The organism is Atopobacter phocae ATCC BAA-285 (assembly GCF_000526675.1).
Lineage (GTDB): Bacteria > Bacillota > Bacilli > Lactobacillales > Aerococcaceae > Atopobacter > Atopobacter phocae.
In genome coordinates this window covers 1-56475 of record NZ_JAGN01000004.1, presented here as the reverse complement: position 1 = coordinate 56475, position 56475 = coordinate 1, and the positions used below count along the sequence as shown (strand labels likewise).

At 35.8% G+C, this 56475-nt stretch carries 75 protein-coding genes, 1 rRNA gene and 1 other annotated feature (1 of these 77 only partly in view); of the genes, 66 read left to right on the top strand and 10 right to left on the bottom strand.

Annotated elements, in window-relative coordinates:
- From sdaAA to L866_RS0101540, 7 genes are all read left to right on the top strand, one after another.
- Window positions 1–557 carry the 3' portion of an L-serine ammonia-lyase, iron-sulfur-dependent, subunit alpha gene (gene sdaAA, locus L866_RS0101570; protein ID WP_025728488.1) on the top strand. The gene continues 340 nt to the left of window position 1, outside the view, so only the last 557 of its 897 coding nucleotides appear in the window; its start codon lies beyond the left edge, outside the window; its stop codon occupies window positions 555–557.
- A gap of 178 nt (window positions 558–735) precedes the next feature.
- Window positions 736–1509: a ParA family protein gene (locus L866_RS0101565; protein ID WP_025728487.1), complete on the top strand. Its 774-nt coding sequence runs from the start codon at window positions 736–738 to the stop codon at window positions 1507–1509.
- Window positions 1490–2467, top strand: coding sequence for a ParB/RepB/Spo0J family partition protein (locus L866_RS0101560; protein WP_025728486.1), 978 nt, complete (start codon window positions 1490–1492; stop codon window positions 2465–2467). The genes L866_RS0101565 and L866_RS0101560 overlap by 20 nt, the downstream gene beginning before the upstream one ends.
- A gap of 10 nt (window positions 2468–2477) precedes the next feature.
- On the top strand, window positions 2478–2672 hold the full coding sequence (locus L866_RS0101555; protein WP_025728485.1) for a DUF951 domain-containing protein: 195 nt from the start codon (window positions 2478–2480) through the stop codon (window positions 2670–2672).
- Window positions 2673–2711: 39 nt separating this feature from the next.
- A complete protein-coding gene (gene ychF / locus L866_RS0101550) occupies window positions 2712–3812 on the top strand; it encodes a redox-regulated ATPase YchF (protein ID WP_025728484.1) in 1101 nt (366 codons plus the stop codon).
- Window positions 3813–3863: 51 nt separating this feature from the next.
- Complete coding sequence (locus tag L866_RS0101545) at window positions 3864–4616, top strand: DUF1129 domain-containing protein (RefSeq protein WP_025728483.1); 753 nt, start codon at window positions 3864–3866, stop codon at window positions 4614–4616.
- A 124-nt stretch (window positions 4617–4740) separates the two neighbouring features.
- Window positions 4741–6627, top strand: a complete 1887-nt coding sequence (locus L866_RS0101540; RefSeq protein ID WP_169729062.1) for a DUF2207 domain-containing protein — start codon at window positions 4741–4743, stop codon at window positions 6625–6627.
- Between the two features lie 166 nt (window positions 6628–6793).
- Here L866_RS0101540 and L866_RS0101535 read toward each other — a convergent pair whose 3' ends face one another.
- Window positions 6794–7933: a site-specific integrase gene (locus L866_RS0101535; protein ID WP_025728479.1), complete on the bottom strand. Its 1140-nt coding sequence runs from the start codon at window positions 7931–7933 to the stop codon at window positions 6794–6796.
- 254 nt (window positions 7934–8187) lie between these two features.
- On the opposite strand from L866_RS0101535, the gene L866_RS0101530 reads away from it, so the two are divergent.
- On the top strand, window positions 8188–8637 hold the full coding sequence (locus tag L866_RS0101530; RefSeq protein WP_025728477.1) for a hypothetical protein: 450 nt from the start codon (window positions 8188–8190) through the stop codon (window positions 8635–8637).
- 4 nt (window positions 8638–8641) lie between these two features.
- Here L866_RS0101530 and L866_RS0101525 read toward each other — a convergent pair whose 3' ends face one another.
- The 5 genes from L866_RS0101525 to L866_RS0101505 form a co-directional block, all read right to left on the bottom strand.
- Entirely contained in the window at window positions 8642–9475 is an 834-nt protein-coding gene (locus L866_RS0101525; protein ID WP_025728475.1) for a hypothetical protein, read from the bottom strand.
- Between the two features lie 39 nt (window positions 9476–9514).
- Window positions 9515–9880, bottom strand: a complete 366-nt coding sequence (locus L866_RS0101520) for a PH domain-containing protein (protein WP_025728473.1) — start codon at window positions 9878–9880, stop codon at window positions 9515–9517.
- Between the two features lie 256 nt (window positions 9881–10136).
- Window positions 10137–10949, bottom strand: a complete 813-nt coding sequence (locus L866_RS08975) for an HIRAN domain-containing protein (RefSeq protein WP_025728471.1) — start codon at window positions 10947–10949, stop codon at window positions 10137–10139.
- 136 nt (window positions 10950–11085) lie between these two features.
- Window positions 11086–12078, bottom strand: a complete 993-nt coding sequence (locus L866_RS08970; protein ID WP_025728468.1) for a 3'-5' exonuclease — start codon at window positions 12076–12078, stop codon at window positions 11086–11088.
- 22 nt (window positions 12079–12100) lie between these two features.
- Window positions 12101–12769: an XRE family transcriptional regulator gene (locus tag L866_RS0101505; protein ID WP_025728466.1), complete on the bottom strand. Its 669-nt coding sequence runs from the start codon at window positions 12767–12769 to the stop codon at window positions 12101–12103.
- Window positions 12770–12919: 150 nt separating this feature from the next.
- On the opposite strand from L866_RS0101505, the gene L866_RS0101500 reads away from it, so the two are divergent.
- Together L866_RS0101500 and L866_RS09545 are read left to right on the top strand one after the other, a co-directional pair.
- Window positions 12920–13141: a helix-turn-helix transcriptional regulator gene (locus L866_RS0101500; protein ID WP_025728464.1), complete on the top strand. Its 222-nt coding sequence runs from the start codon at window positions 12920–12922 to the stop codon at window positions 13139–13141.
- A 26-nt stretch (window positions 13142–13167) separates the two neighbouring features.
- Window positions 13168–13338 carry a hypothetical protein gene (locus L866_RS09545; RefSeq protein ID WP_169729061.1) on the top strand — a complete coding sequence of 57 codons (171 nt, stop codon included), beginning with the start codon at window positions 13168–13170 and terminating at the stop codon, window positions 13336–13338.
- On the opposite strand, the gene L866_RS0101490 is transcribed toward L866_RS09545, so the two are convergent.
- Complete coding sequence (locus tag L866_RS0101490) at window positions 13335–13643, bottom strand: hypothetical protein (protein ID WP_025728462.1); 309 nt, start codon at window positions 13641–13643, stop codon at window positions 13335–13337. The two genes, L866_RS09545 and L866_RS0101490, sit on opposite strands and share 4 nt — an antisense overlap.
- A 191-nt stretch (window positions 13644–13834) precedes the next feature.
- Between L866_RS0101490 and L866_RS0101485 the strand changes: the two genes are divergently transcribed.
- A complete protein-coding gene (locus L866_RS0101485; RefSeq protein WP_025728460.1) occupies window positions 13835–14047 on the top strand; it encodes a hypothetical protein in 213 nt (70 codons plus the stop codon).
- Here the strand turns inward: L866_RS0101485 and L866_RS0101480 are convergent.
- Together L866_RS0101480 and L866_RS0101475 are read right to left on the bottom strand one after the other, a co-directional pair.
- Window positions 14025–14345, bottom strand: coding sequence for a hypothetical protein (locus tag L866_RS0101480; protein ID WP_025728458.1), 321 nt, complete (start codon window positions 14343–14345; stop codon window positions 14025–14027). The genes L866_RS0101485 and L866_RS0101480 overlap by 23 nt on opposite strands.
- A 16-nt stretch (window positions 14346–14361) precedes the next feature.
- A complete protein-coding gene (locus tag L866_RS0101475; protein ID WP_025728456.1) occupies window positions 14362–14595 on the bottom strand; it encodes a DUF2188 domain-containing protein in 234 nt (77 codons plus the stop codon).
- Between the two features lie 157 nt (window positions 14596–14752).
- Between L866_RS0101475 and L866_RS0101470 the strand changes: the two genes are divergently transcribed.
- From L866_RS0101470 to L866_RS0101235, 50 genes are all read left to right on the top strand, one after another.
- Window positions 14753–14956 (top strand): helix-turn-helix transcriptional regulator, encoded by a 204-nt coding sequence (locus L866_RS0101470; protein WP_025728454.1) that lies wholly within the window; start codon window positions 14753–14755, stop codon window positions 14954–14956.
- 1 nt (window position 14957) lies between these two features.
- Window positions 14958–15278: a hypothetical protein gene (locus tag L866_RS0101465; RefSeq protein WP_025728452.1), complete on the top strand. Its 321-nt coding sequence runs from the start codon at window positions 14958–14960 to the stop codon at window positions 15276–15278.
- Between the two features lie 31 nt (window positions 15279–15309).
- Window positions 15310–15510, top strand: coding sequence for a hypothetical protein (locus L866_RS0101460; RefSeq protein WP_025728449.1), 201 nt, complete (start codon window positions 15310–15312; stop codon window positions 15508–15510).
- Window positions 15507–15674: a hypothetical protein gene (locus tag L866_RS09440; protein ID WP_156919496.1), complete on the top strand. Its 168-nt coding sequence runs from the start codon at window positions 15507–15509 to the stop codon at window positions 15672–15674. The genes L866_RS0101460 and L866_RS09440 overlap by 4 nt, the downstream gene beginning before the upstream one ends.
- Complete coding sequence (locus tag L866_RS0101450) at window positions 15671–17683, top strand: AAA family ATPase (protein ID WP_025728447.1); 2013 nt, start codon at window positions 15671–15673, stop codon at window positions 17681–17683. The genes L866_RS09440 and L866_RS0101450 overlap by 4 nt, the downstream gene beginning before the upstream one ends.
- A 1-nt stretch (window position 17684) precedes the next feature.
- A complete protein-coding gene (locus tag L866_RS0101445; RefSeq protein WP_025728445.1) occupies window positions 17685–18767 on the top strand; it encodes a hypothetical protein in 1083 nt (360 codons plus the stop codon).
- A 2-nt stretch (window positions 18768–18769) separates the two neighbouring features.
- Window positions 18770–19477, top strand: a complete 708-nt coding sequence (locus L866_RS0101440) for an MBL fold metallo-hydrolase (protein ID WP_035445860.1) — start codon at window positions 18770–18772, stop codon at window positions 19475–19477.
- A complete protein-coding gene (locus L866_RS08965; protein ID WP_025728441.1) occupies window positions 19477–20481 on the top strand; it encodes a Lin1244/Lin1753 domain-containing protein in 1005 nt (334 codons plus the stop codon). Before L866_RS0101440 ends, L866_RS08965 begins: the two co-directional genes overlap by 1 nt.
- Complete coding sequence (locus L866_RS0101430) at window positions 20474–20752, top strand: helix-turn-helix domain-containing protein (RefSeq protein ID WP_025728439.1); 279 nt, start codon at window positions 20474–20476, stop codon at window positions 20750–20752. The genes L866_RS08965 and L866_RS0101430 overlap by 8 nt, the downstream gene beginning before the upstream one ends.
- Complete coding sequence (locus L866_RS0101425; protein WP_025728437.1) at window positions 20749–21183, top strand: RusA family crossover junction endodeoxyribonuclease; 435 nt, start codon at window positions 20749–20751, stop codon at window positions 21181–21183. The genes L866_RS0101430 and L866_RS0101425 overlap by 4 nt, the downstream gene beginning before the upstream one ends.
- Window positions 21180–21608, top strand: coding sequence for a single-stranded DNA-binding protein (locus L866_RS0101420; protein WP_025728435.1), 429 nt, complete (start codon window positions 21180–21182; stop codon window positions 21606–21608). Before L866_RS0101425 ends, L866_RS0101420 begins: the two co-directional genes overlap by 4 nt.
- A 54-nt stretch (window positions 21609–21662) precedes the next feature.
- Entirely contained in the window at window positions 21663–21893 is a 231-nt protein-coding gene (locus tag L866_RS0101415; RefSeq protein ID WP_025728433.1) for a hypothetical protein, read from the top strand.
- Window positions 21894–21896: 3 nt separating this feature from the next.
- Entirely contained in the window at window positions 21897–22241 is a 345-nt protein-coding gene (locus L866_RS0101410) for a hypothetical protein (RefSeq protein ID WP_025728431.1), read from the top strand.
- Entirely contained in the window at window positions 22228–22689 is a 462-nt protein-coding gene (locus L866_RS08960; RefSeq protein WP_025728429.1) for a hypothetical protein, read from the top strand. Before L866_RS0101410 ends, L866_RS08960 begins: the two co-directional genes overlap by 14 nt.
- Window positions 22690–22744: 55 nt before the next feature.
- Entirely contained in the window at window positions 22745–22897 is a 153-nt protein-coding gene (locus tag L866_RS09435) for a hypothetical protein (RefSeq protein WP_156919495.1), read from the top strand.
- The gene (locus L866_RS0101395; RefSeq protein WP_025728427.1) at window positions 22894–23130 is read left to right on the top strand and encodes a glutaredoxin family protein; all 237 of its coding nucleotides are present in this window, start codon (window positions 22894–22896) and stop codon (window positions 23128–23130) included. The genes L866_RS09435 and L866_RS0101395 overlap by 4 nt, the downstream gene beginning before the upstream one ends.
- Before the next feature lie 2 nt (window positions 23131–23132).
- Window positions 23133–23558: a hypothetical protein gene (locus L866_RS0101390; RefSeq protein ID WP_025728425.1), complete on the top strand. Its 426-nt coding sequence runs from the start codon at window positions 23133–23135 to the stop codon at window positions 23556–23558.
- A 53-nt stretch (window positions 23559–23611) separates the two neighbouring features.
- A complete protein-coding gene (locus L866_RS0101385) occupies window positions 23612–23833 on the top strand; it encodes a hypothetical protein (RefSeq protein ID WP_156919494.1) in 222 nt (73 codons plus the stop codon).
- A gap of 23 nt (window positions 23834–23856) precedes the next feature.
- Window positions 23857–24075 carry a hypothetical protein gene (locus L866_RS0101380; protein ID WP_025728421.1) on the top strand — a complete coding sequence of 73 codons (219 nt, stop codon included), beginning with the start codon at window positions 23857–23859 and terminating at the stop codon, window positions 24073–24075.
- Window positions 24072–24335 (top strand): hypothetical protein, encoded by a 264-nt coding sequence (locus L866_RS0101375; protein ID WP_025728419.1) that lies wholly within the window; start codon window positions 24072–24074, stop codon window positions 24333–24335. Before L866_RS0101380 ends, L866_RS0101375 begins: the two co-directional genes overlap by 4 nt.
- A gap of 12 nt (window positions 24336–24347) precedes the next feature.
- On the top strand, window positions 24348–24785 hold the full coding sequence (locus L866_RS0101370; RefSeq protein WP_025728417.1) for a DUF1492 domain-containing protein: 438 nt from the start codon (window positions 24348–24350) through the stop codon (window positions 24783–24785).
- Between the two features lie 155 nt (window positions 24786–24940).
- Window positions 24941–25126 (top strand): hypothetical protein, encoded by a 186-nt coding sequence (locus L866_RS0101365; RefSeq protein ID WP_025728415.1) that lies wholly within the window; start codon window positions 24941–24943, stop codon window positions 25124–25126.
- Between the two features lie 70 nt (window positions 25127–25196).
- Window positions 25197–25460 carry a hypothetical protein gene (locus tag L866_RS0101360; protein WP_051452833.1) on the top strand — a complete coding sequence of 88 codons (264 nt, stop codon included), beginning with the start codon at window positions 25197–25199 and terminating at the stop codon, window positions 25458–25460.
- Window positions 25432–25791 carry an HNH endonuclease gene (locus L866_RS09205; RefSeq protein WP_035445856.1) on the top strand — a complete coding sequence of 120 codons (360 nt, stop codon included), beginning with the start codon at window positions 25432–25434 and terminating at the stop codon, window positions 25789–25791. Before L866_RS0101360 ends, L866_RS09205 begins: the two co-directional genes overlap by 29 nt.
- A 166-nt stretch (window positions 25792–25957) precedes the next feature.
- A complete protein-coding gene (locus tag L866_RS09200; RefSeq protein WP_025728411.1) occupies window positions 25958–26506 on the top strand; it encodes a helix-turn-helix domain-containing protein in 549 nt (182 codons plus the stop codon).
- On the top strand, window positions 26506–28230 hold the full coding sequence (locus L866_RS0101350) for a terminase TerL endonuclease subunit (RefSeq protein ID WP_025728409.1): 1725 nt from the start codon (window positions 26506–26508) through the stop codon (window positions 28228–28230). Before L866_RS09200 ends, L866_RS0101350 begins: the two co-directional genes overlap by 1 nt.
- 16 nt (window positions 28231–28246) lie before the next feature.
- A complete protein-coding gene (locus tag L866_RS0101345; RefSeq protein WP_025728408.1) occupies window positions 28247–29431 on the top strand; it encodes a phage portal protein in 1185 nt (394 codons plus the stop codon).
- Window positions 29412–30071, top strand: coding sequence for a head maturation protease, ClpP-related (locus L866_RS0101340; protein WP_025728406.1), 660 nt, complete (start codon window positions 29412–29414; stop codon window positions 30069–30071). Before L866_RS0101345 ends, L866_RS0101340 begins: the two co-directional genes overlap by 20 nt.
- 18 nt (window positions 30072–30089) lie before the next feature.
- Window positions 30090–31223 (top strand): phage major capsid protein, encoded by a 1134-nt coding sequence (locus L866_RS0101335; RefSeq protein WP_025728404.1) that lies wholly within the window; start codon window positions 30090–30092, stop codon window positions 31221–31223.
- Window positions 31187–31390: a HeH/LEM domain-containing protein gene (locus tag L866_RS09195; RefSeq protein ID WP_084030236.1), complete on the top strand. Its 204-nt coding sequence runs from the start codon at window positions 31187–31189 to the stop codon at window positions 31388–31390. The genes L866_RS0101335 and L866_RS09195 overlap by 37 nt, the downstream gene beginning before the upstream one ends.
- Before the next feature lie 13 nt (window positions 31391–31403).
- Window positions 31404–31703: a hypothetical protein gene (locus tag L866_RS0101330; RefSeq protein WP_025728402.1), complete on the top strand. Its 300-nt coding sequence runs from the start codon at window positions 31404–31406 to the stop codon at window positions 31701–31703.
- Window positions 31696–32067, top strand: a complete 372-nt coding sequence (locus L866_RS0101325) for a hypothetical protein (protein ID WP_025728400.1) — start codon at window positions 31696–31698, stop codon at window positions 32065–32067. Before L866_RS0101330 ends, L866_RS0101325 begins: the two co-directional genes overlap by 8 nt.
- Window positions 32064–32471: an HK97-gp10 family putative phage morphogenesis protein gene (locus L866_RS0101320; RefSeq protein WP_025728398.1), complete on the top strand. Its 408-nt coding sequence runs from the start codon at window positions 32064–32066 to the stop codon at window positions 32469–32471. Before L866_RS0101325 ends, L866_RS0101320 begins: the two co-directional genes overlap by 4 nt.
- Complete coding sequence (locus tag L866_RS0101315; protein ID WP_025728396.1) at window positions 32468–32860, top strand: hypothetical protein; 393 nt, start codon at window positions 32468–32470, stop codon at window positions 32858–32860. The genes L866_RS0101320 and L866_RS0101315 overlap by 4 nt, the downstream gene beginning before the upstream one ends.
- 15 nt (window positions 32861–32875) lie before the next feature.
- Window positions 32876–33472: a major tail protein gene (locus tag L866_RS0101310; RefSeq protein ID WP_025728395.1), complete on the top strand. Its 597-nt coding sequence runs from the start codon at window positions 32876–32878 to the stop codon at window positions 33470–33472.
- A 57-nt stretch (window positions 33473–33529) separates the two neighbouring features.
- Window positions 33530–33919, top strand: a complete 390-nt coding sequence (gene gpG / locus L866_RS0101305; RefSeq protein ID WP_025728393.1) for a phage tail assembly chaperone G — start codon at window positions 33530–33532, stop codon at window positions 33917–33919.
- 35 nt (window positions 33920–33954) lie between these two features.
- Entirely contained in the window at window positions 33955–34077 is a 123-nt protein-coding gene (locus L866_RS09785; RefSeq protein ID WP_281170789.1) for a hypothetical protein, read from the top strand.
- Window positions 34077–38375 carry a phage tail tape measure protein gene (locus L866_RS0101295; protein WP_025728391.1) on the top strand — a complete coding sequence of 1433 codons (4299 nt, stop codon included), beginning with the start codon at window positions 34077–34079 and terminating at the stop codon, window positions 38373–38375. The genes L866_RS09785 and L866_RS0101295 overlap by 1 nt, the downstream gene beginning before the upstream one ends.
- The gene (locus L866_RS0101290; RefSeq protein WP_169729060.1) at window positions 38375–39766 is read left to right on the top strand and encodes a phage tail family protein; all 1392 of its coding nucleotides are present in this window, start codon (window positions 38375–38377) and stop codon (window positions 39764–39766) included. The genes L866_RS0101295 and L866_RS0101290 overlap by 1 nt, the downstream gene beginning before the upstream one ends.
- Complete coding sequence (locus tag L866_RS0101285) at window positions 39763–42246, top strand: phage tail spike protein (RefSeq protein ID WP_025728387.1); 2484 nt, start codon at window positions 39763–39765, stop codon at window positions 42244–42246. The genes L866_RS0101290 and L866_RS0101285 overlap by 4 nt, the downstream gene beginning before the upstream one ends.
- A gap of 12 nt (window positions 42247–42258) precedes the next feature.
- Window positions 42259–44058: a DUF859 family phage minor structural protein gene (locus tag L866_RS0101280; protein ID WP_025728385.1), complete on the top strand. Its 1800-nt coding sequence runs from the start codon at window positions 42259–42261 to the stop codon at window positions 44056–44058.
- Complete coding sequence (locus L866_RS0101275) at window positions 44058–44489, top strand: hypothetical protein (protein ID WP_025728383.1); 432 nt, start codon at window positions 44058–44060, stop codon at window positions 44487–44489. Before L866_RS0101280 ends, L866_RS0101275 begins: the two co-directional genes overlap by 1 nt.
- A 46-nt stretch (window positions 44490–44535) precedes the next feature.
- Window positions 44536–44670, top strand: a complete 135-nt coding sequence (locus L866_RS09780) for a hypothetical protein (RefSeq protein WP_281170788.1) — start codon at window positions 44536–44538, stop codon at window positions 44668–44670.
- Window positions 44671–44716: 46 nt separating this feature from the next.
- Window positions 44717–45067 carry a hypothetical protein gene (locus tag L866_RS08950; protein ID WP_025728381.1) on the top strand — a complete coding sequence of 117 codons (351 nt, stop codon included), beginning with the start codon at window positions 44717–44719 and terminating at the stop codon, window positions 45065–45067.
- 13 nt (window positions 45068–45080) lie between these two features.
- Complete coding sequence (locus tag L866_RS08945; protein ID WP_025728379.1) at window positions 45081–45446, top strand: phage holin, LLH family; 366 nt, start codon at window positions 45081–45083, stop codon at window positions 45444–45446.
- Window positions 45447–45456: 10 nt separating this feature from the next.
- Window positions 45457–46926 (top strand): glucosaminidase domain-containing protein, encoded by a 1470-nt coding sequence (locus L866_RS08300; RefSeq protein ID WP_025728377.1) that lies wholly within the window; start codon window positions 45457–45459, stop codon window positions 46924–46926.
- 2 nt (window positions 46927–46928) lie between these two features.
- Window positions 46929–47174, top strand: a complete 246-nt coding sequence (locus L866_RS0101250) for a hypothetical protein (RefSeq protein WP_025728375.1) — start codon at window positions 46929–46931, stop codon at window positions 47172–47174.
- A gap of 332 nt (window positions 47175–47506) precedes the next feature.
- The gene (locus L866_RS09430) at window positions 47507–47671 is read left to right on the top strand and encodes a hypothetical protein (RefSeq protein WP_156919493.1); all 165 of its coding nucleotides are present in this window, start codon (window positions 47507–47509) and stop codon (window positions 47669–47671) included.
- A complete protein-coding gene (locus tag L866_RS0101240; protein WP_025728373.1) occupies window positions 47672–48253 on the top strand; it encodes a hypothetical protein in 582 nt (193 codons plus the stop codon). It begins immediately after the preceding gene.
- Between the two features lie 186 nt (window positions 48254–48439).
- Window positions 48440–48943, top strand: a complete 504-nt coding sequence (locus L866_RS0101235; RefSeq protein ID WP_025728371.1) for a hypothetical protein — start codon at window positions 48440–48442, stop codon at window positions 48941–48943.
- 256 nt (window positions 48944–49199) lie between these two features.
- Here L866_RS0101235 and guaB read toward each other — a convergent pair whose 3' ends face one another.
- Window positions 49200–50684: an IMP dehydrogenase gene (gene guaB, locus L866_RS0101230; protein ID WP_025728369.1), complete on the bottom strand. Its 1485-nt coding sequence runs from the start codon at window positions 50682–50684 to the stop codon at window positions 49200–49202.
- 226 nt (window positions 50685–50910) lie between these two features.
- Here guaB and L866_RS0101225 point away from each other — a divergent pair, with 226 nt between their 5' ends.
- The 5 genes from L866_RS0101225 to L866_RS0101205 all read left to right on the top strand — a co-directional run.
- Window positions 50911–51603, top strand: a complete 693-nt coding sequence (locus L866_RS0101225) for a response regulator transcription factor (protein WP_025728367.1) — start codon at window positions 50911–50913, stop codon at window positions 51601–51603.
- Window positions 51593–52804, top strand: a complete 1212-nt coding sequence (locus L866_RS0101220; protein WP_025728364.1) for a sensor histidine kinase — start codon at window positions 51593–51595, stop codon at window positions 52802–52804. The genes L866_RS0101225 and L866_RS0101220 overlap by 11 nt, the downstream gene beginning before the upstream one ends.
- A 164-nt stretch (window positions 52805–52968) precedes the next feature.
- The gene (locus L866_RS0101215; protein ID WP_025728362.1) at window positions 52969–54288 is read left to right on the top strand and encodes a D-alanyl-D-alanine carboxypeptidase family protein; all 1320 of its coding nucleotides are present in this window, start codon (window positions 52969–52971) and stop codon (window positions 54286–54288) included.
- Window positions 54289–54374: 86 nt separating this feature from the next.
- Window positions 54375–54594 (top strand) — a binding site (T-box leader).
- 65 nt (window positions 54595–54659) lie between these two features.
- On the top strand, window positions 54660–55937 hold the full coding sequence (gene serS, locus L866_RS0101210; RefSeq protein WP_025728360.1) for a serine--tRNA ligase: 1278 nt from the start codon (window positions 54660–54662) through the stop codon (window positions 55935–55937).
- 422 nt (window positions 55938–56359) lie between these two features.
- Window positions 56360–56475, top strand: a 16S ribosomal RNA gene (locus tag L866_RS0101205); the annotation flags it as partial.

The following is a 56475-nucleotide window of genomic DNA, read 5'->3' as shown; positions in this document are numbered from 1 at the left end:
CACCAACTGCTGGAGCTAGTGGAACAATTCCAGGTGTCTTGTTTTCAGTAGCGGATACTTTAAAACTAGACGAAGATGCTAAAATACGTTTTTTATTGACTAGTGCGCTTTTTGGAATGATTGTGGCTAATAATGCGATGATTGCAGGGGCAGTTGGTGGTTGTCAGGCAGAAGTGGGAAGTGCGAGTGCTATGGCAGCAGCAGCGGCAGTTGAAGCAGCAGGCGGAACACCAGAACAAAGTGCGCATGCTTTTTCAACCGCATTAGGTAATTTGTTAGGTTTAGTTTGTGATCCAGTTGCTGGTTTAGTAGAAGTACCATGTGTGAAAAGAAATGCGATTGGTGCCGGTAATGCGTTAATTGCAGCAGATATGGCATTAGCAGGGATTGAAAACATTATACCGGCTGACGAAACAATTGAAGCAATGCGAAAAATTGGAAAACAGATGCCACGTGAATTACGAGAAACAGGATTAGGTGGTACTGCAGGGACGCCAACAGGTGTTGCGTTAAAAATGCGGATTTTTGGACAAGATGTTTCATTAGAAGAACAATAAACATATTTTAAAAGTAAAATCTATGAAAAGGCTGGTATGATTCCGGTCTTTTTTTCATTATTTGGCTATTAAATTGATAATATCGTAAGATTTTCACGTATCAGGTTAAAAACGCTATAAAGATAGGTCAGATTTTGGTATGATAAAATGGAGAAAATATGTATGTGGAGGGGCTAATGTGGCACGAATTATTGCAATAGCGAACCAAAAAGGTGGCGTTGGGAAAACAACAACTGCTGTAAACTTAAGTGCAGGCTTGGCCTATTTGGGAAAACGTGTATTATTAATTGATAGTGATCCTCAGGGAAATTTAACAAGTGGTCTTGGTGTCAATCATGAAGATGTCCAATATGATTTATATGATGTACTCATTAATGATGTTTCGTTAAAAGAGACTATTGTACCTTCAAGTCGGGAAGGTTTGGATATTGTTCCTGCAAGTATTCAGTTAGCCGGAGCAGAAATCGAATTAACGAATCAGCCCAAAAGAGAGAAACGTTTATTAGAAGCGTTGGAACGTGCGGAATTAGATTACGATTACATCTATATTGATTGCCCACCATCTTTAGGCCATTTGACGATTAATGCATTTACAGCAGCTGAAGCTGTTTTAATACCAGTTCAGGCAGAGTACTTCGCTTTAGAAGGGTTATCGCAATTAATTAATACGATTCAAATGGTTCGAAAATATTATAATGCGAATTTATTACTTGAAGGTGTGCTATTGACGATGTACGATTCTCGCACAAATTTAGGTAATGACGTTCGAAATGAAGTGGAAAAATTCTTTAAAGAAAAAGTATACAAAACAATTATTGCGCGAAATGTCCGATTGTCTGAAGCACCAAGCCATGGTCTATCAATTATTGATTATGATTTACAATCGAAAGGTGGCCAGCTTTATCTGGCATTAGCAAAGGAAGTGGTAGCACATGAAGAATCGAAAGAATAAAGGGTTAGGACGAGGTATTGATGCACTTTTTCATGATTCATTTGATGCAGATGAATCAATAAAAGAGAAGAGTGTAGACAAAAAGCAGAATAAATCAGTATCACAAGGAACAGATAGTCAATCAGTTGATAATCCCATGACGGATTCAACGCACGAACAAGTCATGGAGTTACCACTTGAAGCAATTCGAGCGAATCCATATCAACCACGAATGACATTCGATGAAGATGCACTACAAGAATTATCTGAATCGATTAAAATACAAGGCGTTTTTCAACCCGTGATTGTTCGTCAATCCCAAATTAAAGGGTATGATTTGATTGCTGGAGAAAGACGTGTGCGGGCTAGTCGTTTAGCTGGTAAAGAAACGATACCAGCTATTGTTCGTGCATATGATGATATGGAAATGATTCAAATTGCCATCGTTGAAAATTTACAACGAGAAGATTTGTCAGCCATCGAAGAAGCAAAAGCATATCGCCGATTAATGGATGAGCTTCATTTAACTCAACAAGAAGTTAGTAATAAAGTTGGAAAAAGTCGGTCGTATATTGCCAACTTTGTCCGTTTACTGTCATTACCATTAAAAGCGCAACAAGCACTTGAATCAGGTATAATCACAGTTGGACACGCACGTGCGTTGATTGGCTTGAAAGAGGAAGAGCAAATATTACATACGTTAGAATTAATCATTAAAGAGCATTGGAATGTGCGCCAAACAGAGCAATATTTACAAGCACTTTCCAATCCAGAGGAATCGATAAAAAAAGAACGCACTAAAAAAGAAAAATCACCATTCATTACAGCATACGAAGAGCAGTTAATGGATAAATTTGGAACGAATGTATCCATTGTGGAACAAGCAACGAAACATTCTGGGAAAATTCAAATTGAGTATTTGTCAGAACGAGATTTAGCTCGTATATTAGAATTATTAGAAATTACACTTGATGATTGAGGATGAGATGATGCAATTAAAAGAATATCAATTACATGATCAAGTAGAAATGAAAAAGCCACACGCTTGTCAGACGAACGCTTGGGAAATTGTCCGAATGGGGATGGACATTAAGATAAAGTGTTTAAATTGTGGTCAAATTGTGATGATGCCTCGGCGAGAGTTTAATCGTAAATTGAAACGTGTCACGAAGCAAAATACGTAAATACAAAAAATAATATTAATTGAAGAAAGAGGATAAAAAATGGCATTAACAGCAGGAATCGTAGGACTACCAAATGTTGGGAAATCCACTTTATTTAACGCAATTACAAAAGCAGGAGTAGAAGCAGCGAATTATCCGTTTGCGACGATTGATCCAAACGTAGGAGTTGTTGAAGTACCGGATGATCGATTAAATCATTTAACACAATTAGTACAACCAAAGAAAACTGTACCAACTACTTTTGAATTTACTGATATTGCAGGAATTGTAAAAGGTGCTTCAAAAGGTGAAGGTTTAGGAAATAAATTTTTAAGTCACATTCGAGAAGTTGATGCGATTTGTCATGTTGTTCGTTGTTTTGAAGATGAAAACATTACACATGTTAGTGGAAAAGTTGATCCGATTGATGACATTGAAACAATTAATATGGAGCTTGTTTTTGCTGACTTAGAATCCGTTGAACGTCGTTATAGTCGTGTACATAAGATGGCAAAAGCAAAGGATAAAGAAGCTGTTCAAGAGTTTAAAGTATTAGAAAAAATAAAGCCAGCGTTAGAAGAAGGACGTCCAGTTCGTTCGATGGAATTTTCAGAAGAAGAACAAAAAATTGTACGCAGTTTATTTTTATTGACGGCTAAACCTATTTTGTATATTGCTAATGTTTCCGAAGATGAAGTATCTAAAGGTAGTGACAATCCATTAGTTCAAGTAGTTGAAGCATACGCTGAAAAAGAAGGTGCTGAAGTAGTTGTTATTTGTGCCCGTATTGAAGAAGAGATTGCCGAGTTAGATGAAGATGATAAAGCGATGTTCTTAGATGAAATGGGTATCGAACGTTCTGGGTTAGATGTATTAATCCAAAAAGCTTATCGTTTATTAGGATTAGCAACTTATTTCACTGCAGGTGAAAAAGAAGTGCGAGCATGGACCTTTAAGTTAGGAATGAAAGCTCCAGCAGCAGCGGGTGTTATTCATAGTGATTTTGAAAAAGGGTTTATTCGAGCAGAAACGGTGTCTTATAATGACTTAGTAGAATACGGTGGAATGCAAGCCGCAAAAGAAGCAGGACGCGTTCGCTTAGAAGGAAAAGATTATGTTGTAGAAGATGGCGATGTTATGTTATTCCGCTTCAACGTATAAACTTTTAAATGATCGTGAAAAACATATTACTTAAAATATTAGGAGACGATTATGTTAGATAAAATTAAAGCATTTTTAGAAATCGAATCAACACCCAAAACTGAAGAAACGCCTCATGATATTCGAACTTTAGAAGCAATGGATCATTCGAATGTTGAATTAAAAAAACAATTAACAAAGAAAAATGATCAATACGTTCATCAACTAGAAAAACAATTGAGACACTATGGTGCAAGTGAAGCACGGATTGTTAGCGAATTGCATCACTTATTACCAGAGTTGATTGAATCACAGAAACAAGGGATTACAGCGAAGCACTTATATGGAACAGCTGGAGAATACGCTAATACGCTTGTTCATGGCAAACAATCAAAACATGTAGCAAATGGAGCAGAACGCTCACCAAGTTGGCAACTAGCCATTGATGGTGGATTATTGTTAGGTGGAATGTTTGCTATGATTTCAGGATTCACTTTATTAATGAATCCACAAACAGCTCAAGGAATGGGTTTACTTAGTTTAATTATCAACTATATTTTAGGTGGCTTGATGATGATGGTTTTAATAAAATATGCACCAAACTTAGATGCGCCTAAAGGACAACGTGGTATTCCGCAATATATTATTGCATCTTTTATTACGATGGGTTTGTGGATTAGCTTTATTTCGGTATTTCAAGCGGCTATACCAGCTACTATTAATCCAACCTTGCCGGCAGTTGGGTATATCATTATTGCAGCTGCTAGTTTAGCTGGTAAATATTTCTTTAAACGTCATTACAATGTTACTGGTGGTGCTTTTTAGTGATTCCTAAGCGACGTTTTATAATAGTCGTTCTTCTTTTAATCTTGAAAGATTGTTTTTATCCAAAGCGAATACAATAGATCGTGAGGAAATTATTATGAAAAAGATAAGATGGATACTTTTTTTGAGTGTAATATTTTTTTTGAGTGTCATCCACCATCCAATAGCTATTGAAGCTGTTGATTACGAGATTAATCAGGTGGATATTGACTATCATATTGAGCGGGATGGATCTGCACAAGTAACTGAACGGTATCAGTATGACTTTGATGATGAATATCAAGGATTATTATATCAATACGATTCAACTGGAGTTTTTGAAGCCCCTCGGACATTTGATATACGTGTCGAAAATGAATCAGGCGACATGCAGATAATGAAACAAGATACATCTGAAGTGGATGGAACTTATCAAATGAAAAAAACTTCTAATGGATTGATTGCATTTAAAATATTTTCACCTGGAGAACAGGATCGTAAAACATTACAAATTCAGTATCGAGTACCCCATTTGATAACAAGCTATTTAGATATAGCTGAGCTTAATTATCGAGTAATTGGTGAACAATGGGATCATCCATTAAATAATGTGCGCGTACATATTCATCTTCCAGAACCTGTAAGTGATGATCAATTAAAGGCTTGGGCACATGGGGATTATGCTGGTTGGATTCAAATTGAGGAGAATCGGAAGGTGGTGACACTGGGGATTGATGTTAACCCTGAACAAACGTTTATGGAAGCTCATGTTATTTTTCCAACCGCATTGGTACCAAATAATATTAATCAAGTAAAAGAGAAGAAGTTGGACGATATTTTAAGGCAGGAACGAGCATTAGCACAAAAAAGAGAAGATGATTTGAAACAAACTGAAAAAATAACAAATATAATGCGATGGGTGGCTTTAGGTACTGGAATAATCAGTGTAATTGGCACCGGGATTATTAGTATAAAATCTCATATGAAATATCAAAGGATGATGGAACATGGTGGTCATGTACCGAATCATCTTTATGAGCTACCTAACCAATTGGCGCCTGCTATTGTCAATCAAGCAGTATATTTGGAAGATGTATCCAGTCAAGTTGTCTCGGCAACGATGTTAGATTTGATTCGACGGAAACATGTAACAATCGAAGTGATAGAATCTAAAAAAAGTGTTATTAAGCATCGAGCAATGCCGCAAATAACTTTTTATCGAGTGCCTTCTGTAGATTCAGATCAACTATCGTATTCAGAACAATATTTTTTGAACTGGATGTTTGAAAAAATTGGACAAAATAATCAACTAAAGAAAAAAGAATTAGATCATTATGCTAAAAAGAATAGTTCTCAATTCCTATCATCTTTAAAAAAATATGAAGGCTATTTGAAAAAAGAAGCGCATCGTCTTGATTATGGAGAGAAAAAGAAACGTGCAGGCTTATTTGCATTAGGTATATTACAAATACAAATAGGTTTGGGTATTATAATATTCAGTCTATTTACTAGTGATGTTCCGATGACTCTCTCTTGGTTAAGGTTCATGGTGCCTTTAATAGGGACAATATCTACTGGTCTTGGTTTTTATAGTTTGTACATTGCTAGTAAATACCCTATTTCATATACAGATAAAGGCGCACGAGCACGCAAAGAATGGGATGCATTTAAACAAATGCTCCATGATATCGCGCATTTGGAGCGCGCCCGGACACAATCGATTATTATGTGGGAACACTATTTAGTATTTGGTGTATTATTCAATGAAGCAGATACTGTTATTAAAGAAATGACTACTTATTTTCCACCGAATGTTTTGGCAACAGGAAATGTATCGCAATATTATGGTCATTCAATGATGCAACATTATTTATTACATCAGATGATTAATCAAAGTGTTGGACAAGCAGTTACAACATCTCAAACCGTTCAAACAAATAAAAATGCGACTAACTTCTCCGGTAGTGGTGGTGGATTTGGTGGCGGAACTAGTTTTGGCGGTGGAGGCGGCGGTGGAGGCGGAGCCTTCTAATTAAATAGAAACAAAAAATGGATGGAGCGTTTGCCCATCCATTTTTTTGTTTTGAATTAGCCAATTGAATAAGTTGGGTAGTGTATTTTTGGTAACCCTTTAAAACCAATAAAAATAAACGTTTTTTCGATAAAAGAAACATTTTGAATACGCAAATGAATACGTCTTAACCATTTGATACAAACGCAATAAATTGATTAACTGTTTTTTCTTTTCCGTCCGTTGTTACGTGAGCATATGTATCCATTGTTGTTTTGATATCCTTGTGACCTAGTCTGTCTTGCACTTCTTTGATAGATGCACCTGCTTCTAGCAAAAGAGAGGCGTGTGTATGCCTGAGCGAATGGGGCGTTATCCTTTTTATGTTCATTTCGTTCGTCATTCGATCTAACAAATCATTAACAATCCTTCTGCAAACAAACGAGTTATTTCTGTTAGCAAACAACAGCTGTTCTTGTCCTTTGTGTTTTTGTCCGCGACTAAAAAGTATCTCCATTTGTTTTATTTTCCATTTCTTTAACAAATCTATTGTTTCTTTATCGATAGCAATCGTTCGAATTCCAGCTTTAGTTTTAGGTTCGGAAATATAATATCCAACTCTATCTTTAGCAACATTTCTTTCTATTTTGATTAAATTGTTATTTAAATCAACATCTTTCCACATTAATGCTGCCGCTTCGTTTTTTCGCATGCCTGTAAACGCAATTAAATGTATCATTATTTTGTTTTGAGTACTAAGTGATGATTTGTGTAAATCGTAAATAAATTTATTAAATTCTTTTCTGTCCATAAAAGGCACAGTATAGTCCGTTTTTAATTTTGGTGGTCTAACAGCTAATTTAAAAGGATTTGATTTTATATATCCAAGTCTGATTGCGTGGTCCATTACTTTTGAGGCAATCCCAACCGGCCTATAACCGTTCGTCATTTTATCATACATATTCACAACAAACTTTTGACAATCATCCACTGTTATTTTGTCAACGTATTTACCCTTAAAATAAAGTAAGACATGATTGTTAGAATCTCTCTCGTAATTTATAATAGAACTGGGTTTAAGTTTCTTTTTATGCAACTCAAACCATTTTCCAAGCACCACCTCAAATTTCACTTGCTTGGGTTTGTTGTCAAACCCTTGTGTTTCAATTTCGTGGAGGAGACGTGCTTCGGCTAATTTGGCTTCACGTTCTGTTTTAAATCCACGACGAGTCGTGCGACGTTGTTTCCCAGTTTGTGGGTCAACACCTAAATAGGTTTGGAATAAATAACGTTTTTCGCCGTTTTTTAATTCATATTGTTTTATCATTTTTAATCTTTCCTCTCTACGTGCGCCAACACAAAAGAGGGTTTCCCCACTCGACAGAGTGGGGTTTTTTGTTTTTTAGAATATTTAACTAGTAAAAGATCATATAAAAAGTGTATAATGTATATAAAGATAACTTGTGAAGGATGAACGCTGGGTCCCATAATGGGGTAGGTACATTTGTGCTGAGCATTCCTATGTGCCTGGGGTTATCTTTTTTAACGATTTAAATATTACTATATAGGGAGGGATAATCAATGGATTCTTTTAGTGCTTTAAGAGAAGAAATATATGAACACTTTAATTTGTATATCTATTTAATTTTGCCCACCATTGTTATCTCTCTTTATTTTACGGCAACTAAATTATTAGAAATAAATCTATTTAATTTGGAATTAGTTGATAAGCATACTCTTGAAATATCGTCAATTTTGTTTGGAACATTATTTACTATTTTAGGACTGTATGTTACATTACCTGACAATCAATCGCGAAAGCTAATGAAACATTATGGCTATGATAAAATAATTTCCAGAACTTTAGTAATAGGAATATTGAGTTCGTTATTATTAATTGTTTTATCTATTACAAATCTGGATTCCATTCAACGACTGTATTTACTACTAATTGCAATCACAGAAACATTTATTCTGATTTATTATTTTTATAATGTTACTTTGTTTGTTATGTCAGATCCTGGCGAATAAAAAGTTAATAGTCTTGCAAGTGTTTTTTTAATGTGTCTTCTATAATGTTAGCGTTTCTAATATCATCTGAAGAAAGTGTTATATCTATTTTTTTAGCTATGCTTTTTTCGATAATGTTATAAGTTTCTTCTTCAGTCGAAATCGATAAGCTCTCATAGTCTTCTATTGTATTATTTTCATTAAATACAATATCTTTATAATTAACTGGAGCATTAGGCTTGAATTTAAGCTCAACGGTAGCGCTTCTTAAATCATCTTGCCTTATGTGTTCTAGTTTTTTTCTGCTTAAAAATCTATTAGTATATAACTTATCTGAAGAATATGTGACTTTTATTTTTGTAATACTCTGATTTTTGTTTATTTTTTCTTCAATCTTTTCATCCAAATGAATTACAACTTGTACATCATCGTACGCAGAACTCAGACGAAAATGAGCATTTAGGAATGTAGCGCAATTTCTTGCAAACCCTGTTACATTCGAATTATTTAATACGGTCATGCGATTATTCTCGATATCGAGATAAAAATATGTGTACCTTTCAACCCAATCTGATGAAATCCCTACGTCAAAGTCTTTAGAGTTTCTTGACCTAGTGAATGCAGTATCACCTGGTCTTTCTAGACGACCGTAACTAACAAAAATATGATTTTCACTGATGTTTAAAATTTCAAAAATAGACATTGTTGATTTATCAACATATCGACGCTCTGATTTCATTGCTATTTCATCGTTTATAAATCTTTTCACTGAATTTGTTAAATTTTTTCCCTCACCAAATAGCTTCATTTGATTTGACTCTTTTAAAATTAAATCGTAATAGAGTAATGTTCTTCTCACCTAAACACCTCCTTATCAAATTATCAAATTTCGTTCTAATTATAAACAAGCTCTAGCTAAAATACCTTCAAATTGTCTCACATCAACTTGTCTACCAAGCTTTATTTTTATGTTCCCAGCTCTTGTCCAAAGTTCAACTTCAGAATTAAGATCTAAGGTTCCAGCATTTTCAGTTGACCACATGTTTACTGATTGGTATGGAAGACTGTATATTTCTTTTTTCTTTCCAGTTATACCTTGAGAATCTATTACGATAATTCTTTTATTGGTAAACGATGCCGTATCGCGTAAAGTTTTGTATGATGAAACAACAAGTTCATCTTCTAATAATAAATCCTTAATGATTTTTGGTGTTTCTATTTCTTCTAAAAACGTCCAAGTTAGTTTGCTTGATAATTCGTTCATTATAATTCCTCCTTTGCTTTATACATTTTTACTTATTCATCATATAATTATTCATTAACATACCAACAAAATTGACGCCCCGATTGAGAGAGTAGGGTTTTTGTTTTAACTATTGGGAAATTCACAATAGTTGGTTTTCTTTTGAAGTAAAACAGCATATACTTCAAAATAAATGACTGTAGTGAAGTGAAAACGTGGTTTGCTTCGTTATTATTTAAAAGTTTATTTCAATTAGAATGTCTCAATCAGTACACCTTTAAATTAATTCGTTCTTTTGTTTCATCATTTTTTCATAGAATTCTTTACTAAAATGACCTTGTTTATAACCTTTTTCAATCTCGTTATATAGATTTAATAATTCTTCTTTTCCGTCTACGTTTTTAAAAGTGTCTCTTATTGCGATATCCATTTTTAAACCGTAGTTATTTTTAGTGGTAACAACTTTGTCCTTACTGTAATCATACTCTTTATAAGGACCGCCGACGAGTTCAGTTATTCCTGATAATTCGTATCTTTCATTTAGTAAATGCTGGATTTCTTTAGCTATCTCTTTCGGAACGTAACCAACGTGCATATTGTCAATAAAAACTGCGATAGCATTTTTATCATGTGGGTTGTCCGGCTCACTTTCTAAACGGAATTTTCTTGTATATCCAGTGTGTTTATATATTTTCCCACCGTCTTCTTCAATCTCTTTATTAGTCATGCCTTCAAATGCGCTAAAGCTAGTCTCTTCAATAATCTTTTTAACAACTTCATTAAAGTGTTCACTAAAGGTTGTACCTTTAACGTAGAACGATTTTTTATAAACAATAAATTGTTCAAGGTATTCACTTCTTTTTATATCAGATTCATACTGTGATAGAGATTCTTCCATTGCTAGTAAATCTCTTTCTATCAAACTTAATTGTTCTTTCACTGATTTTGTTTTAAAAAATTTTTTATTTAATTTTGATTGTAGTTGTTTAGCAACTTCTTTTTGACTAGAAACAATCTGATATGTTTCTTCATCGTATACTAAAAAATACTTCTGAAAAAAATCAGGTTTATAGTGTACATAGTTATCCATTATTTATCCTCCTTAAATCATAACTTTTCCTATTATATATAAATCGTCTTTTTCATCCGCATAAAAATCTGGATATAACCGTTCCCCATTTTCGTCGTGATCATTTAACTATCTTGGCGGATGAGAAAGTGTGACTTTATCCAATTAATTTGCTATATCGTTCAATTAATTTTTCGTGTGTTACTCCGTTTGGGCCTCCATATATCTCACAAAAAGAAAAATATCTTTCTAAAATTTTAATTTCACTTCGCTTATCTTTTTCTTTTCTGTACAAAATAGCCAGTTGTTCATAATACCATGGTGCAGGGCCAGTTTGTTCAAAACGAGATTCAGCTTCTACAGCATCAACTAAATTCAATAATAAATCGATAGCGTTTTTGTTTTCTTTATTTCTTTTCATTTCTTTAATGGTTTCTACATAATGTGTATAATGCTCGCCATCGTAATTACCTGGTTTATTATCCTCAATTTTTTTTAGATAATAATATAGATCTCCAGTAACTCTACAATCTTCTAATGCATTGTGTGATTGAGCTTCTATGTTTAAATATTCTTTTAAAGTGGTTAACTTATGATTTTTTGTATCATGAATTAATTTTCTTGCCAATATTAAGGTATCAATAACTTCAAAGTTTTCATGTTTAATTTGATAGTTTTCAAAATTTTCAAGTAAAAATTTCATGTCAAAATCAGCGTTGTGTGCTACTAATGTTTCGCCTTGAATGAATGAATATAAATCTTCAAGATGATCTGAAATTGGTAGAGCGCTTTCTAACATTTTATTAGTAATTCCAGTTAATTTTTCGATTTTAGGGCTAACATTTCCAGATGGTTTAACTAGCCTATCGAAAGTATCAACAATGATACCATCTTGGTATTTGATAGCTCCAATTTGAATAATCTCATCATTTATTGGACTCAAACCAGTAGTTTCAAAGTCAATTACTGTTATATTATTTTTGAATTTATTTACTTTAATATAATTATAAGCGATTCTTGATCTGGTACGCCTAACTTCAATTTGATTTTGTTTATTTTTATAGTCACTCTTTAAAGAATTGTCTTTTTTCAATTTATCATGTGTTATTTTAATTGCATTTTCAATGAAAGCTTTCAAGTCAAAGTTCATTTCAACTATCTCCAATCCCAAATTATAAAATCACTTTCCCTAAAATGTTAAAATCGTCTGATTCTTTGATAATAAGATCTTCGTATTTATTATTTAACGATTGTAAACGGACATCGCCATTAATTCTAAACTTCTTCAGTGTAATACCACCATTTACTGCAAAAACGCCTATTTCTCCATTTTCCAAAGTAGGTTGCGGTTTGTATTCCACAATATCTCCATCATAGAAAACTGGTTCCATGCTATCGCCATTGACAAGTAAATTGACTGTAACGGCACCTAAAAGCGGTATCGGTTGTTCTCCCTCGATTGGAATACCTGCAGCGGTTTGCCCAACAACGTATATTCCTTTAGTTTCTTCAAGTTGTTGCTGTTCAAGTTGGTGTTCAGCGAAATTATAAACTGTTTCTTGACGTGTTTGTTCAAGTTGGTTGTATATGTACATTATGTCTAATTCGTTATTCTTTTCTGTGTTTGGAAAAAACTCATTTATTGAGACGTTAAAAACATCAGCTAGTTTAAAAAGAGTATCCTGTAATGGTGCTCTAAACCCTTTTTCATAATTTGCTATTGCAGAGTTGCTTACTCCAACTTTTTCCCCTAATTCCTGTTGAGTCATATTGAGTTCTTTCCTATATTTTCTAATTATATTACCCGAATAAACAGCTAATTCTCTTTCTATATTTTTCATAATCTCACCCCTTTCAAGTTTTAATCTATTTATATAATATCATAGAAAAATGTTGTTTCCAATAAATAATTCACGAAAAGTGAAATTAAATGTTGACATATATTCACGTACCGTGTAATATATAGATAGAGCTTAAGGGGAGGTGATATCTTGCAGTGGAATCTAATCAAATTAAGAAGAAATAACAAAGAGACCCAAGGTGACTTAGCGAACTTATTGCAAATTAGTGAATCTGGATATAGAAATAAGGAATTGGGTAAATCACAATTCAAGCAAAATGAAATGTTTTTGTTAGCTGAACACTTTGGGAAATCAGTTGATGATATTTTTTTACCAACTGACTTCACGGTACGAAAACATGAGATTGTTTAATTAGAAAGGGTGAGAGGGTGAAGAAAATGAACGCTAAGCAGAAGTTAAAAATCGCATCGGGAATTGTTAGTTTATTAGTTCATCATAATTTATCAGCTTTAGAAGTGATTGAAGTTTTAAAAGAAGCAGAGAAAACATTTTTAGAAAGAAGTTGGCATATTGCATCGGAAAAGCAACACGCCAACAATAAAATCTAAATATTTATGATAGTTGTTATTGAGTTTGTCGTTAATATCAAGGGTTTGTTCTGTTCATTAATTTCGTTTCTGTAAACAAACGGGTGGTTACGGTAGGTTAACTCGTCTTTTTCATCATTTCGTTCGATGATAATGAATTTGTTTTCAACCATTTCATTTAAAATTTCCGGGTAAGTTTTTTGCCAAGTGTATCCACTGTTTGTTAATCGTTTTTCAAAGGCATTGTTTGAAAAAGAAATTTTATCGAACCCGTCAATTAAAATTTCAGACCCGTCATTAATACAGATAACTTGAGTGACTTCCATATATTTTCACCTCCTTTAAGGTGATTATATCACAGGAAAGTGAATGACAATGAATAAATCAGAAAGGAACACTCACATGAAGAATATAAGTAAAAATCTCTTCCTACTGTATATTGGCGTAATAATAGGAAGAGAAAGTTATAAACGAAAAATTGAAGTGAAATTTAAACCAAAAATAAGGAGAACTTAATATGACAAATCAAGAATTTATGAAAGAAATTGACAAGTTAATCGAACAAAGAACAGACGGTTTTTTGAATGAATCTCAAACATTTAAAGAAGCATTAAAAAAAGCCAAGTCCTCTCGTTTATCTTTCTCTTACGGAGAACTCGGCCAATCGATTGATTCAGCTGTTTACGACAAAATAGTTGATTTATCTGTTAGTCAATCAATTCGATTCTAATAACAGCTTTAGAAGAGTAAACAACATGTTTTTCTTCTTCTATATAAAAGTATGGGTAATTTTCAAGCAATTCAGTAATAGAAGGTAATATACCCGCATCTTTATGAATATCTAACTTTAACAACGGATATTCAGAAGCAGAAAGTGGAAACATATGTTGCATTTTAAAAGTTTCTTTTTTGCTACCGTAATCAGCATCGTTTTTTAAAAAACGTAACCCAAAAATATTGCTATTAACAGTTAATACAAGTGTGCTGTTATCACTGAATATTAATTTTGCAGAATTAATATATATCAACCTCTTTCTTTTTTATTTAATGTTCTTTATCTCTTGGAGGGCAAGGATCGTTTCCATAAGAATCTTTAGACCGGATTCTTCCATTACGTCCATGAGTTACTAACTCTGCCCTTTGATTGCGAGCAATACCTCGAGCAAAATCTTCTGCTTCTTTTTGAGTAGGAAATAACTTTGTAGGTTTTTTATTACCCGCTCCAATTACTTGCCAATTACCCGTTGGATGAGGTGTCACGTGTTGATTTTTACCCATACTGTCACCGCCTTTCGTTGTAGTCACATCGCTCAGTTGGTATGGGTCGATATGCTATTAGAAGTATAGCTCAATTAAGATTAATATTCAAGTTTAAATACATCATATAGTTGATAAATAGAATGATTAACACCATATATAGTGTTGGGAGGGTATTATGAACAAATTTAAAAGGTTAGTAAATGAGTCGGGAATGTCTCTTTACGCTTTAGCTAAAAAAGCAAACGTTGCAAATCAAGATGTTTATAAATACGCAAAAGGAGTTAATAAAAACCCCTCATTAGAAACGGGATTCAAATTAGCTGATGCACTTGGAATTGATATTAATGAATTAAGAAACGCATTTGGAAAGGATGATTAACATGCAACTCACAATCAACGTGGACGATTTAGAGCGTTTAACAATTAAAGACGCTAATAACGTCACGTATCACATATTAAAGGAGAACACATTCAATCATTTAATTAAACAAACGCAAGACTTAATGAGTCAATTACAAGACTTTAAAAATCCTTTTTTGACTCAAAATCAAGTAAAAAAAGAGTTTAAAACGAGTGACCAAAGAATTAGACAGTTAGTCTTGATGGGATTGCCACAGTATCCGGAAGGTCAGAGCATTTTTTACAAACGAAAAGAAGTTATTGAGTATTTAGAAAAGTATTTAGAAAGAAACAAAATATAAAAATGTGCGCCAACACAAAAAGGAGAAAAAGATGTACAAGAAGTTAAATATTAAGCCGTTTGTGTCCATCACCCTACAAATATTACTATTGCTATTTGTAGCTGGACAAGTGGCTAAAGTGTTTTACACACTCGACAATCCAATCAGTTGGATGATGATGTCCACAATGTTTATTGCTTTGCAAATCATGATATTTGTCGGTGGATTCGCTTTGGGATTGAAAGCAAAATGAAGCAGCGGATTGACGATTTAGTACGTTATTACATCGAAACAGGAGATAGACACTATTTAGACGTTTTAGAAATGGAGTTAAAAACTTACGAGCAACAAAAAAGCCTCTCAGATGGCCGTCTGAAAGGCAAAACACAAAACATATCTAAGGAGATTATATCATGAAAATCAAATTAAATAAAATGAATATTCGAAACTTTAAAGGCATAAAGCAATTCACGTTTGTTCCAAACGGTCAAGATGTGAGTGTGTATGGTGATAACGGAACAGGAAAAACGAGTTTGTATGATGCGTTTATCTGGTGTTTATTTGGTAAAGACAGCACCGATAAGACGCAATTTGATTGGAAACCGCTGGATAAAGACAATAACGAAATTCACCATTTAGAAACAGGTGTTGAACTTGAGTTAGACGTTGACGGAGCGATTAAAACATTGGAACGTGTGACAAAAGAACGTTGGACCAAAAAGCGTGGATCAATCACTAGCGAATTTGACGGACACACCACTACTTACTCGATTGACGGATTGGAAGTTACACAACGTGATTATAAATCTTATCTCTCCTCGTTGATTGATGAAAAAATGTTTCGCATGCTAACCAGTGTGACGTACTTTGCTGAAACGATGAATTGGAAAGAAAGACGAAAAGCCTTGATTGACATGGTAGGAGAAATAAGTGATGAAGATATCTTAAATCATAATGATGAATTAAGACCACTATCAGACTTACTAAAAGAGAGAACTGCCGATGATTTAATCGAATTAACGAAACAAAGTCAGAAGAAAATCAATCAACAAATTAAAGGGTTACCAGCAAGAATTGATGAAGTAGACAGAAGTTTACCTGATATTAGTCAACTAGATAAAAAAGCATTAAACAACCAATTAGAAACGTTAGAGCAGCAATTAAACGATAAACAAAGTGAAGTGGCTGATTTAAAAAATGGATCACAGGAAGAAAAGTTAAAACAAGAGAAAAGACAATTGGAACTAACTTATCTTGAAGCGAAACAACAATATCGCGAAGAAACGACTAAAAGTTATGAACAATTAAATACCTTACTGAATGAAGTGAGTTCTGACTTTAATGAGATTAAGAGAGATTTAGTAGATTCTAAAATAAATCGCGAAGCATTAATTCGCGAAATAAAGATTAACGCTAAACAAATCAACAGTTTAAATGAACAAAGAGAAAAGTTGTTAGAAGATTTTTATAAAACGAAAGATAAACAAATACCAGCGTTTGATGAACATCAAACAACTTGTCCAGTGTGTGGTCAAGATTATCCAGAAGAAAAGGTATTCACTCTAAGACAAGCGTATGAAAAAGAAGTTGAGACATTTAATCAAAAGAAAGCCGAACGCCTAGCAACGATTAATAAACAAGGCATTCAAATAAAAAAAGAAATCAAGGAATTAGAAGAAATTAACGTAAATAAGAGTAATGAAGTAATTGAAAAAGATGATAATATCGATCGTTTATCTACTTTATTGAAAAAAACGGAAGACCAAATCAATCATTTGAGAAGTAAACAATCGAAAGAAAAAGAGGCAATCATTCCATTTGATGTAACGGAAGAAGCTATTGAAATTCATACATCGATTAAACAAATCAATCAGCAAATTGATTTGGCCACCAATCATACAGAAGAATCTATACAAGCGGTAAAACAAGAAATGGTTAATTTAAACACTGAACTATCACAAATAAAAGATAAGTTATATCAATTTGTATTGTATGACAAACAAAAAGAACGAATGAATGAATTAATCGATGAAGAAAAACAGTTGTCGCTGCAATACGGTGAATTAGAACAACGTTATTACTTATTAGAAGAATTTATCCGAACAAAAGTTAACTTACTAACCGATACAATTAACCAACATTTTAGTTATGTTCAATTCAAATTATTTGATACGGCAATTAATGGTGGGTTGGTAGAAGTGTGCGAGCCAATTGTTAAAGGTGCAAATTATAGCACAGGATTAAATAATGCAGCGCGCATTAACGCAGGGTTAGATATTATCAATACGCTTATGCGTCATTACAAACTATTCGTGCCGATATTTGTTGATAACGCAGAAAGTGTGAACGAATTTATACCGATTGATACACAATTAATTACCTTAACCGTAAGTAAAGATAGCCAATTAAAAGTGGAGGGACAATAAAATGACAGAAACATACGAAACAGCTTTAGTTAAAGTGACAAATACCTATATGCCAATGATAACCGGAGTACTTGAAACCAATGAAATTCAAATGACGGAATATCAAAAACAATGTGTAATGGGTGCAGTTGTGGCCATCAATAATTTATTAGACGAAAAAGGTAAGTCATTCAAAGACGTGGATCAGCGCTCGTTAACAGAGTCATTGATTACAACTGCTGCGCTACAACTTAATCCAGCGGCTAAACCACGAGAAATTTATTACATCACACGAAACAAACGAGTTGGTGAAGGTTGGGTGTCAATGATTGAAGCCAATGTAGAAGGTGATGGCAATGATGCATTACTTGCTCGATTTGGTCGAGATGTAGATACTGTTCATAAATTTTGGGAAGTACGAGAAAACGATGAATTCAAATATCCAAGTTATGTTGGTTTAGAAGTTAAACCGCCTGAATGGTATCCAACCGGAAAAGGAAAAGTAGTACGTGTGGTTTATCCAATCACTAAAACGACAGGGGAAACAGAGTACGTCATTGCAGAACGTTCAGATGTCATTAACAACCTAAAGGCTCACATTCGCAATAATTTGATGAACGAAACATTTGGTATTGCGGAAAGTCGTTATAAGGCCACAGATAGTCAAAAGAAAAAGATTGATGAAAAGAAAAAAGAAATATTGGATCAATTAAACGAAAAAGATTTAGACGATGTATTAGCTGATGATAACATCACACCATATATCAGTTCAGCATGGAAAGAGCCACAATCTTCTGAAGCCATGATTGTACGGAAAATGCGCAATAACATTGTTAAGAAATATCCAAAGAACTTTGAAAGTGCTTATTTACAACGAGTGTTTACTGAAGCGACAGATGACGCTGTTCAGTCAATGCGTAAAGATGTGACACGTTACAGTAACCAAGAAGTGATAGATCTACCATCGACTGATATTGACACTGAAACAGGTGAAATTATAGACGCAGAAATTGAAGAATTAGATGAAGTAGAAGTAACAGAAAAAACTGTTTCAAAAGGAGAAACCGGTGAACAAATCGAATTGATTGAAACACCGAAATTCTAATTATGGAAACGATAGTATTTGGTTCAAGTTCAGCAGGCAATGGCTACCTAATAAAAGACGGTGGCCATAGCTTGTTATTAGAAGCCGGAATTTCACCTAAGAAGATAACCGTTGATTATAAGCAAGTGGACGGTCTGTTAATCACACATGAGCATGCAGATCATGGAAAATTCGCACATGATTTTATTAAACGAGGTGCGATGGATATTTATTGCAGCAAAGGAACGGCAAAAGCGTTAGATTTGCCTAAACATCGAGTTCAAACCGTTAAAAGTAAAGTTCCTTTTCATGTAGGAAAATGGTTCGTTTTACCGTTTGATGTACAACATGATGCTAAGGAGCCAGTCGGTTATTTAATACAAACGCCAAGCGATAAGAAAGTGTTATTTGTGACTGACACCTATTACGTGAAGTATCAATTTAAGGGTGTTACCCATGCTTTAGTAGAATGCAACTATTCATTTGACCGATTAAACGAGCGATTTATTAATCAGGAAATAGACCCTAATCGTTATCGTCGATTGTTAAAAAGTCATTTTGAATTAGAAAATGTAGAAGAGTTTTTTAAAGGGTTAGACAAAAGTCGTTTAGAGCAAATTATGTTAATTCACTTAAGTGATGCAAATAGTGATGCCAATTATTTCAAACAACGTATACAAGCAGTAACCGGCGTTCCAGTGGATATAGCGCCAGTAAAGGCGGTGAGATAGTGGCCAGACCTTTAAAGCAAGGATTAGATTATTATTCAATGGATTGTTACTTTTTAGAGGATATTAAAATCAGAAAAATATTACGTGCATGCGGAGCGAATTCAATTGCGGTACTAATCGACCTGCTCGGTAATATCTACAGAGATGAAGGGTATTACATGCGGTGGGATGATGATATTTGTTTCTTAATTGCTGACACAGTTGGGGTTAATGAAGCGAGCGTATCGGAGATTGTAAAGAAAGCAGTGCAAGTACATTTATTTGATCAAGAGATGTTTAAAGCGCATCGGATTCTAACTTCTTCAGGTATTCAAAGCCGATTCTTAGAAGCAGTCAGAAGAAGAAAAGAAGTAACGGTCTATCAAGAATTTATTTTACTTAAAGAATTAAACGAATACAATAACTTGAAAATTGTAACAGAAACTGACGACAACGGAGTTAATGTTAACAATAACCCAGTTAATGTATACAGTAATGAACAAAGTAAAGTAAAGGAAAGTAAAGTAAAGAAAAGTAAAGAAAACAGCATACCGCGCGAGGGCTTGTTTGAGCATGGACAAAATCAGTCCACGAACGAAAATGATGCTCAAAAGACGCAAGCAGCAGTCAATCCATTGGACTTTTATCAACAAGAGTTTGGTGTGTTAAGCCCTTATATCATCGAGCAAATTACAGACCATTTGACAAGATTTACACCTGAAATGGTCATTCAAGCGATGAAGATCGCTCGTGAAAGACAAAAGCGGTTTAACTATGCCCATGCTATTTTGGAAAGTTGGACTGATCGTGGCATTAAAACATTGGAACAAGTGAAAGCTGAACAAGTAGCTTTTAAAAATAAACAATACAAGAAACCGGTACGCGAAGAACAATTGCCTGAATGGGCAAAGAAAGAGAAACAAGATACTGTCAAAGAAAAAGATAATTCAGTGACAAAAAAAGAATTAGAAAATCTTATTGGCGGTGTGGTTCGAAAGAAACGGAGAATAAAAAACAATGATTGAAATGACTAATGAAGCTGAAAGAGAATTCTTAAATAATATATTACTCAATGTCAAATGGCTGATGAAAGAGCATAACGTTCGTATGAGTGATTTAGGACGATTAATAGAAGGTGCATCTCAAAAACGTATGAAGCAGTTCTTGACGATGAAGTTAGAAGGTCATTCGTTCATGACGTTGTACGCAATTTGTGATTATTTTGAAGTGGCAGTTGATGATGTCATGATGCCACATGATGAATTTAAAACTTATCAGTGGGTGGTGAAGTCGTGATTGAATTGTCTATTGATATTGAGCCAGTAGCTCAAGGGAGACCGCGTTTTACACGACAAGGGCATACTTATGACCCACCTAAATCAAAAGCGTTTAAACGGCAAATTAAAACGTTTTTCCTGAAAGAAAAACAACGCAATAACCTTGAAGCTATCGACGGACCGATAGAAATTGAATTGACATTTTACAAGCCATTACTCAAAAGCATGACGATTAAACAAAAGACACAGGCACTTTTAAAGCAACTGTTGCCGATTAAGAAACCGGATCTAGATAATTATATCAAAGGTGTTTTGGATGGAATGAATGGTATCTTTTGGCATGATGATGCTCAAATCGTAAAGTTAATGGCTTATAAATATTACGGTGATAAAGGATGTATTGATATCAAAATTAAATCATACAAACACAAAGAGGAGAATGGCAAATGATAAACAACGTAAGTTTAACCGGACGATTAACAAGAGATATTGAATTAAAGCACACTCAAAGCGGAATTGCGCTCACTAACTTTAACTTAGCAGTTAACCGCACATACAAAGATGATAACGGAAATACACAAGCTGATTTTATTAACTGCGTAGCTTGGAAAAAGACGGCTGAAATTATGGCAGAACATCTTAAAAAAGGGTCTTTGATAGGTATTGAGGGTAGCATTCAGACGAGAAACTATGAAAATCAACAAGGACAAAAAGTTTATGTGACTGAAGTGCTTGTCAATCGATTAGTTTTCTTAGAATCACGACAAGACAATCAGTCTAATAACAATCCAGTATCAAGCTTTAAACAACAAGAATTAAATAATAGCTTTCCTAGTAACGATATCGACATATCAGATGATGATTTACCGTTCTAGACGATTTGATCAGTGATCCTGCGGAGTTTGCGAAATGGTATGGGGAGAAAGAAAATGAAAACGAGTGAATTAAAAAAGCGAGTAAAAAAACTAGGGTATAAATGCTTTGAATATGATACGAAATTTGAAATAAAACCTAAAACATTAGGGGAAACTGCTATTGTTATACCTAAAAATGTAGTCATCGATTTAAAGGCGGGAAGCTTTGAAAGTATACAGTTTACTCGAGAAGTATCAGAGTTGGTGAAAGAGTATGCGAGAACACCTATAAACGAAAGGGGTTAGAACATGAAATACACAACAGAACGTTTAACAACACCTAGTGTGGGAGGTGGTTATCTGTTAAAAGATCATGGTACTGATAATTTAATTGGTATGTATCGAGATTATGATGTGTTTTTTGCACATTTAAAATCAACTAATAGATTAGGTGCTTTAGAAGATATGTTAACGCTCAGACCAATCGAAGCGTGGCATGAAGATTATGGTTGCTGCCTTTGGTGGGATAGTAACAAAGCAGCTCAAGAACCGATGTATGTAGGCAGTCCTTTGGACACAGAATGGAACGAGAATATGAAATTTTTTATAGAAATTCCAAACCCGATAACGGAGGAAGAATATGAAAACAAGTGAATTTATAAAACGTGTGAAAGAGTTGGGGTATAGTCTTGGAGAAACAGAACACTCTTATGTAGTTACACTTGAAGGTGAGATTATTTTACAAACTTCAAAAGAAAGTAAATATAAAATGGATGTGTGGTTTTATGATGCCGAAGATGGCTTATTTGATTTAGCAGTCAAATACGCTAAAACGCCAATTGAACAACGAAAAGATATTAAATTAACTGATGATGAAATTATTTATCTGAAGTTTGCAAAATTAGAAGGGTGTAATTGGATAGCTAGGGATAAAAATGGTTATTTGTATGCTTATAAAGAGGAGCCTGAAAAACTTGACACGGTGTGGAGCAACGATGGAGATTTAAGTGTTAATTTTAACGAAATCGAAAAATTCAAATTCATTAAGTGGGAAGATGACGAACCTTACAACATTGATGAGTTACTAAGCAACGTCAAATAAAACAGAGCAACGTTTTCCGTTTTGGAAATAACTGAATTGAGAATGGAGGTTGTAAATGGATAAAGAAACAGCGATTAAATATTGTTTGTATTTTATGTTAACAGGAAATGAATCAGAACAAGAGTTTAAAAAGATAAAAGAAACTGTAACTAGATTAATTGATGATGCTTGGGATTATTTTGATGAAGAAGAGGAGGTCACACAATGATAACAATCTACACAAAAGACAACTGCATGCAGTGCGAGTTTGTCAAAAAGCATTTGCGCGAAAAAGGTAAAAATTTTTGGGTTAAAGATGTGAATGCGAACAGCTTATACATGCAAGAGGTTAAAGATATGGGCTATCAAACAGTGCCAGTCACATTGATTGAGCGGAACGGAGAAAAGATAGCTATAAATGGGTTTAGACCAGATGAATTAGATGAGGTATTGGAGGGGTAATAATGATTTTGTACTATGCAACGGATAACGAAGGTCACACACAATATATATCAAGCGAATACAAACAGGCTTTAGATGTTTTTAATAACACTTTGCAAAAGTTACAAGAATCAAAAGATTATATAGATATCGATTCAGACTTTGCATACTTATATAAATTTAATAGCTATGATTTGCTAGAAAAGACAATAGATATTGAATCTCCTTACTTTGATGAAGTTATAAGCGAATGTACGACAACGCTTATTAAAAAAAGGGGTTGGGAGATTGACGAAGAAGCAACTAAGGAATATTTGGAAGAAACTGACATAAAAGATAGAGAGTGGGACTATATTTGCAGAGAAGTTGTGTTGATTGAGCGGAATGGAGAAAAGATAGCTATAAATGGGTTTAGACCAGATCAATTAGATAAAGCGTTGGAAGTGTAATTATGATAAATAAAATAAATAGTATAATCAATAAAATTTTGGAGGTGAAAATAATGAAAGATGAAATAACAGTTATTTGTTTAAATATTGGTTATTTTGATGAATGGAATAACATAGATTATATAGAAACGAAAGAGGATATGGACGATGTAATTAGAAGAATGAATTTAGCAACTCTAAATTGTACAAATTTTATGGTTGTTGAAGATTTAGATGTAGGAGAACGAGCAATAAATGTTAATTACGTAACTAATATTTATAAAGATAAGCGATAAAAATTTATTGGAGGATAAATAACATGAAAATAGTATTAGCAATCGTGCCAGACGAAGCGAAATCAGTAAGTGTTAACGCATTTTTAGACAAAGGTGAGCATGATAAGTTAATTTCAATCGAGCCGATAATAGCAAACGTCGGAGAACTTGACATGGCAGTTGAAAAAATAAAAGAAGAGTGTTCTGATGAGAATGTACTTGAGGGCATCTTTGCTAATCTTTTAGATGGTGATGGCAAATGAAACAACACCTAAAAGCAACGTCAATTACTAAAAAAAGCTTAGCTAAGCCTTTTTATCAAGGATACAAGCAAGATTACATCAATTCTCAGAGACAAGGCAACAAGTTAGTTAAAAACTATGTGGCAGTGTTTATAAATAACGACGGCGAAATCATTTACGAAGCTGAAACAAAAGGTCTAGTCAATCAATGGCGTATAAAGCACAACATGGCAGGTCGTATTGGATACCGTCACGTTAAAACAAACAAGATTACTGTATAAGGAGGTGACTATTTGGTAAAACAAGAAGCGTATGACTTTCTAAAGCGTGGACGATGGATTGACGAAGAGATAAAATCTTTAAAGGCGGAGCAGCAATCATTAAGAGAAGGTTTTTTAGTTAGTCCAGCCATTGAGGAAAGAGTTCAAAAGAGTAATACTAAACCATTTGATGATCAGTATTTGAAAATACTTGAGTTAGAAGAATCAATTAAAGAAAGAGTTGATAAGTTAGTCGACTTCAAAGTAGAACTTAGTCAAATGATTAAACAAGTAGACGACCAGCTATCTCAAATTATATTAAGTTATCGTTATTTAAGTGGACAAACATGGCAAGAAATAGCAGATATCATTCATCATGATGTGAGATATACTCAGAAGCTACATGGAAAAGCAATGCAGGATTTTAAACACGTATACAAAAAAGACATGAAAAGACATGAAAAGACATAGAAAAACATATTTAAAGTGTAATATAGTTATGATGTAACGAAAGTAAGAAAACATCCTCTAAGTTTGTTTGGGTTAAGACAACTAACATAGGTTTCCCTTTTTTATTTTCCACCTCGTTCGTCGGGGTGGTTTTGTTTTAGAAAGGATAATAACAAATGGAAAAAATATTAATTGGACTGTTAATTGTATTTATAATATTAGCTATTTTTAGTCTATCTTTTACTATCGGCATTGGAATTAAATTGTTTTCAAATAAAAAATACGAAATTAAACATCAGAATTTAATGACAGAAGAAGAAAGAATAGCACTTAGGAAAAAATTTGCTAAAAAAACAGAGTAATAACACAAGCACTTAACCAATAAGGTTAGGTGCTATTTTTATACTTATATTTTAGAAAGCGGTGATAAAAGTGAATAAGCGATATGAAGAGCTAGATCAACTGACAGAAGATTTATATAACCATTTAATTAAACACGATGTAACCATGGCAGAAGTTGCAGCGATTAATTTTTATTTGATGAAACGAGCACTTGAATCACCACATAATATGGTGTTCTTAAAAGAGTGTTTAAAATTAGACGTTTCAAATTTATCAATCGAAGGTCTATTTAAAATGCAGCAAGCATTAACGGAGCAATACATCTATGAGTTGCAACAGGCTTACAAAGATTGATGTTGAAACAAGAAAGGCAAGGGCTCGCTTTTATAACTCACCTACATGGCGCAAGCTAAGAGCTGAACGAATCGAGCTGGATAACTTTGAGTGTCAGTGGTGTAAAGCAGAAGGGCGAGTAAGCAGAGCAGGAGCCTACAACTTAGATGGACGAAAGATAATACTAGAAGTCGACCACATCAAAGAGCTAGAAACACATCCTGAATGTGCGTTAGATATTAACAACTTGCGCACGCTGTGTCGTGACTGCCACAACAAGCGACATAATCGTTTCAACTATCGAACGAAGGCTAGGGAGCAACGCTGGAATGATGAATTTGATATTTTGTAAAACAAGACGAAATAGAGGAGACAAGATAAAAATTTTAGACCCCCCATCGAAAAAATCGCATTGAAAAAACGAATTTGGGAACCGGTGGGTGGGGTTTATTCCGCAATCGTAGGTGTTTCTTAACTCCCTCCCCCTGTCTATACACAACAAGAAAAGAGGTGATGACATGAACATTGAACATATGGGTACCAAAATCAAACAAAGCAGAAAGAAAATGGGTTTAACGCAAGAAGAATTTGCCAAAAAAAGTAAGTTGAGTTATAGCTATTTTTCAAGCATTGAGCGCGGTGTGTCATCACCGTCTTTAGAAGCCCTAGACCGAATTGCTAAGGTGCTTAATCTAACCGTGGTAGATTTATTAAATGACCGGATAAATGCAGCAGAGAAACGTGTAGAAGAAGAAACAGAGCGTTTAAGCCAGTTGCTCGATGAAATCCCCCAAAAAAATAAAAAGCTTGCAGAGGGGCTTATTGTCCAAGCGGCAAGGCTTCGTATCTTACTAGATGATAACTGGAAAGACATTTTAGAAAATGGGGAGTATGAAAAGTTCCGTCAGAGTGATAAGCAGGAACCTTATGATAGAAAACGACCGATTGTAGAAAATTATGATAACCGAGATCGAACCTATAAAGAGGTAATTAAACAGTTGACCGATTTGTTACCACCCAATAAATCAGAAACGAAATCACCTAAAGCAAGGTTGCTCGGTAGGTAGTGTTAAGTAATAAGTACGTGGATGAATATATCCGAAAGTTCAAAAACAATCAGTTAGTCTTTAACGATAAAAGAAAACAACTAATCGGGTGGTTAGAGCGAGATATATTACCACGGGATGATTTATATTATTTCAATGATCAGATGATTGATAACTATATACAATTCAGCGAACACAATTATTTTGAATTAGACGAATGGGAGAAGTTTATTGCCCCATTCGTTTTTTTGTACAGCAAAAAGAAGAACACACCTGTATTTCGTATTTTTATTTTGGTTATGGGACGTGGAGCAGGAAAGAACGGCTTTATATCTACACTTTCTCATTTTTTAACTTCTTCACTACACGGAATACCTGAATATGACGTATCAATCGTGGCCAACTCGGAGCACCAAGCCAAAGTCAGTTTTGAAGAAATCTATAACAAAATCATTCAAGACCCTAATTTGAGCGCGATTCGAACAAGAGACACGACATTTGAAGATGAACCGCTAGGAGAGTTTGAACCGTATAAAAGCCGGATTATTAGCAGAGAAACTCAATCGAAGATTTTATACCACACGTCAAACGCACGAACAAAGGACGGTGGTCGTGAAGGTTGTTTAATCTTTGACGAGTTTCACGAATATGAGGATTCAAAATTGGTTAAGGTATTTACTGGTGGTTTAGGTAAAAAACCTCATCCAAGACAGTTCTTTATTGGAACAAAAGGATTTATACGAGAAGGCTATTTTGACATGATGTACGGACGTTCTGAACGGATATTAAACGGTGACGTGCCTTTTAACGGTCTGTTCCCTTTCATTTGTGAGATTGACGATATAAAAGAAATGGACGAACCCGACAATTGGGAAAAGGCGAACCCCTCATTACAAAAACCGCTCGGAGAGCGTGCAGAACGTCTACTCGATACGATGGTGGACGAATACCAAGATTTGAATGACGAACCGTCCGGACGACCTGAATTTGTAACTAAGCGTATGAATTTCTTAGAAGGTGACGGTGCACATGCGGTAGCAAGTGTGGAAGAAATCAAGGCAACGAATCGTCCAATGTTTGACTTAACCGGACTAACACCAATTGGTGGACTAGACTTTGGCTCAACACGAGATTTTACAGCTTGCGGACTGTTGTTTAAAAAAGGCGAAGAATATGGATTTATTAATCACTCCTTTGTAATCAAACAGTTTGCAGACGTGCATTATGGCTATTCTAATTCAGCTAATGCACTTGGTGGTGACAAGAAAGCTCCAATAAAAGAGTGGGAAAAACAAGGGTTGTTAACAGTGGTTGACGAACCTTCACTTGACCCACGTCACGTCGTCAATTGGTTTATTGAAATGCGAGAACGGTACGGAGTGAATAAAATTGTAGCGGATAACTTTAAATTAGATTTACTTAGACCGCTATTAGAGAAAGAGGGGTTTGAGGCGGAAGCAATCAGACGACCGACTAGCATCCATCCATTACTTGCGCCAAGAATCGAGGACGGTTTTGCAAATAGGCGCTTTATTTTTGGTGACAATCCGGTGATGCGCTGGTACGTCAATAATGTTTATGTGCAAGAAACAAATGACGGAAAAAAATTCTTGAAAAAAGAAATCGTTAAACGGAAAACAGATGGATTCCATGCTTTCTTACATGCTTTGTATCGAGCAGAAGAATTAAACGATCAAGTGGACATTAACGAAGGTTTGGATTTATTAGCAAGCATCGACTTTTAGAAAGGGGGGATGATTATTGAGTTTAATGGAAAGTTTAGGCGAAGTGTTTAATCGAAACCGAGCACTTCGAGAAATGTTGGATTGGGAACTAATGACCAGCACATCAGAACGTATCTATTTAAAAGTGATGGCATTAAATACAGTGATTGATTTTGTCAGTCGGACGATGTCAACCATGCAGGTTAAGATACGCGATGAAACCGGGAAAATTGATAAAAATTGGGATTACATTCTTAACGTCAGACCAAATAAGGATATGTCAGCAGGAGATTTTTGGCAGGCATTCTTTTATAAACTGCTCGACGATAACGAAGTTCTTGTGGTGCTATCACAGGATAACCAGCTGTTGATTGCAGATGATTTTGTCCGAACCGAGTGGGCGCTTTACGAAGATACATTTGAAAAAGTAACGGTTAAAGATTATACATTTAATCGCCGGTTTCAGATGAAAGAAGTCATTTATCTACGGTATAACAACGACAGTTTGGAACGATTCACTAAAGGGCTGTTTGATGATTATGCAGAATTGTTTGGACGCATAGTAGAAGTCTCCATGCGAAATAACCAAATTCGTGGAACGGTGAAAGTGAATCACACAGGAACCGTAAGTGGAGAAAAAGACAAAAACGGAAAAACAATCAATGAAAAACTTCAAGATTATATCAATAAAATATATAAGTCGTTTAGGACAAGCTCCGTTGCTGTTGTTCCAGAGTTAAACGGATTTGAGTACAACGAGTTTACCAATAAAACTGGAGTAACCAATCAGTCGCTAGACGAGTTGGACAGCTTGAAAGTGTCGCTAATGAGTGATGTTGCAAGAGCAATCGGAGTGCCACCCGCTTTAATTAAAGGCGAGATGGCAGACTTGCAATATAACTTAGATGCATATCGCGAATTGTGTATTAAACCGTTAACTAAAAAAATGACCGATGAATTAACGAAAGCTTTCATTCATAAAAACGATTATGACAAAGGAAAAACATTAACAGTTCAAAACGTGCTGCCACGTGACCCACTGAAATTAGCAACTCAAATTGACAAGATTATTTCAAGCGGTACATTAACACCAAATGAAACGCGTGCGTTGTTTGAATTTGAAGCGGTTGACGATCCAGCAATGAACAGATACTACTTGACCAAAAACTATGACACACTGAAAGGTGGTGAGGAAGCAAACGATGAAGGAACTAGCAATTAAAGGAACAATCATTGACAACAACAGCAAAGATGTTTATGACTATTTCGAAATTGAGCACACAGCACCAAAAGATATCATCAACGAACTAGACGGAGACGATATCAAGATTACAGTTAACTCATATGGCGGACTAGTGAACGCTGGAGTGGAAATCTACACGGCTTTAAAAGCTTACGAAGGAAATGTAACGATTGATGTTGTAACCGCTGGTAGCGCAGCAAGTGTCATCGCCATGGCAGGTGACACGGTAAGAATGAGCCCAGCAGGACAATTGATGATTCACAATGTTTGGACACAAGCGACAGGTGACCATAACGAAATGGATCATACGTCACAGGTGCTTAAACAAGCTAATCATGCCTTAGCAAACGCCTATCAGTTAAAAACTGGACGAACTCACGAAGAGATTATTCAGTGGATGGATGAGGAGACGTGGATTACAGCGAAGCAAGCCGTTGAATTAGGATTTGCGGATGAGGTGCTATTTACTAACGACGCAAACATATCACTCTTAGCAAGTGTAGGTACACCAATTTTAAGCCAAGAAACAATGAACAAACTCAGACAGCTAAAACAAAACAAACAAGAAAATAAAACGGAAGAACAAGAGCAATCGTTTATCGATCAGCTCTTTTTTTAATACAAGGAGGACAAATAGATGGTAATGAAATTAAATAAAAACTATGTAGACGTATATAACGAGAAACGTGAAGCATTTTTTGCATTAGGGCAAAACCAAGAAGCAACTAACGAAGAAAAAGAACAAGCTTTCGCTGAAATGATGGAAGCTTTACGAACAGGAATGGAACAAGATTTTAAACAAGACCTAGATTCATTTGCAGCTGCTTCACGTGTAGACCGTCAAATTACAAATGAAGAAGTGAAATTTTTTAATGAAATTAACAAAGACAGCTTAAAAGAACCTAAGTTATTACCACAAACAACAGTAGATGAAATCTTCGAAGATATGGTGACAGCACACCCTATTTTAAGTGAAATTGGGCTTAAAAATAACGGCTTACGTGTTAAATTTATCCGTTCAGAAACAAGCGGCGTAGCTGTTTGGGGTAAAATCTTTGGTGAAATTAAAGGCCAACTAGAGGCATCATTCAGCGAAGAAGAAACAATTTCTAGCAAATTAACAGCTTTTGTTGTGGTTCCTAAAGATACAGAAAAATACGGTCCAGCATGGATTAAACGTTTTGTTATGACACAAATCACGGAAGCTTTTGCAACTGCACTAGAATTAGCTTTTGTAACAGGTGACGGAAATGACAAACCGGTTGGATTAAACCGACAAGTACAACAAGACGTGTCCATTTCAGGTGGTGTTTATCCTGAAAAAGAACCAACAGGCACATTAACATTTGCTGATCCAAAAACAACAGTAAAAGAAATCACTGCAATTTATAAACACCACTCGATTAAAGAAAATGGAAAACCTTTAAACGTAGCAGGCAAAGTTGCATTGCTTGTTAACCCAACAGATGCTTGGGACGTTCGTACTCAATACACACATTTAAACGCTAACGGATTGTATATAACAGCATTACCTTACAACTTAAGCATTATCGAATCGTTGGCTGTTCCAGCGGGTAAAGTTATCTCATTTGTTAAAGGCCGTTACGATGCACGTGTAGCCGGTGGAGTTGATATTCAAACCTATGCTGAAACACTAGCGCTTGAAGATTTAACATTATATATCGCAAAATCATTTGGATACGGTAAAGCGAAAGACGACAAAGCAGCAGCGGTTTGGACTTTGAAAATCGACGGTCAATCGGGGGAATAACATCGCCTCACTTAGATGAGGCGGAACTAGAGCGAACAGCCTTAAAAGCTAGTGGAACACCCGACAGCACGTGGACGGTTAGTCAAATCAAATCGTACTTAGATGAACATTCCATCTCATATAGCAGTTCAGCCAAGAAATCAGAATTGCTTGAGTTGGTGAAATAAAGGAGGTGGTGGCATGGACTTAAAAGAAGCAGAACAATTAGCGGAAGAACATCTTGAGCCGATTAAATTATACCTGCGTATATTCAACACGTCAGATGATGATGATTTAATGCGGATGTTAAAAGGTTCATTCCTCCGCATCCAACAATTAATTCATTCGCCGGATCCACCAAACGATCCGGTGTATCTTGAATTGGTTTATAACCGAGTGCGCTATGACTATAACGAGGACTTGGAATTTTTTGAAGAAAACTTTCAAGCGGAAATTTTAGCTCAATCCTTGCTGAACTCGGTAGGTGAAAGTGATGAATAGAAGAAAGTACAAAAAACCTTCAATAAATCGTGGCGATTTAAGAATTCCTGTCAGTTTTTATGTCTATCAACCTAGTGAAGGTCCAGACCCTGACGAAGAAAAACAACGCCTTGTTTTTAAGGCCTTAGCTTTAGCTTATAGCCCCAGTACAAAAGACATGAATATTATCAATGCTAAAGGTACAAAAGAGGGTTTAACGATTAAAATAAGAGACCCTCACACTGATTTTATCCCAAACAATAAGCATAAGGTCATTGTTGATGATTACCGTTACGGAAAAGACAAGGTGTGGGAAGTACTTGATGTATCGCCCGATTTTGAAGATAACAAATTCATAAAAATTGTATTGGGGGCGATGTCTTGAAAGTTGAAGTTACAGGCGTAGACGAGGTACTAGCTAATCTCGAAAAGAAGTTAGGTAAAAACCGAGTATCACGTATTGAGAATAAAGCCCTAAGAGATACAGGAGATAAAATGGTAGAGCTCACTAGAAAGCACGTGGCTTATTATCAAGACACAGGAGCAACTTATGATGAGGTGGTCCGTTCAAATGTCAGAGGTGCAAAAAAAGGTATCAAACGAATTGATGTCGGTTGGGAAGGTAGTAAAAGTCGTTGGCGATTAGTTCATTTAAACGAATTTGGTTATACCCGGTTTGGCAAACGGCAAAACCCGAGAGGTATGGGGGCTGTTCAACGTGCAGCGGATGAATCAAAAAGTACCGCCATTAAAGAAATGCATGAGGGGCTAAAGGAGTTGGTTGAATGACTGATATGATGATGACTATTTATAACGAACTTATCAAACATGAAACGATTAAAAGCCTCGTAACAAAAAATCGCATTAAATTTTATGAAGCGCCTGAAACAATGGATACAAGTAAGCCATTTATAATCATTGAACCTTTAGGAGTTCCTGTAGGTGTCACTTACGGGAGTGACAAAGAACTATCCCAACGTTTAACCTATCAAATTAACGTGGAAGCCCCAAAAAGACAACAAGTGAAGGAAATTCAATTGGCAGCTAAACAAGTGATGAGAAACTTACGTTTTTTTCAAATGCCAGGTGGTTTAGATGAATATTTTTCGGGCACAAAAAGATATGTCGATGCTAGACGTTATCGAACCACAACAAAACTTTATGATAACAACTATTAAAAAGGAGATGAAAGAATGCAAACATACGGATTTAGTCGTATTAAAATTTTAAAATTAGATGATAAGTTACAACCGGCATCAGAAGCAACGGTGACGACAATTGAAGGGAAACAAAAAGAAGGGGCGACAGCCTCTTTTGATTTAACGGGATTGACACGCGAACCTGTCAAAATCTATGGATCAAACATTGCCTACTACGTATCACGAAAAGGGCACGGCAATATCGCAGCAAACTTTGGCCTGTTAGATGTTCCATCAAAAATTGAACACGAGATGTTAGGACACGTAGTAGGTTCAAATGGCGTACATTATATTGGTGAAGATACAGAACCTCCTTATTACGCTGTGTTAGTTGAAAGTGAAGACCTACACGGAAATAAAGTAGGCTTTGGATTGTATGCAGGCGTATGGTCACGTGATGGTTTTTCAGCAGAAACTTTAACTGATGAAGATTTTACGCCCGAGCCGGGTGAGTATGTCTTAACACCTATTTCTAAGAAAGTAGAAGGAACAACTAAATCAGTAACAGTAGGTATCGCAGATTCTAGCGAATCGTTTACAGCACTTGAAAAAGAGTTGTTTGGTTCAGCAGCATCTTCATTAGCAGAATAATAAACAGGGCTAGCTTAATTGCTAGCTCTTTTTTTGAAAAGAAAAGGGAGTGAATCAATGGAACGCACATTTAAATTAGAATTAAGACAACCTAATAATAAATTTAAAACTTTTACGCAAGACTTTGTTCCTTTTGGGAAACGCCAAGAGTACATCCGTTTAGAAAAAGAGTTGGAGAAGAAATACAAAGAAAATGTGCCGGAAGAAGAATATGCACGTTTACAAATTGAATTTGTTGCAGGATTATTTGAGAACGAAGAAGTAACCCCTGAAGCGATTAACAACGGATTAGAAGCGTTAGACCGTGACGTGATATATGAAATCATCCGTTATCGGGTACTTGGTTTTAATAAAGAAGATGATGAACAACTAAAAAAAGTAATGACGGAGGAACTGTTAGCTGGTCAAAATATTATGACTATCAACTCCAGTTCATCCGAGAAGTAATTCAGTCTGTTCCAGGAACAACAATTAGAGATTTAATGCAAACTGACTGTTTAGATGTGGATGATATCTTGCTTGCTAAAACAACGGGGAAAAGAAAAAAGAAAGCGATTCAACCACTATCTAATCTAGTGAATCAATTGAGGAAAGGAGGACTTTAATGAGCACAGGAACACCATTGGGTAATATGATGATCCGTTTAAATTTAGATGATGCGGATTTTGGTAAAGGTGTTGACAATTCGAGAAAAAGAATTCGTTACTTATCAAAAGAAATGCAAGCCAATGCAAGAGCCGCACAATTAGCAGGCGACCGAATGGGTCAATTAACAGCACGTTCTAAAGGTTTATCAAGCATGATTAAAGCGCAAGAAGAACAAGTGCGCGCTTTGAATGAAGCTTATGAGGGCTCACTTGTTGATGGCAAACTAACCGACTCATCAAAAAGAATTGCTGCAGAATTAATGGACGCGCAAGCAAAACTCGCTGCCTATAAGAAACAACTGATAGATACTGCTGGAGCGATGGCAGAATTACAAGTAAAAACAGAAGGTTGGACCGGAAAGCTTTATAAAAGCAGCGAAAAACTAATCAGCGTGGGCGATAAAATGAGCAGTGTAGGTAGTTCTTTAACAAGAGGACTAACTGTTCCGCTAACTGGAGCAGTTACTGCTGCTACGACTGCAGCGATTAAGTGGGAATCAGCCTTTGCTGGCGTAAAGAAAACCAACGATGAAGTAGTAGATGCTAATGGACGTGTGATTTATTCATACCGTGATTTAGAACAAGGATTGCGCAATTTAGCTAAAGAATTACCTCCTAGTCATCAAGAGATTGCATCCGTTGCAGAAGCGGCAGGGCAACTGGGAATCCAATCGCAAAACGTTGTGAAATTCACTAAAACAATGATTGATTTAGGCGAATCAACGAACATGAGCGCTGAACAAGCAGCAACCACTTTAGCACGGTTCGCTAACATTACTCAAATGTCACAGAACGATTTTGACCGATTAGGCTCTACTATTGTTGCTTTAGGAAACAACTTCGCAACAACAGAAAGTGAAATTTCTGATATGGCACTTAGATTAGCCGGGGCAGGTAATCAAATCGGTATGACGAACGGTGAAATTTTAGGATTAGCTACAGCACTCTCAAGTGTTGGAATAGAGGCTCAAGCTGGCGGATCTGCATTTTCAAAAGTGATGGTTCAAATGCAATTAGCGACCGAAAAAGGCGGTAAATCTTTAAATAATTTTGCACGAGTCGCTGGAATGACTTCACAAAAATTCTCAGAAATGTTCAAATCTAACCCAACAGAAGCCTTACTTTCTTTTGTTGAAGGTTTAGCCCATGCAGAGGAACGTGGAACATCAGCAATTAAAGTGTTAGATGATATGGGTATTACCGAAGTACGGTTGCGCGATAGCTTACTACGCGCAGCAAACGCATCAGGTGTATTTAGTGATGCAGTGCGAACGGGTAACAAAGCCTGGGAAGAAAATACTGCCTTAACAGAAGAAGCTAGCAAACGTTATGAAACGACAGAAGCTAAACTCAAAATGCTAAAAAATGAAGCAGTTGATGCAGCAATTGAATTGGGCGGACCTTTTGTTGATGCGCTAAGGGAAGGACTAAATAGTGCAAAACCTTTAATAAAAAACCTAGGCGACTTAGCACGTAAATTCAGTGAAGCTGACCCTAAGACACAACGAATGATTATGAAAATGATCGCTTTTGGTGTTGCAGTTGGTCCTGTGCTAAATGTAACAGGAAAACTAACAAGCGGTATCGGAACATTAGGAAAAGGGTTTGCTGAATTAACAGCACAATTTGCTAAAAAACGAGCGATGGATGCCATGGCTAAATCTTTAATAGGTGGCGTGGTACCCGCTCAACAATTAGCTGGTGCACTTGGACAAAGTGCCGCTGGAGCAGTTCAGCTCGGGAGCGCAGCAGGCGCAGCATCTGGCGCAGGAGGCATTGGAGCAATGACAACTGCATTAGGTGGATTAAGTGGTGTGTTATTGCCAATCGCCGCAGCAATCGGTGTTGGCGGAGCAATCTATTTAGGTTGGAAAATGTTTGGTGAACAGTTGTATGAATCGTCTCAACGTGTGAAGCGTTGGGGAACAGACGTTGGAGAAGAAACCGACAAAGTACTGACTAAAATACAAGATACAACGTTGCAAGGTCAAGGCGCTATTTCTGCCATGTCACAAGGTGTAAAAACTGATACAGGTGCAATGGCCGACAGCTTTGTACAAGTTGGTAACTCCATTGAAGATAACATAACAAAACGCATCAAAGGTATGCAAAAAGCCTTGGATAATCTACCTGATTTTGTTAACGAATCGACTAAACGGAGCATTGAAAAACAGAAATCTCAACTCGAACAGTCTTTAAACGTTATTAAAGAGAATACCCAAAAGATTAGTGAAATTCGAAAAAACGCAATGGCTAATGACCGACAAGTAACACAGGAAGAGCTTGGCCGTATTAATAACCTATATAAATCTTCTGCGGAAGAATATGTCAATACACTAAGTGTTAGTCAAAAAGAACGTAAGCGGATATTAACTGCAATGACCGGTGACGTGAGAAACGCCTCGAAAGAACAGGCCACAGAGTGGGTGAAATCGCTAGGCAAACAAAGAGAATCCATGTTAACAGAATGGACTAAAACAAGAGAATCGATGCGCAAAGAATTAAAAGATAACGGCTTATCAAAAGAAATGATAGACCAAATTATTAAAGATTTTGACACATCGAAAAAAGCGATGGTAGATGGTCTAGATTCTCAAATTAAAGCAATTGTTGATAAATATCCAGAGTTAGCTAAAAAGTTCAACTTGCTAAACGGTAAAGTGCTAGACGGCACAGAAGAAATGCGCCGATTACAATTAGCAAGCAACAAAAAACTTTTAGATAATGCATTGTCACTTGTTAAAGATATTGACGGTGTAGCCGACATGGCAGGTAAATCCGGACGAAAAGCCGCAGAAGCGTGGAACAGTATTGTCCTTGACGAGAAAACAGGGGAAGTTAAAACGAATATGCGCGAAGCGGTGATTGATGCAACAAAGGATGTTACTAAATGGAACGAGATGAAACTGCTCGTTCATAATGCAGATCTAGATTCAAATGCTAGACGTGTAATAGGTGAAGCTGCTATTGCTAACGACTACTGGGACGGCATGGCTTGGGAAGATAAAGAAGCCATCTTACATGACAAATTCAGTGTGAACATGTACAAGGCCTTATCTGAAACAGGTAAATGGAACGAATTATCCATCGAAGAGAAACAAGCGATTGTACAATCTAACACAAAAGAAGAATTGGCGGGGGCGATTTTTGAGTTAGGCCTTTGGGACGAACTCCAACCCGAAGTGAAAGAGTTGAAAGCTGATAATTCAGGTACAATTCAAAAGATTCAAAGCTCTTCTGAAATGTTAGAGCGTTGGAACGGTTTACCTGAACAAACCAAACAGTTAATAGTTGATAATCCAGGGCTGCTTGAGAAGGTTCTAGAATCAACCGACACGTACACTACCTGGATGAACTTGCCAAACGATGTGAAACAAATGCTTGCGAATAACGAGGATTTGAAAGCGAAAGTAGCAGACGGCACACTAACCGTTCAGCAATATGATGCGCTGCAACCACAAGTGAAGAAGTTAACCGGAGACGCTTCGAATGTTACGAGCGCTTCTCAATCAGGGCAGAACGCATTAAACAGTTACGCATCAAATAATCCAGCAACTAAATTCTTACAAGGTAACCCACAAAGTGTAGTAAGTGCATCGGGTACAGGTGTATCAGCGTTAGATCGCTTTAACAATAACAATCCGGCTACTAAAAAATTGAAAGCGAATGATAACGCTTCTGGACCTGCGAATGATGCAAGAGCTGCTGTAGGGGCGTTCAGTGATATCAGTAATGTAATTACAAAAACACTAAGAGTTGTATATGAAAAAGTAACAGGAAGAAAAAACGCGAGAGGTACTAATTATCACCCTGGTGGTCATGCAATTGTTAACGACCAAAAAGGGCCTGTATATAGAGAATTAGTTATACCAAAGGGTGGAACACCATTTATCCCCGAAGGACGCGATGTGTTCTTACCCGACTTACCGAGAGGGTCAAAAGTCTTGAAAGCTTATGAAACAAGAAAATTATTCCCACATTACGCTGACGGAATCGGTATCCCACAGAACGCTAAAAAGGTAAGACAACTAGCAAGCCTTTCTGAAACACGTAATAACGACACGTTTATTCAATCTACCGATACAACACACATTGAAAAGAGACTAGATGAATTAGTTCGTATCATGCAAAAGTTCGGACAGCAACTAGCAGACACTGAAATTAAGTTGGACTCTTATCAAGTTGGCAGGGTGCTTGAACGGAACAGGCAACGAACAAACCGATTAAAACACAGAGAAGTAGGTGAATTTGGATGATGTCAGATGTAATTATTAAATTAAATGAATATGAATTAACACGAAATATGGGGTTGGTTGAAGCTCCTGATTGGGGGCTTCTTCTTGATTCTGATACAGATGATTGGGTGTTTCGATTCATTATGCATACAAACGATTATGCAAAGGAACGAGATATTTTAGTTCACGAACTCAACCGGCAAGAAATTCACCACTTGTACATTTCTATTTATCCGGATAGATACTGGCCGGTTCGGTTGAATACTGAACATCTTAGCTATGCAAGAGATGAAGAAAGACAATCAGTTGTACATGTTCAGATGAATTTTGAACGCGTTAAAACTCATAATGGAAAGCGTGTAGCTTATGGCATAAAAGAGAAAACGCAAGAATTTCCTGCCGCCGATTTAATCAAACTAAAAAATGATGGGACATACCGTTATTATCCTATTATCGAAACAACGATGAAGAGCGACAACGGGCTATTTGCTTTAACTAGCCCCCACGGTACTTATCAATTAGGCGACCCATCAGAAGTTGACGAAGAAACAAAACAAGAATTCATTCAAGCGTTTCATGACAATTTAGAAGATGCTTCACTGTGGACGACAGGCAATCCGTCATTAATTAATCCAAGTTATTATTTTTCGGGCAAGTTTTTTAAAACAAGAAAACCACGTGTTGGATTTGGTGCGAATTATGGCGATACCACAGGCAAACATGCTGGACCAAGTTTAATGCGAAACTTCAAAATGACGAACACAAATTATCGAGCAGAAGCTGATTTGATCGTAAAAGTGGACAATCCGAATCAACAAGGTGGCATCTTTTTTGGTTTGATGTCAAAAGGGAAAGTGATTGCTTATATTGCAATTAATAAAACAGGAAATGGCGTTTACACGACCCCAACTTTTGGGATAAATGGTAAGCATGAAACGGTTACTGGAAGCACAACAAGTTACTTCGTCGATTTTTATGGAACGCTTGGCATTGAAAAAGTGGGCGAAACATACACCTTTAAATTTAAAAATCGAGTGAATAATAAAACGTACACGGTCAGCCGTCATGTGCCTCGAGAACACGTTGACACATTGATTGATGGCGTAATTGTATTTTCAAGAAAATTTGACAAACACCCAGCGTTTACAATTAACCATTTTTACGACGTGAGAATAAGTAGTTATGAAGATGTGCATTACAACTTTGATAACACGATGTCAACTGGAGATGTAATCCAAATTGATATGCGCGACGGAACGGCTAAAAGAAACGGTTTGCCTATGCTAGGAGCAATCAAGCCCGGGAGTAAAGGGCTGTATGTTGAACCAGGTGAAGCCGAATGGTTTGTGTCTGTTTCAGATTTTGCGACAAAACCGGATGTAAAAGTGACTTATCGTGAGGTGTTTTTATGATTTACATATTAGATCGACAAGAGAATACATTAGCAGTTGCTAACTATGATTTGCCAGACGGACTACATTTTTACAATGACTTAGTCACGACAAAAGTTGATACGGGTGTCAGTGTATTAACGGTGACATTCGATAAAAGCCATCCAGATAGTGTTCACGTCAAAGAGGGTAATCGTTTGTTGTACTTAATGGAAAATGGACGATATAAGAAATTTGAAATTTCAATCGTTGACAGTGATGTGGATGTCGTAGAAGTTATTGCAGAAGATGCTAGTCGTCAATTACTAAACAGCGAAATCGATGGATTTAAACTAAACGGATCAGTTGTTGATTTTATTAAGAAAACACTAGGAAAAGATACTGGTTGGCAAATTCGAATAGATCAATCGGGAGGCTTAAAACAAACACTAGAGTGGACAGAAACCGTCACGAAAGCTAAGCGATTAGATCAGATTGCTAAACGTTTTGATATAGAGATAGCTTACGATTATGGATTTAGTGGCAACAAGGCCATCTATAAATACGTTGATATTTTTAAACGTCGAGGAAAAGACGTTGGACAACGTTTAGAAGTTGGATGTGAGTTAAAAGGCGTAAAGCGTACCGCTGATATTACTGATTTAGCTACTGCTTTAAAAGGAGTAGGGCAAGCGGAAGGTGATAAACACTTAACGCTAAAAGGCTATACGTATGATGACGAACGGTATTACGTCAACCCCAAAAATGGTGTGTTATACGACAGACAAGCAGGAGAGCAGTGGGCGGATGATGATCGTTCGGAGAATGGTTATATTTTAAAGACTTATCAGTCCGAGGCAAAGTCGCAAAAAACACTGTTTGACGAAACACTAAGGCAGTTAAAGAATCGAAACGCACCAAAAGTGACTTATAGCGTCGATTTTAACTATTTTCCCGACGGTGTTGAACTAGGTGACTTTGTCACGATTGTCGACCACCAGTTTTACACGAAAGATGAAGGTTTGTACATTAAGGCACGCGTAGTCGAGCTACGACAAAGTCAAAGTGACCAAACACAGAACGTGGTAGAGTTAAGTAATTTTGAGGAGTTGCCAAGCGGAATCAGTGCAGAGTTGAGTCGTTTAAGCGGTTTGCTTAAAGAGTATACGTTTAACTTTAATCAACTACCTTTTGTTTTAACAATCGATAGTAGCAGGGGTAACGTGTTTCAAAACGGAAAAATTGAAACGACACTGACTGCAACAGTTACACGTGGCGGCTTAGACGTTACTGATCAAGTAGACAAATTTGAATGGACGCGTGAAAGTTATTTAAACGAAGCAAGCGACGAAGTTTGGAACGAAACGCACAAAACAGAAACATCAGCAACGCTTAAATTGACTAACAAAGACATTGAAGTTGAGAGCGATTTTCGCTGCATCGCAATGAAGGGCAACGAAGAAATGGCAATGGCTTACTATCTTATTAAAGACTTGTCAGTCCAAATTTTTAACCAGGAAGATGAACCTAAAGGTGCAAGGTACAGCGACGTATGGCGTTGGGAAGAAAATGGAATCAACAAGATTTACACTTACAACGATAAAGGACAACTAGAGTGGCAAGATGTCATTAAGAAAACACATTTGCATACTGCATATGCGAGTGTTGTTGCTGGCGAGTATGTTATAGATTTTAGCTTTAATCCTGAAGGTAAGGAATACATGGGTATATATACCTCTCAATCGGAAGAAGCCCCATTGGATCCTAAGTTATATAAATGGACAAAAATTAAAGGTGATCCAGGTGGACCCGGAAAAGATGGACGACCTGGTTTACCTGGTAAAGATGGTCAAAACAGTTATGTACATCAAGCGTACGCAAATAAAGACACACAAGGAAAAATTATTGATTTTAGTTTAACGGACACTAATCGTACTTTTTTGGGGATGTACAGTGACAACACATCCAGTCCAAGCACAGACCCAAGTGATTATAAATGGGTATATGTCGGAGACGAACAAGCAGTAAATAATCTACGTGACGAAATAAGCAATCAATTAAATAGTTTAAGTGCCGATCAACAAAGTCTACGAGTTATTTTAGAAGGTTTACCAACACCAGACGAATTAAATAAAAATTTAGATGAAGTTAAACGACAACAAGAATATTTGGACGCTTTAAAAATGGCCGTTGATAGCAATGGACTTGCGTTGAGAGATAGAATCGCAATCATAGAAGCAAATGTTGGCAAAGGTAAGCTAACGCTCGAAGCGATTAAAACCTATCTGTTTTTTGGCGAGGAAGGTGTGTTGATTGGCAAAGCTGATGATCCGGTGCAGCTAAGATTAGCCAACGATCGGCTAGAAATTATCTCTGGTGATAAGGCGGTTGCTTGGTTTACGAATGACCAAATGCATATCACCAACGCAACTGTGACGGGTGTTTTTGATGTTGCTTATCATTCGTTCAAAAAAGAGACAGTCAATGGTAAAAGATATACATACATCGTCAAGAATGTTTAGGAGGTGCTTTTAGTGGCAACATATATCGGTAACCAACCGGGCGGATTTTATGCGCAATTTAAAATTGATTTAGACGTAGCAAGTCAAGACGTTGCAAGCAATCGTACCCGAATTAACTACAAGATCTATTTGCAGTCCGTTGGAGGAGGCTATCCATTTAATCAAGTGCCTCAACCATTCTCAATGTATGCGAATGGTCAAACTATTTTTAATACATCTACTCCGTATAAAGTGCCAAGAAATGGTAGTCAGACACTTAAAACGGGTTCGTTTGAAGTGACTCACAATAGCGACGGTACAAAGTCGTTTACGTTCGAAGTGTATTTAACGACGCACAGGGGACAAACGGCCATTAAAGGTTCAATGTCATTACCAACGCTGCTTAGGGGTAGTGATTTTAACTTACCCGAAACGGTAGACGCAGGTAGCAATTTAAAAATTCAAATCAATCGTAAATCAGGTGATTTCAAGCATTCGATAAGATATAGCTATGCAGGCACAGAGGGCAATATTGCAAGCATGATTGATAGCACGACTTATGATTATCAAGTGCCTACAAAATTTATTGATTTGATTCCAAACGCTACTCAAAACGGAATGGCAATCATTGTCGATACTTATAGTGGTAATCGATTAATAGGATCTAAAACACAATACACGACTGTTAAGTTCCCATCATACATCACACCAACAATTGATGATATCAGTTTTAATGACGTGGGAACTCGTGGGCGATATTTAGATGGATATTATCAATTACTAAGTGATATTAAATTCAATATCAGAGCAAAAGGGATGCACGGTAGTACAATCCAATCAATTCAAACAAGTTTTGATGGACGTGTACAAAGTGGTACAAACCCTGTTTTTACGTCAATTAGCCAGTCGGGAAGTTTGACAGCAAATGTCGAAGTCACTGATTCGCGTGGACGTAAAGCAAGTAAAAGTAAAACAGTGACAGTCAAACCGTACGATCCACCTACTATTACTGCGTTTAGAGTTGTTCGTGGTGACCCCAATGCAACTCTTGCTCGAGTATTTTTGGGCGGTAAGTTTTTTAAAACAAAAAGCGCAGATAAGTTAAGTATAAAAGTAGCTACTAGTCAAGCAGGAAAAAACAATTGGATAACTAAATACGAATCCACGACAACGCAGTCAACATTTAATCTCAATCCTTATTTAAGTGGCACATTCGAAACATCAGTTGCCTACGACGTTCGATTGACAATTTCTGATTCGTATTATAACCGCGAAAGAATAATCACATTAGCGCCAACAAGTGTTGTAATGGCTTTTGGAGCAGATGACGATTCGATTGGGATGTTAGGTCGCGGCGAAATTCCAAATGCCGTACAAATTTTCGGAAATGGTATCTACGACAAGGATAAAAATAAATACATTACAAAAAAAGATTTAGACAATAAAAATTTTGCTACAGCAGCAAATATAAATGATAAAGCGCAAGCAATCGAATCTAAATTAAATAAAATTGTTCGAATGGGCTCTAATGCTAACGGACACTATTATTATTTTGATAATGGATTAGCTATTTGTCACGGTAGAGGAAAAGTTGGAATGACCTCAAGTTTAGGTCACGGCGGTTTAAATCGTACGAACTATAAAAGGATTGTTTATCCAATTAATTTTAAAACAACTGATGTGGCGGTTTCTGTTTCTGTTGCTTCAGGGTCAACCATGATAGCGCATGGTGGCGTTAATAGAGAAAATTTTGATGTATATTTTATTACAGCAGGAGTTAGAAATATGAGCAATGAAACCTATAACTATACAGCAATCGGGAGGTGGAAATAGTGCAATTTATTTATAGCCCAATCGTTGACGATAGCAGACAGGTTGATTACCAAATCAATCAAAACAATATACTGAAAGTTCAAGACGGTCAGCAGACGGTCTTTTTTGATTTGAGTCAATTAAATCCACAAAAAGAATATGAATTTAACGAGTATGTCCAACAAGTTGATTGGATGGATGATGATTGGTTGATTACGTTGATTAAGCCCATCGGTTTTGAAGCAACGGAAGCACAACGGTTTCCGAAACCTTTTGAAATGCCAATTAGCGATTTTGAAATTGACGGAAAAATCAATCAATTGGTTGAAATTAAACCAGATAAATCTGCAAGTCTTGTAGACGTACTCGAGTCTAAAATTAAAGTCTTAGAATCTCAAAATGAGATGCACGAGGATTTGATTCAAGAAATGGCGATGATGTTATATGATTAATCGCTTTAAATTAGTTTTCTATATTTTATTTAAAGGAGGTGACGACATGATGGCGATGTTTTTTGCACAACGTGTGATTCTCGAAAAAATCACTTTTAGTAAAGTGCCTAATAAGCTAAAAGAAGCAGTACGTGAGATTTTAATCGATAGTGGATTAGAGTTCATGATTGATGAAGCATAATTTTTAAGCGTCCAAAATGGGCGCTTTTTTGATAGGGGGATTGATGATGTGGCATAACTATATTGTAGAAATTAATGCGCAATTAAGTGCAGCGATAATAGGTACAGTAGTTGCTTTAATAACAGGGCTTTTTAAGTGGTTAGGCAATCGTTCCACAAAGGCGTTATTGGAACAGTTAGAAGAGCAAAAAGCGATTAGAAACGGCATACGAAGCTTATTAAAGGTACATCTGTTAAAGGAGTGCAACAGAATACTAGACCAAGGGTACATGACCGTACCAGAAAGAAACGAAATCACATCTGTATTCGAGAGTTACAAAAACTTAGGTGGCAATGGTACAGGTGAGCAAATCTATAATGAGTGTTTAAGATTACCATTCAAAAAACATAAAGATTAGGAGTGCGTAAAGTATGGAAATGATTCAACAAGCGATAATTAACGGTGTAATTAGTGTATTAGTAGTTGTAATTGGTGTTTTAGCGAGTGGGTTGCGTCGATACATCGTGGACAAGAGTAATGAATTGCGTGCAAGCAAGGATAACAAAGAGATTGAGGTAGCACGTACATTGGCCATGGTCACAGTGCAAGCGACGGAGCAAATTTATAACACGTTACACGGCAAACAAAAACTAAATAAAGCGATTGAGATGTTCTTCCACGCGTTAGACCAACGCGGAATTGCAATCAGTCAAACTGATGCGCAAACGTTGATTGAGTCAGCGGTCAAAGAAATGAACGATACTTATGATGTTGTATTAGATGAGTTGACTAAATAGGAGCAACCATATGACATTTATAGATGAAATAGCACCACTAGCAGTTAAACACGCCCGGAATATTTTCCCAAGCGTCACGATCGCACAAGCGATATTAGAGAGCGGATGGGGTCAATCGACCTTGTCCGCTATTTATTTTAACTTTTTTGGGATGAAAGCTTTACCTAGTTATACAGGAAGAGTTGTAGAAATGAAAACCAAAGAAGATAAAGGTAATGGCGAATTGTATGAAGTTGTGGATCGTTTTAAAGTTTATGACTCAATGGAGGCATCGGTTATTGACCACGAAAAAATGTTTGATACACCATTTAGCAAAGTACATTATAAGACCGTATTAGAAGCTAAAACACCTGAAGAACAAGCTAAAGCACTTACCGGTACTTATGCAACCGATACCATTTATAGCGAAAAAATAATCAAAACGATAAACGAGCACAACTTAAAACAGTACGATATAGATTTAAAAAAAGGAGGCAATCAAATGGCAGTAACGGCACAACAAGTCATTAATACCGCAGCATCATATTTAGGCGTTGGCATGTATAGTAGCACGCACAAATCAATTGTGGACACGTATAATAGCGTGAAGCCTTTGCCAATGTATTATGCACTCAAATATCACGATGATTGGTGTGATTGCTTTGTTAGCTTTATTGGTATTAAATTAGGCATTAGTAAGTTAATTGGTCGTGAGTGTGGCGTAGAGCGTCATATTAATATCTTTAAACAAATGGGAATATGGATTGGATTAAACACACCAAAAACAGGCGATATTATCACATTTGATTGGCAAGGCGCTCGTGGATTTGCAGACCATATTGGATTTGTAGAGAGCGTATCTAACGGTCGTGTGAATACGATTGAAGGCAATGCAGGCAGTCCATCTCAAGTAAGACGGTCGAGTTATCCTTTGAATAGTGCGTATATTAAAGGCTATGCTAGACCTAAGTATGCAGCAGGTGGAACTCCTACTAAAGCTAATAAGTCGGTAGAAGAAGTCGCTAAAGAAGTTTTAAACGGCTTATGGGGAAATGGCTCTGAACGTGTACAAAAATTGCAGTCAGCTGGTTACAATCCTGACATTGTCCAAAATAAAGTAAATGATTTAGTTAATGGCGTACAACGCACAGAGCAAACTGTTAAGATTGGCAAACAGGCAAAACAATGGGAAACAGGAGAAAATATCAATCCAATTGTTATTGGCAAGTCGTTTAAAGTTGTTAAAACAAAATCAGTTAACAAATCTTATAGCAAAAAAGCTTATCTTTTAGTCGACGGAGCTACATACATTGGCTGGTTGCTCGAACAAGACGTTGACGGATTTAAACGTCCACAAGATGCAGCTACGCCAGCGTCGACACCACCGCGCATCGAACAAAAGCAAGAGATAAAACAAGAAGAATTAAAAGAACAAACTGTTGATGTGCTGATCAATGAAGTGACAGTCAACGGCAAACGTTATAAATTAGTGGAGGATTAGCCATGCAGAAATTAAGACGTTATAAAATGAGCTGCATTGTTTTAACTTTTATCAGTGCAGTTTTAATGATTGTGCTATTGGTTAATCTAGCTAAGCAGCAAGCGTTGATTGATAAAAATAACGATTTAGAAATTAAACTAACTGGAGCGTATCACCAGTTAGAACGTGCGGAGTTAGAGTTAGAGGAGCAACAGGCGTTGTATGATGAACTGGCGAAGCATGCTATTGAGGCAATTGGGATTAAATGACGATATATTATAGAAGAAACACGTAACAGTTTCTACAAAAATGTTGCGTAATGTGGTATAATATAGTCAATAATGATGACCGGACGGACTCGTCTAACCTTATTTTTAATAAGTGATTAGTCCTGCAATCTCTACGGGGACCAGGATATAAAGTCCTTGCGCAGAGGCAATATAAAAAGGCTATCCAATCGGATGGCCTTATTTTTTGTGCTGAAATTACATAAAATATAAGAAATGTATAAAATGTATGGATAAAATATTGTGAAATGATTGAAATAAATGTTTGTATAGTCTATGATACATTTAGAAACAAAATGAAGGAGGGAATTGAAATGGCAACTTCAAGCTTTACAAAATCGTTTAAACTTAGCCAAAAAGAACAAGAAAGATTTGTTAAAGTAATGCGCACTAAAAATAGTAAAAGTTCTGAAGATTTTGATTCCAAATTTGAACACGTTAAGAAGTTTGAAAAACAATTACTAGCGAAGGTAAAATAAATGGAATATGTTGTGTTAGCATTGAGTGAATTACTTAGTTACGAAAATGAAACTGTTGAAGAAAAATTAAAATCTTCCTTTTCTGAATTCAAGTGCGAGCGAGAATTAGATTTGGAAGATTTTTTAGTGAACAAAGCGATACTATATGATAATACTAATTTAGGAAAAACATATTTGATTGTAGAAGAAAAACCATTAGTTCAAAAGGCAGAAATAAAAATAATGGCTTTTTTTACGATTGGTCAGACATCAATAGATATAAGCGAGATGAGTAAGAACAAAAAGAAAAAGTTGTTAGGGAACATTCCTGGGCGCGATAAAAAAGAAAGTTATTTTGCTTTTCTAATAGGTCAATTGGGTCGTTCTGATCAATATTCAAAGGAAAATATAACAGGGGAAGTAATATTAAATGAGTGCTATACACGTTTGAAAGAGGCGCAAAAAATAACAGGTGGTAGAATGCTTATACTGGAATGTAGGAAAAATATGTATGATAAATTCTACAAACACAAAGGTTTCCATAAATTGTATCCAGAACTAGATGATAATGAGCTGTATACGCTTTATCAAAGATTAAATTAAAAAGGCTATCCATTTGGGTAGCCTTATTTTTTTGTGTTTATTTCCATTAAAATTTCATTTGTTTTAAATGGTTTTTTTCATTATATTTTTATACAAATAATATTGACACAATAAGAAGTGTAAGATATATTTGTAAACGAAAAATAAATATAAATACTAAAAAAATTAAATGGAGGAACAAAATTCATGGATATGACAAAAAATAATGTAAAAAAATTAAAGCTTGGCGTAGCGACGTGTGCAGTAGGGTTTGCGTTGTTAGGTGCAGGCAATGGTACAGTACATGCTCAGGAGAGCACAAAAGCACTTTCACCAGTACTGACGACCGGAATGTCAAATAATGTGATATCCTTTGCAGATAGTTTAAAAGTTGTTGGTATGCAAATAACTGAAAGTGAAAAAGTAAAGAAATTTAAAGAAGAAATTATACAAACGATCAAAGAAGGAGAAGAATATATGGAATATAATTATTTAATTGATGACAGTATTAAATATCTAAGAGATCATTTGAATACTACATTAAACAACCGTTTAAACGCAGAAGATGCAACAAATTATTTGCGAAAAGATTTGGAAAAATTAAAACACGAAATAAAGATGGAAAAAGAACGAGATTTACGATTAATTACAATTCAAATTATTAAAGAAATTTGGTGTATCGCATCTAATTATGTGAGAGGCCTTTTTTAAGCCTCTTTGTCAAAACGGGTTGATGACGAGGTGAGATGTTCATTTAGTCATTTCACCTGTTTTTATTGAAAAAGAGACGTATAATAAATTAATTAAAGAGGCTAATCGATTTGATAGCCTCTTTTTATTTGTGCTGGCGCATATTTTGAATACGTATTTGAATACGTTAATGTTGTTCGATATTAATTAGTTTTGATTAGTAAAAGTAAAAAATGTTGATATATAGGTGTTTATAATCGGATTTAATTGGTTATGATTAATTCCGACTAATTGAATAATTAGGTGCCTCTTTAGTAATTTGAACATCATGTGGGTGAGATTCAGCTAAACCAGCCCCAGTCATTCGAACAAATTGTGTTTCTTCACGTAAAGCTTCTAAGTCTTTAGCCCCAACATATCCCATACCGCTTCTTAATCCACCAACCATTTGGAAGACGACATCTTGAGCGCTTCCCTTATAGGCAATGCGTCCTTCAATACCTTCAGGCACAAGCTTATTAGCTTCGTTTTCTCCTTGGAAGTAGCGATCGCTAGAACCTTTTTGCATAGCAGCTAAACTACCCATACCACGATAAGTTTTAAAACGACGACCTTGGAAAATTTCGAATTCACCAGGGGATTCGTCTGTCCCGGCCAATAAACTACCTAACATTGCAGCATGACCACCAGCTGCTAGAGCTTTGACGATATCACCAGAGAATTTAATTCCTCCATCAGCAATAATAGTTTTACCATATTCTTTTGCAGCTTGTGCACAATCGAAAATTGCTGTCACTTGAGGTACACCTACCCCAGCAACGACACGTGTTGTACAAATGGAACCAGGTCCAATCCCTACTTTAACAACATCAACCCCTACATCAAATAATGCACGAGTTGCAGCAGCAGTAGCAACGTTTCCAGCAATTAAAGTGGCGTTAGGGAATGTTTCACGAATTTCTTTAATTTTACGAATTACCCCAGCGCTATGCCCATGAGCAGTATCGATAACAATTGCATCGGCTCCAGCTTCCAGTAACGCAGCAGCACGTTCAAATGTATCGCTTGTTACCCCAACAGCGGCAGCAACGAGTAAGCGACCGTGTTCATCTTTGGCAGAGTTTGGATATTGAATAACACGTTCAATATCTTTAATGGTAATTAAACCGGATAAAGTTCCGTTTTCATCAACTAAAGGTAATTTTTCGATTTTATATTGTTGTAAAATACTTTCTGCTTCTTTTAAAGAGGTACCAATCGGCGCAGTTACTAAATCTTCATGTGTCATCACTTCTTTAATCGAGATCTTGTAGTCTGTAATGAAACGTAAATCACGGTTAGTTAAGATACCAACTAGTTTTTTATTTTCCATTGTATCAACTACGGGCACTCCGCTAATACGGTAACGAGACATCAATTCCTCGGCGTCTTGTACAGAATGATCAGGTGTTAGGAAGAAAGGATTAATAATTACGCCGCTTTCTGATCGTTTCACCACATTAACATGTTGTGCCTGTTCTTCGATTGACATGTTTTTATGAATTACACCTAATCCACCTTGGCGAGCCATAGCGATAGCCATTTTACTATCTGTTACAGTGTCCATTGATGCACTAATAAGTGGAATATTTAATTTTAAGTTTGGTGCTAAAGCCACACTCAAGTCAACATCGTTTGGTAATACATGACTTTCTTGAGGTATTAATAAAACATCGTCAAACGTTAAACCTTCTTTTTGAAATTTTTGATCCCAATTTGTCACAGGATAACCTCCTTAAAATTTTTGCACTAAAATTGAAAAAAGTATAACATTAATCAATTAGGCAATTACTATTGTTATATAAGTTAACACTTAAGAGCAAAAAAAACAATCATTAGAGAATATCTTTTTCAAAAGAATAAAAAAGAGTTAAAAAAAGTCGAAGAAACAGCGAAAAATTTATTTTTTTGATACGATAAAGATGAAGAATAAAAGGAGGATAAAGTAAATGAAAATATTAATAGTAGATGACGATCGCGAGATTGTTGATTTATTAACGATTTACTTGAAAAATGAGCAATTTGAAATAGTGAAAGCCTATAATGGGTTACAAGCACTAACTAAATTATCGGAGCATGATGATATTGCGTTAATGATTTTAGATATTATGATGCCAAAGAAAAATGGAATACAAGTATTACAAGAAGTTCGTGAAACTAATCGAGATTTATCAATTATTATGTTAAGTGCTAAATCAACTGATATGGACAAAATTCAAGGATTAACGACTGGAGCAGATGATTACGTTACAAAACCGTTTAATCCGTTAGAAGTAGTTGCACGTGTTAAATCACTTTTAAGAAGAAGCCATATTAAGCGTGAAGATGACTCACCGGTTCAAATTGAAATTGGACCATTGATGATTAATAAATCGTCACATGAAGTTACTACATTAACAGGAAGAGAAATTCAGTTAACTGCTTTAGAATTCGGTATTTTATATTTACTAGCCAGTCATCCTAACCAAGTATTTAGCGCAGATGAAATTTTTGAGATTGTTTGGCAACAAGATGCAGTGGTTTCTGCTAAGACAGTAATGGTACATGTTAGTCATTTACGGGATAAAATTGCTGAAGCTACTGATGGAAATAAAGTAATTGAAACAGTCTGGGGCGTTGGGTATAAGATCGATGAACGTTAAATTGAATCGTGATTTGTTGAAACGAGATGAATCCGTTCGCTTAAAACTTTCAAAGCGCGAAAAAAGTGAATTAATTTTTGAAGGTATTTTTACAGCTGCACTAATGTATCTGATTTATTTGTGTATTACTTTGATTATGCAACAATTTCTCGGTTTATATTTGCAGTTAGTTTTTCAACAAAATGGTTTTTTAGATACATTTGATATTAGTTTGCATAATTGGACGGCTTATCGGATGGCTTTTGATATTAGTTGTCTTATTTTAGGAATTATTGTGATTTATTGGCGCTTAGCTCGACGTATTCGACAAATGCAATTATTCCATATATTAGAAGAGTTGCACTATATTGCTAATGGACATTATAATTATCAAATTCCGTTTCAAATTAAGGGAGAATTGGGTGAAGTAGTCTATTCTATTAATGCTATTGTACGAAATACAGTAGAAGCGATGGAAGAAGAACGACGGATTGAACAATCAAAAGATGAGCTTATAACGAATGTATCACATGATATTCGAACACCACTCACATCTATAATCGGCTATTTAGATTTGGTACGTGATGGCCGATATGAAGATGCACAAGAAGCAATAAGATATGTCAATGTGGCGGCTAAGAAAGCCCAGCAAATGCGTCATTTAGTTGATGATTTGTTTGAGTATACAACGACGAGAAGTGTACAAAATCAATTGAATAAACAACTGTTAAATTTCCCGAAATTTTTAGAGCAAATTTCTGCAGAATTTGAATGGGAAGCTAATCGAAAAGAAGTTGAAATTCGGTTAGATGAGAAAGTAGAATCTGATGATTTAATGGTGCTAATTGATCCAGCCAAAATGGTTCGAGTATTTAGTAATATCATTACTAATGCTTTAAAGTATGGTGAAGGGGCTACTTATATTCGAATTAATTATGAAGTGGATCGTGAACTAGGAGAATTAATGATTCAAATTGCTAATAATGGGGAAGCCATTCCAATTGAAAATTTAGATTCATTATTCACACGATTTTATCGTGTAGAAGGCTCGAGATCGGTTGAAACGGGTGGATCAGGCTTAGGATTAGCGATATCAGATAATATTGTGCGACTGCATCGAGGACGAATTGACGTAGAATCGTCGGCACAAGAAACTGTATTTACGATTTATTTACCCATAGATGAATCGAATCGAGAATCTAGCGAGCTAGAAATAGAATAGAAACTAATTGTTAAAGAGAAGAGAGATTTATCTTTTCTCTTTTTTTGTATAAATAGGAAAATTTAATTACAAACGATTGGTTAAAGAGTAGGATTCTTTATTGTTCTTGTTAGGTCAATTCGTTATAATAAGCAAGTAAATAGAAGGGGAGGTTGTTCATTAAGATGAATAAGTATTCATTTGACAGGATTCGTTACATCGGATGTTTATTAGTAAGTTTTATACTATTAGGTGCATTTCAACAAACTCAACAACCAAAAAAAGTAGAGGCTGCTGAAGTAGTTACAGTAGCACCAATTATCAAAGCGAAAGCTGCGTTAGTAGCAGATGAAACAAGCGGTCAAGTTTTGTTATCACAAAATGGTGATGAGCGGCTACCAATTGCTTCAATGACGAAAATTATTACAGCATATTTAGTTCTGGATGCGATTCATGAGGGAACGATTCAATGGGATGATGTTGTACCGATTAGTCCATATGCACATCGTTTAAGTCAAAATTATAATTTGTCTAATGTTCCATTAAGTGAAGTCGAATCATACACTGTACGACAGTTAATGGAAACAGTGATGGTGTATTCTTCTAATTCATCGGCAGTGGCTTTAGCTGAATATCTTGCAGGAACCGAAGCAGATTTTGTTAAGAAAATGGGCGCTTTACTGGAAAATTGGGGAATTACGGACTATCAACTATTTAATGCATCTGGATTGACTAATTCATTGTTAGGTGAATATAAAGTGACGTCGCTTCCTGATGACGCAGAGAATGAAATGCGTGCAAGAGATTTAGCATTGGTAGGTAAGCATATTATAGATGATTACCCAGAAATTTTAGAATTAGCTTCGCTGGATAATGTTCAATTTAGAGCAGATTCAATTACTACTTTGACTATGACAAGTTTTAATCATATGTTACCTCAACACGAATTTTATTATGAAGGTGTCGATGGATTAAAAACGGGGACTACTGAAGGGGCTGGAGCAGCATTCATTGGGACAGTGAAACGTGGTGATACACGTTTAATTAGTGTAGTGATTGGCGCGAAAGAATCTGGCTTACGTTTTTCGGAAACCGCTCGTTTATATGACTACATTTTTGAAGCATATGAACCGATGCGAGTGATGAAAAAAGACGCATTAATAGATAATAAGACGTTTAAAATAGTCAAAGGGCGACAATCAGAAGTTAAACTCGCTTATGGCGATGCTGTTAAATTACTTTTACCAAAAGGAATGACTCATTTAGAAAATATGGACGTACGAGTAAAGCCGGCAAATACACTTGAGATGGAAGAAGATAAAATAGTTGCACCAATTAAAAAAGGCCAAATCATCGGAAAAGCGCAAATAAGGTATGACAATGAACTAGGTTATTTATCTGAAGACAATGGTGGTACGACAGTTGAAATAAAGGCTGCTGAAGAAGTAAAAGAAGCTAATATTATTGCAAGATATCTCCATGATTTATGGCGTAAATTTAAATAATTATCGAATGATATAAAATAAGAAGATATGTAACGAATGCGGTTGCAATTAAGAATGAACCGTGTATAATATAATGCAAGATAACAATTAAAACTTTCACTTTAAATAGTAAAAGATATTTTCTTTACAGAGAGTTAGTGGTTGGTGCGAACTAATATTGAAAGTCTTTGAATCCGTAAAGTGTGTCAATGATGAAAACGTCGATTAAATCATTGCGGTTGGCCCGTTAACCCAGTTGAGTGCAATAAATAGTTATGTTTATTGAACAAGGGTGGTACCGCGATACGCTGTTTTGTCGTCCCTATTCGTGAGAATAGGACGATGAAACAGCTTTTTTCATTTCAAAATTTATTAAACAAGGAGGAAATAATATGTTAGATACGAAATATGTAATGGATCATATGGAAGAATTAACACCTAAATTTAAAGCACGTGGTATTAATATGGAGTTAGTTGAAGAATACAAAGATTTGTATGAGACACGTCGCAAGTTAATTGTAGAAGTAGAAGATTTGAAAAAAGAAAGAAATGTTCAAACGAAAGAAATCGCACAAAAGAAAAAAGCTGGAGAAGATGCCACAGCAGAAATTGAAGCAATGCAAAATTTAGGGAAAGTAATTGCTGAAAAAGATGATAAGTTACGTACTATTGAAGAAAAATTCAATTACGTTGCTTCAATTATTCCTAACTTAGCAGATGATTCTGTTCCAGTTGGTGAAGATGAAGAAGACAACGTAGAAGTGAGACGTTGGGGAACTCCGCGAACATTTGATTTTGAACCAAAACCACATTGGGAATTGGGAGAAGAATTAAATATATTAGATTTTGAGCGTGGGGCTAAAATTTCAGGAAGTCGTTTCTTATTTTATCGCAATTTAGGTGCGAGACTAGAACGTGCACTATTTAACTTTATGCTAGATTTACACGTCGATGAACAAGGATATACTGAAATGATGACGCCAGTACTTGTTACTTCGGAAACAATGTATGGTACAGGACAATTTCCTAAATTTAAAGAAGATGTCTTTCAAATGAAAGGTGAACGTGAATTAACTTTAATTCCAACTTCAGAAGTACCATTAACAAATTACTATTCAAACGAAATTATTGATGGAACAGAATTACCTATCTATTTAACTGCATTAAGTCCATGTTTCCGTTCAGAAGCTGGATCAGCAGGACGAGATACACGTGGTTTAATCCGTTTACATCAATTTAATAAAGTTGAAATGGTGAAGTTTGCTCATCCTGATCGTTCATATGATGAGTTAGAGAAAATGGTTGTAAACGCAGAAGAAATTCTTCAAAAATTGGAATTGCCATACCGTGTTTTAGCTTTATCTACTGGAGATATGGGGTTCTCAGCAGCTAAAACGTATGATTTAGAAGTATGGATTCCAGCTCAAAATACATACCGTGAAATTTCTTCATGTTCAAATTGTACAGACTTCCAAGCTCGTCGTGCAAAAATCCGCTTCAGAGATGAAGATGGTAAAGTTCGCTTGGCACATACATTAAATGGATCAGGTCTTGCAGTTGGCCGAACAGTTGCAGCGATTTTAGAAAATTATCAAAACGAAGATGGCTCTATTACTATTCCAAAAGTATTGGTACCATATATGAATGGTATTGAAAAAATAGAAGCTTAAAATATAAAAATTTAGCGAAGCAGTGAAACAGAAACGGAGTTATTGCTTCGCTAAATTTATTAGATAAAATTGATTAATTTTTTTTATAAAAATGCTTGACCGATCATACACCCTATGATAATATGTTTCTTGTACTTCATTACGACGTTTTGTTAAAAAGTCTTAAACAACTTTTAAATAAATCTTAATTAACTTTTTAAAAAATATTTAAAAAAGTTATTGACAGTTAAAAACGCTCGTGATATTATATAGAAGTTGTCGCGGCAAGCGATTAACGAGTGACCTTTGAAAATTGAACAATAAAGACGAACCAAATGTGTAGGGTTAATTTGTTTCTGACGGAGCAAATTAAAACAACAATTCAAAATCACGGACAAGTGATAACAACGCCAGTTTTGGCAAACAAATGAGCAATTAAATTCTTTCATGAGAGTTTGATCCTGGCTCAGGACGAACGCTGGCGGCGTGCCTAATACATGCAAGTCGAACGCAGTTTCATTCACCGAGTGCTTGCACTCACCGAATGGACTGAGTGGCG

What these genes read in the sequence shown, in the direction of transcription:
- L866_RS0101215 (WP_025728362.1), top strand. Translation starts at nt 52,969, where the DNA reads ATGAATAAGTATTCATTTGACAGGATTCGTTACATCGGATGTTTATTA.
- L866_RS09440 (WP_156919496.1), top strand. Translation starts at nt 15,507, where the DNA reads ATGAAGCAGCGGATTGACGATTTAGTACGTTATTACATCGAAACAGGA.
- L866_RS0101530 (WP_025728477.1), top strand. Translation starts at nt 8,188, where the DNA reads ATGGATTCTTTTAGTGCTTTAAGAGAAGAAATATATGAACACTTTAAT.
- L866_RS0101285 (WP_025728387.1), top strand. Translation starts at nt 39,763, where the DNA reads ATGATTTACATATTAGATCGACAAGAGAATACATTAGCAGTTGCTAAC.
- ychF (WP_025728484.1), top strand. Translation starts at nt 2,712, where the DNA reads ATGGCATTAACAGCAGGAATCGTAGGACTACCAAATGTTGGGAAATCC.
- L866_RS0101450 (WP_025728447.1), top strand. Translation starts at nt 15,671, where the DNA reads ATGAAAATCAAATTAAATAAAATGAATATTCGAAACTTTAAAGGCATA.
- L866_RS09205 (WP_035445856.1), top strand. Translation starts at nt 25,432, where the DNA reads ATGAGTTGCAACAGGCTTACAAAGATTGATGTTGAAACAAGAAAGGCA.
- L866_RS0101385 (WP_156919494.1), top strand. Translation starts at nt 23,612, where the DNA reads ATGAAAGATGAAATAACAGTTATTTGTTTAAATATTGGTTATTTTGAT.
- L866_RS0101330 (WP_025728402.1), top strand. Translation starts at nt 31,404, where the DNA reads ATGGACTTAAAAGAAGCAGAACAATTAGCGGAAGAACATCTTGAGCCG.
- L866_RS08950 (WP_025728381.1), top strand. Translation starts at nt 44,717, where the DNA reads ATGTGGCATAACTATATTGTAGAAATTAATGCGCAATTAAGTGCAGCG.
- L866_RS0101310 (WP_025728395.1), top strand. Translation starts at nt 32,876, where the DNA reads ATGCAAACATACGGATTTAGTCGTATTAAAATTTTAAAATTAGATGAT.
- L866_RS0101445 (WP_025728445.1), top strand. Translation starts at nt 17,685, where the DNA reads ATGACAGAAACATACGAAACAGCTTTAGTTAAAGTGACAAATACCTAT.
- L866_RS0101325 (WP_025728400.1), top strand. Translation starts at nt 31,696, where the DNA reads ATGAATAGAAGAAAGTACAAAAAACCTTCAATAAATCGTGGCGATTTA.
- serS (WP_025728360.1), top strand. Translation starts at nt 54,660, where the DNA reads ATGTTAGATACGAAATATGTAATGGATCATATGGAAGAATTAACACCT.
- L866_RS0101410 (WP_025728431.1), top strand. Translation starts at nt 21,897, where the DNA reads ATGAAATACACAACAGAACGTTTAACAACACCTAGTGTGGGAGGTGGT.
- L866_RS0101240 (WP_025728373.1), top strand. Translation starts at nt 47,672, where the DNA reads ATGGAATATGTTGTGTTAGCATTGAGTGAATTACTTAGTTACGAAAAT.
- L866_RS0101250 (WP_025728375.1), top strand. Translation starts at nt 46,929, where the DNA reads ATGCAGAAATTAAGACGTTATAAAATGAGCTGCATTGTTTTAACTTTT.
- L866_RS09785 (WP_281170789.1), top strand. Translation starts at nt 33,955, where the DNA reads ATGCAAACTGACTGTTTAGATGTGGATGATATCTTGCTTGCTAAAACA.
- L866_RS0101225 (WP_025728367.1), top strand. Translation starts at nt 50,911, where the DNA reads ATGAAAATATTAATAGTAGATGACGATCGCGAGATTGTTGATTTATTA.
- L866_RS09435 (WP_156919495.1), top strand. Translation starts at nt 22,745, where the DNA reads ATGGATAAAGAAACAGCGATTAAATATTGTTTGTATTTTATGTTAACA.
- L866_RS0101520 (WP_025728473.1), bottom strand. Translation starts at nt 9,880, where the DNA reads ATGAACGAATTATCAAGCAAACTAACTTGGACGTTTTTAGAAGAAATA.
- gpG (WP_025728393.1), top strand. Translation starts at nt 33,530, where the DNA reads ATGGAACGCACATTTAAATTAGAATTAAGACAACCTAATAATAAATTT.
- L866_RS09430 (WP_156919493.1), top strand. Translation starts at nt 47,507, where the DNA reads ATGGCAACTTCAAGCTTTACAAAATCGTTTAAACTTAGCCAAAAAGAA.
- L866_RS08970 (WP_025728468.1), bottom strand. Translation starts at nt 12,078, where the DNA reads ATGAACTTTGACTTGAAAGCTTTCATTGAAAATGCAATTAAAATAACA.
- L866_RS08960 (WP_025728429.1), top strand. Translation starts at nt 22,228, where the DNA reads ATGAAAACAAGTGAATTTATAAAACGTGTGAAAGAGTTGGGGTATAGT.
- L866_RS0101315 (WP_025728396.1), top strand. Translation starts at nt 32,468, where the DNA reads ATGACTGATATGATGATGACTATTTATAACGAACTTATCAAACATGAA.
- L866_RS0101465 (WP_025728452.1), top strand. Translation starts at nt 14,958, where the DNA reads ATGCAACTCACAATCAACGTGGACGATTTAGAGCGTTTAACAATTAAA.
- L866_RS0101545 (WP_025728483.1), top strand. Translation starts at nt 3,864, where the DNA reads ATGTTAGATAAAATTAAAGCATTTTTAGAAATCGAATCAACACCCAAA.
- L866_RS0101295 (WP_025728391.1), top strand. Translation starts at nt 34,077, where the DNA reads ATGAGCACAGGAACACCATTGGGTAATATGATGATCCGTTTAAATTTA.
- L866_RS0101475 (WP_025728456.1), bottom strand. Translation starts at nt 14,595, where the DNA reads ATGGGTAAAAATCAACACGTGACACCTCATCCAACGGGTAATTGGCAA.
- L866_RS0101380 (WP_025728421.1), top strand. Translation starts at nt 23,857, where the DNA reads ATGAAAATAGTATTAGCAATCGTGCCAGACGAAGCGAAATCAGTAAGT.
- L866_RS0101430 (WP_025728439.1), top strand. Translation starts at nt 20,474, where the DNA reads ATGATTGAAATGACTAATGAAGCTGAAAGAGAATTCTTAAATAATATA.
- L866_RS0101365 (WP_025728415.1), top strand. Translation starts at nt 24,941, where the DNA reads ATGGAAAAAATATTAATTGGACTGTTAATTGTATTTATAATATTAGCT.
- L866_RS0101395 (WP_025728427.1), top strand. Translation starts at nt 22,894, where the DNA reads ATGATAACAATCTACACAAAAGACAACTGCATGCAGTGCGAGTTTGTC.
- L866_RS08300 (WP_025728377.1), top strand. Translation starts at nt 45,457, where the DNA reads ATGACATTTATAGATGAAATAGCACCACTAGCAGTTAAACACGCCCGG.
- L866_RS0101340 (WP_025728406.1), top strand. Translation starts at nt 29,412, where the DNA reads ATGAAGGAACTAGCAATTAAAGGAACAATCATTGACAACAACAGCAAA.
- L866_RS09200 (WP_025728411.1), top strand. Translation starts at nt 25,958, where the DNA reads ATGAACATTGAACATATGGGTACCAAAATCAAACAAAGCAGAAAGAAA.
- L866_RS0101375 (WP_025728419.1), top strand. Translation starts at nt 24,072, where the DNA reads ATGAAACAACACCTAAAAGCAACGTCAATTACTAAAAAAAGCTTAGCT.
- L866_RS0101555 (WP_025728485.1), top strand. Translation starts at nt 2,478, where the DNA reads ATGCAATTAAAAGAATATCAATTACATGATCAAGTAGAAATGAAAAAG.
- L866_RS08975 (WP_025728471.1), bottom strand. Translation starts at nt 10,949, where the DNA reads ATGGATAACTATGTACACTATAAACCTGATTTTTTTCAGAAGTATTTT.
- L866_RS0101460 (WP_025728449.1), top strand. Translation starts at nt 15,310, where the DNA reads ATGTACAAGAAGTTAAATATTAAGCCGTTTGTGTCCATCACCCTACAA.
- L866_RS0101420 (WP_025728435.1), top strand. Translation starts at nt 21,180, where the DNA reads ATGATAAACAACGTAAGTTTAACCGGACGATTAACAAGAGATATTGAA.
- L866_RS0101290 (WP_169729060.1), top strand. Translation starts at nt 38,375, where the DNA reads ATGTCAGATGTAATTATTAAATTAAATGAATATGAATTAACACGAAAT.
- L866_RS0101505 (WP_025728466.1), bottom strand. Translation starts at nt 12,769, where the DNA reads ATGAAAAATATAGAAAGAGAATTAGCTGTTTATTCGGGTAATATAATT.
- L866_RS0101235 (WP_025728371.1), top strand. Translation starts at nt 48,440, where the DNA reads ATGGATATGACAAAAAATAATGTAAAAAAATTAAAGCTTGGCGTAGCG.
- L866_RS0101485 (WP_025728460.1), top strand. Translation starts at nt 13,835, where the DNA reads ATGACAAATCAAGAATTTATGAAAGAAATTGACAAGTTAATCGAACAA.
- L866_RS08945 (WP_025728379.1), top strand. Translation starts at nt 45,081, where the DNA reads ATGGAAATGATTCAACAAGCGATAATTAACGGTGTAATTAGTGTATTA.
- L866_RS09545 (WP_169729061.1), top strand. Translation starts at nt 13,168, where the DNA reads ATGAACGCTAAGCAGAAGTTAAAAATCGCATCGGGAATTGTTAGTTTA.
- L866_RS0101490 (WP_025728462.1), bottom strand. Translation starts at nt 13,643, where the DNA reads ATGGAAGTCACTCAAGTTATCTGTATTAATGACGGGTCTGAAATTTTA.
- L866_RS09780 (WP_281170788.1), top strand. Translation starts at nt 44,536, where the DNA reads ATGATGGCGATGTTTTTTGCACAACGTGTGATTCTCGAAAAAATCACT.
- L866_RS0101560 (WP_025728486.1), top strand. Translation starts at nt 1,490, where the DNA reads ATGAAGAATCGAAAGAATAAAGGGTTAGGACGAGGTATTGATGCACTT.
- L866_RS0101440 (WP_035445860.1), top strand. Translation starts at nt 18,770, where the DNA reads ATGGAAACGATAGTATTTGGTTCAAGTTCAGCAGGCAATGGCTACCTA.
- L866_RS0101390 (WP_025728425.1), top strand. Translation starts at nt 23,133, where the DNA reads ATGATTTTGTACTATGCAACGGATAACGAAGGTCACACACAATATATA.
- L866_RS0101415 (WP_025728433.1), top strand. Translation starts at nt 21,663, where the DNA reads ATGAAAACGAGTGAATTAAAAAAGCGAGTAAAAAAACTAGGGTATAAA.
- L866_RS0101535 (WP_025728479.1), bottom strand. Translation starts at nt 7,933, where the DNA reads ATGATAAAACAATATGAATTAAAAAACGGCGAAAAACGTTATTTATTC.
- L866_RS0101335 (WP_025728404.1), top strand. Translation starts at nt 30,090, where the DNA reads ATGGTAATGAAATTAAATAAAAACTATGTAGACGTATATAACGAGAAA.
- L866_RS0101470 (WP_025728454.1), top strand. Translation starts at nt 14,753, where the DNA reads ATGAACAAATTTAAAAGGTTAGTAAATGAGTCGGGAATGTCTCTTTAC.
- L866_RS0101220 (WP_025728364.1), top strand. Translation starts at nt 51,593, where the DNA reads ATGAACGTTAAATTGAATCGTGATTTGTTGAAACGAGATGAATCCGTT.